This is a genomic window from Novosphingobium sp. IK01 (assembly GCF_033242265.1).
Lineage (GTDB): Bacteria > Pseudomonadota > Alphaproteobacteria > Sphingomonadales > Sphingomonadaceae > Novosphingobium > Novosphingobium pituita.
The window spans coordinates 57,041-114,711 of the sequence record NZ_BTFW01000001.1 but is presented as its reverse complement, the minus strand read 5'-3'; the positions used below and the strand labels follow the sequence as shown (position 1 = coordinate 114,711).

General features: G+C 66.6%; 43 protein-coding genes and 1 tRNA gene (1 of these 44 cut by a window edge). 22 read left to right on the top strand and 22 right to left on the bottom strand.

From position 1 onward, the window contains the following. The 3 genes from ilvC to leuA all read left to right on the top strand — a co-directional run. Positions 1–687, top strand: partial view of a ketol-acid reductoisomerase gene (gene ilvC, locus SBI20_RS00485; RefSeq protein ID WP_317973177.1) — the 3' portion only. The gene continues 333 nt to the left of window position 1, outside the view; only the last 687 of its 1,020 coding nucleotides appear in the window; its start codon lies beyond the left edge, outside the window; it ends in the stop codon at positions 685–687. A 202-nt stretch (positions 688–889) separates the two neighbouring features. After that, positions 890–1,330, top strand: a complete 441-nt coding sequence (locus tag SBI20_RS00480; protein WP_317973176.1) for an I78 family peptidase inhibitor — start codon at positions 890–892, stop codon at positions 1,328–1,330. Positions 1,331–1,566: 236 nt separating this feature from the next. After that, a complete protein-coding gene (gene leuA, locus SBI20_RS00475) occupies positions 1,567–3,237 on the top strand; it encodes a 2-isopropylmalate synthase (RefSeq protein ID WP_317973175.1) in 1,671 nt (556 codons plus the stop codon). A 72-nt stretch (positions 3,238–3,309) separates the two neighbouring features. On the opposite strand, the gene SBI20_RS00470 is transcribed toward leuA, so the two are convergent. The 4 genes from SBI20_RS00470 to SBI20_RS00455 are packed head-to-tail and all read right to left on the bottom strand — an operon-like array spanning position 3,310 to position 9,958. Then, positions 3,310–4,890: a tetratricopeptide repeat protein gene (locus SBI20_RS00470; RefSeq protein WP_317973174.1), complete on the bottom strand. Its 1,581-nt coding sequence runs from the start codon at positions 4,888–4,890 to the stop codon at positions 3,310–3,312. 49 nt (positions 4,891–4,939) lie between these two features. Beyond that, positions 4,940–6,355 carry a PEP-CTERM-box response regulator transcription factor gene (gene prsR, locus SBI20_RS00465; RefSeq protein WP_317973173.1) on the bottom strand — a complete coding sequence of 472 codons (1,416 nt, stop codon included), beginning with the start codon at positions 6,353–6,355 and terminating at the stop codon, positions 4,940–4,942. Continuing rightward, positions 6,355–8,559, bottom strand: a complete 2,205-nt coding sequence (gene prsK, locus SBI20_RS00460) for an XrtA/PEP-CTERM system histidine kinase PrsK (RefSeq protein ID WP_317973172.1) — start codon at positions 8,557–8,559, stop codon at positions 6,355–6,357. The genes prsR and prsK overlap by 1 nt, the downstream gene beginning before the upstream one ends. Before the next feature lie 13 nt (positions 8,560–8,572). Then, a complete protein-coding gene (locus SBI20_RS00455) occupies positions 8,573–9,958 on the bottom strand; it encodes a TIGR03013 family XrtA/PEP-CTERM system glycosyltransferase (RefSeq protein ID WP_317973171.1) in 1,386 nt (461 codons plus the stop codon). Between the two features lie 170 nt (positions 9,959–10,128). Between SBI20_RS00455 and SBI20_RS00450 the strand changes: the two genes are divergently transcribed. Further along, complete coding sequence (locus SBI20_RS00450; RefSeq protein ID WP_317973170.1) at positions 10,129–12,516, top strand: patatin-like protein; 2,388 nt, start codon at positions 10,129–10,131, stop codon at positions 12,514–12,516. Positions 12,517–12,590: 74 nt separating this feature from the next. Here SBI20_RS00450 and dnaJ read toward each other — a convergent pair whose 3' ends face one another. Then, on the bottom strand, positions 12,591–13,733 hold the full coding sequence (dnaJ, locus tag SBI20_RS00445; RefSeq protein ID WP_317973169.1) for a molecular chaperone DnaJ: 1,143 nt from the start codon (positions 13,731–13,733) through the stop codon (positions 12,591–12,593). A gap of 129 nt (positions 13,734–13,862) precedes the next feature. Then, entirely contained in the window at positions 13,863–15,770 is a 1,908-nt protein-coding gene (gene dnaK, locus SBI20_RS00440; protein WP_317973168.1) for a molecular chaperone DnaK, read from the bottom strand. A gap of 178 nt (positions 15,771–15,948) precedes the next feature. Between dnaK and SBI20_RS00435 the strand changes: the two genes are divergently transcribed. Both SBI20_RS00435 and SBI20_RS00430 read left to right on the top strand, forming a co-directional pair. Beyond that, positions 15,949–16,587, top strand: a complete 639-nt coding sequence (locus tag SBI20_RS00435) for a copper chaperone PCu(A)C (protein WP_317973167.1) — start codon at positions 15,949–15,951, stop codon at positions 16,585–16,587. Between the two features lie 7 nt (positions 16,588–16,594). Then, the gene (locus SBI20_RS00430; protein WP_317973166.1) at positions 16,595–17,101 is read left to right on the top strand and encodes a vgr related protein; all 507 of its coding nucleotides are present in this window, start codon (positions 16,595–16,597) and stop codon (positions 17,099–17,101) included. Here the strand turns inward: SBI20_RS00430 and SBI20_RS00425 are convergent. The 3 genes from SBI20_RS00425 to hrcA form a co-directional block, all read right to left on the bottom strand. Next, positions 17,089–17,349, bottom strand: coding sequence for a glycine zipper domain-containing protein (locus SBI20_RS00425; RefSeq protein ID WP_317973165.1), 261 nt, complete (start codon positions 17,347–17,349; stop codon positions 17,089–17,091). The genes SBI20_RS00430 and SBI20_RS00425 overlap by 13 nt on opposite strands. A 98-nt stretch (positions 17,350–17,447) precedes the next feature. Next, on the bottom strand, positions 17,448–18,011 hold the full coding sequence (grpE, locus tag SBI20_RS00420) for a nucleotide exchange factor GrpE (protein ID WP_317973164.1): 564 nt from the start codon (positions 18,009–18,011) through the stop codon (positions 17,448–17,450). Beyond that, positions 18,008–19,096 (bottom strand): heat-inducible transcriptional repressor HrcA, encoded by a 1,089-nt coding sequence (gene hrcA / locus SBI20_RS00415; protein ID WP_317973163.1) that lies wholly within the window; start codon positions 19,094–19,096, stop codon positions 18,008–18,010. The genes grpE and hrcA overlap by 4 nt, the downstream gene beginning before the upstream one ends. Positions 19,097–19,261: 165 nt before the next feature. On the opposite strand from hrcA, the gene rph reads away from it, so the two are divergent. From rph to SBI20_RS00395, 4 genes are read left to right on the top strand one after another with little or no spacing between them, the layout of a single operon-like run. After that, positions 19,262–19,978 (top strand): ribonuclease PH, encoded by a 717-nt coding sequence (rph, locus tag SBI20_RS00410; protein ID WP_317973162.1) that lies wholly within the window; start codon positions 19,262–19,264, stop codon positions 19,976–19,978. Continuing rightward, positions 19,975–20,619 (top strand): RdgB/HAM1 family non-canonical purine NTP pyrophosphatase, encoded by a 645-nt coding sequence (gene rdgB, locus SBI20_RS00405; RefSeq protein WP_317973161.1) that lies wholly within the window; start codon positions 19,975–19,977, stop codon positions 20,617–20,619. The genes rph and rdgB overlap by 4 nt, the downstream gene beginning before the upstream one ends. Positions 20,620–20,635: 16 nt before the next feature. Next, the gene (hemW, locus tag SBI20_RS00400) at positions 20,636–21,787 is read left to right on the top strand and encodes a radical SAM family heme chaperone HemW (RefSeq protein ID WP_317976008.1); all 1,152 of its coding nucleotides are present in this window, start codon (positions 20,636–20,638) and stop codon (positions 21,785–21,787) included. Beyond that, complete coding sequence (locus SBI20_RS00395; RefSeq protein WP_317973160.1) at positions 21,784–22,683, top strand: tyrosine recombinase XerC; 900 nt, start codon at positions 21,784–21,786, stop codon at positions 22,681–22,683. The genes hemW and SBI20_RS00395 overlap by 4 nt, the downstream gene beginning before the upstream one ends. A gap of 6 nt (positions 22,684–22,689) precedes the next feature. Here SBI20_RS00395 and SBI20_RS00390 read toward each other — a convergent pair whose 3' ends face one another. The 3 genes from SBI20_RS00390 to SBI20_RS00380 all read right to left on the bottom strand — a co-directional run bounded on the left by SBI20_RS00390 (position 22,690) and on the right by SBI20_RS00380 (position 25,391). Further along, positions 22,690–24,090 carry a HAMP domain-containing sensor histidine kinase gene (locus tag SBI20_RS00390; protein WP_317976007.1) on the bottom strand — a complete coding sequence of 467 codons (1,401 nt, stop codon included), beginning with the start codon at positions 24,088–24,090 and terminating at the stop codon, positions 22,690–22,692. Between the two features lie 34 nt (positions 24,091–24,124). Continuing rightward, positions 24,125–24,799, bottom strand: a complete 675-nt coding sequence (locus SBI20_RS00385; RefSeq protein ID WP_317973159.1) for a response regulator transcription factor — start codon at positions 24,797–24,799, stop codon at positions 24,125–24,127. Positions 24,800–25,055: 256 nt separating this feature from the next. After that, a complete protein-coding gene (locus tag SBI20_RS00380) occupies positions 25,056–25,391 on the bottom strand; it encodes a PepSY domain-containing protein (RefSeq protein WP_317973158.1) in 336 nt (111 codons plus the stop codon). Between the two features lie 101 nt (positions 25,392–25,492). Here SBI20_RS00380 and SBI20_RS00375 point away from each other — a divergent pair, with 101 nt between their 5' ends. After that, on the top strand, positions 25,493–27,283 hold the full coding sequence (locus SBI20_RS00375) for an ABC-F family ATP-binding cassette domain-containing protein (RefSeq protein WP_317973157.1): 1,791 nt from the start codon (positions 25,493–25,495) through the stop codon (positions 27,281–27,283). 81 nt (positions 27,284–27,364) lie between these two features. Here SBI20_RS00375 and SBI20_RS00370 read toward each other — a convergent pair whose 3' ends face one another. Continuing rightward, entirely contained in the window at positions 27,365–28,912 is a 1,548-nt protein-coding gene (locus tag SBI20_RS00370) for a DEAD/DEAH box helicase (RefSeq protein WP_317973156.1), read from the bottom strand. A 197-nt stretch (positions 28,913–29,109) separates the two neighbouring features. Continuing rightward, positions 29,110–29,673, bottom strand: coding sequence for a hypothetical protein (locus tag SBI20_RS00365; RefSeq protein WP_317973155.1), 564 nt, complete (start codon positions 29,671–29,673; stop codon positions 29,110–29,112). Between the two features lie 229 nt (positions 29,674–29,902). Between SBI20_RS00365 and SBI20_RS00360 the strand changes: the two genes are divergently transcribed. Next, on the top strand, positions 29,903–31,345 hold the full coding sequence (locus tag SBI20_RS00360) for an FAD-binding oxidoreductase (protein WP_317973154.1): 1,443 nt from the start codon (positions 29,903–29,905) through the stop codon (positions 31,343–31,345). 175 nt (positions 31,346–31,520) lie between these two features. After that, on the top strand, positions 31,521–32,300 hold the full coding sequence (locus tag SBI20_RS00355; RefSeq protein WP_317973153.1) for a SapC family protein: 780 nt from the start codon (positions 31,521–31,523) through the stop codon (positions 32,298–32,300). Between the two features lie 457 nt (positions 32,301–32,757). Here SBI20_RS00355 and SBI20_RS00350 read toward each other — a convergent pair whose 3' ends face one another. Further along, on the bottom strand, positions 32,758–33,762 hold the full coding sequence (locus tag SBI20_RS00350) for an N-formylglutamate amidohydrolase (protein WP_317973152.1): 1,005 nt from the start codon (positions 33,760–33,762) through the stop codon (positions 32,758–32,760). 250 nt (positions 33,763–34,012) lie between these two features. Here SBI20_RS00350 and cpdR point away from each other — a divergent pair, with 250 nt between their 5' ends. From cpdR to SBI20_RS00320, 6 genes are all read left to right on the top strand, one after another. Beyond that, a complete protein-coding gene (gene cpdR, locus SBI20_RS00345; RefSeq protein ID WP_317973151.1) occupies positions 34,013–34,375 on the top strand; it encodes a cell cycle two-component system response regulator CpdR in 363 nt (120 codons plus the stop codon). Positions 34,376–34,468: 93 nt separating this feature from the next. After that, a tRNA-Val gene (locus SBI20_RS00340) sits at positions 34,469–34,543 on the top strand. A 188-nt stretch (positions 34,544–34,731) separates the two neighbouring features. Next, positions 34,732–35,313: a hypothetical protein gene (locus SBI20_RS00335; protein WP_317973150.1), complete on the top strand. Its 582-nt coding sequence runs from the start codon at positions 34,732–34,734 to the stop codon at positions 35,311–35,313. Positions 35,314–35,416: 103 nt separating this feature from the next. Continuing rightward, complete coding sequence (locus tag SBI20_RS00330) at positions 35,417–36,640, top strand: NADP-dependent isocitrate dehydrogenase (RefSeq protein WP_317973149.1); 1,224 nt, start codon at positions 35,417–35,419, stop codon at positions 36,638–36,640. A gap of 132 nt (positions 36,641–36,772) precedes the next feature. Next, positions 36,773–38,416, top strand: a complete 1,644-nt coding sequence (locus SBI20_RS00325; RefSeq protein WP_317973148.1) for a DUF1963 domain-containing protein — start codon at positions 36,773–36,775, stop codon at positions 38,414–38,416. Positions 38,417–38,484: 68 nt separating this feature from the next. Further along, positions 38,485–40,251, top strand: a complete 1,767-nt coding sequence (locus tag SBI20_RS00320) for a cation:proton antiporter domain-containing protein (RefSeq protein WP_317973147.1) — start codon at positions 38,485–38,487, stop codon at positions 40,249–40,251. A 153-nt stretch (positions 40,252–40,404) separates the two neighbouring features. Here SBI20_RS00320 and alaS read toward each other — a convergent pair whose 3' ends face one another. The 6 genes from alaS to smpB form a co-directional block, all read right to left on the bottom strand. Next, positions 40,405–43,065, bottom strand: a complete 2,661-nt coding sequence (gene alaS, locus SBI20_RS00315; protein WP_317973146.1) for an alanine--tRNA ligase — start codon at positions 43,063–43,065, stop codon at positions 40,405–40,407. 43 nt (positions 43,066–43,108) lie between these two features. Further along, positions 43,109–43,960, bottom strand: coding sequence for a class I SAM-dependent methyltransferase (locus SBI20_RS00310; protein WP_317973145.1), 852 nt, complete (start codon positions 43,958–43,960; stop codon positions 43,109–43,111). A 235-nt stretch (positions 43,961–44,195) separates the two neighbouring features. Beyond that, on the bottom strand, positions 44,196–45,272 hold the full coding sequence (gene recA / locus SBI20_RS00305) for a recombinase RecA (RefSeq protein WP_317973144.1): 1,077 nt from the start codon (positions 45,270–45,272) through the stop codon (positions 44,196–44,198). Between the two features lie 258 nt (positions 45,273–45,530). After that, positions 45,531–47,942: a hybrid sensor histidine kinase/response regulator gene (locus tag SBI20_RS00300; RefSeq protein ID WP_317973143.1), complete on the bottom strand. Its 2,412-nt coding sequence runs from the start codon at positions 47,940–47,942 to the stop codon at positions 45,531–45,533. A gap of 94 nt (positions 47,943–48,036) precedes the next feature. After that, entirely contained in the window at positions 48,037–48,582 is a 546-nt protein-coding gene (locus tag SBI20_RS00295) for a DUF2062 domain-containing protein (RefSeq protein ID WP_317973142.1), read from the bottom strand. A 165-nt stretch (positions 48,583–48,747) separates the two neighbouring features. Beyond that, the gene (smpB, locus tag SBI20_RS00290; protein ID WP_317973141.1) at positions 48,748–49,230 is read right to left on the bottom strand and encodes an SsrA-binding protein SmpB; all 483 of its coding nucleotides are present in this window, start codon (positions 49,228–49,230) and stop codon (positions 48,748–48,750) included. 338 nt (positions 49,231–49,568) lie between these two features. On the opposite strand from smpB, the gene SBI20_RS00285 reads away from it, so the two are divergent. The 3 genes from SBI20_RS00285 (at position 49,569) to SBI20_RS00275 (ending at position 52,885) form a co-directional block, all read left to right on the top strand. Further along, the gene (locus tag SBI20_RS00285) at positions 49,569–50,711 is read left to right on the top strand and encodes a patatin-like phospholipase family protein (protein ID WP_317973140.1); all 1,143 of its coding nucleotides are present in this window, start codon (positions 49,569–49,571) and stop codon (positions 50,709–50,711) included. A gap of 18 nt (positions 50,712–50,729) precedes the next feature. Next, a complete protein-coding gene (locus tag SBI20_RS00280; RefSeq protein WP_317973139.1) occupies positions 50,730–51,512 on the top strand; it encodes a 3-hydroxybutyrate dehydrogenase in 783 nt (260 codons plus the stop codon). A 158-nt stretch (positions 51,513–51,670) separates the two neighbouring features. Beyond that, complete coding sequence (locus tag SBI20_RS00275; RefSeq protein ID WP_317973138.1) at positions 51,671–52,885, top strand: argininosuccinate synthase; 1,215 nt, start codon at positions 51,671–51,673, stop codon at positions 52,883–52,885. Positions 52,886–54,542: 1,657 nt separating this feature from the next. Here SBI20_RS00275 and uvrA read toward each other — a convergent pair. After that, complete coding sequence (uvrA, locus tag SBI20_RS00270) at positions 54,543–57,530, bottom strand: excinuclease ABC subunit UvrA (RefSeq protein WP_317973137.1); 2,988 nt, start codon at positions 57,528–57,530, stop codon at positions 54,543–54,545. Positions 57,531–57,671: the final 141 nt, after the last annotated feature.

The following is a 57,671-nucleotide window of genomic DNA, read 5'->3' as shown; positions in this document are numbered from 1 at the left end:
GTCCACTTCGGCCTGATCGAGCCGCGCGCCGACGTCGACGTGATCATGATCGCCCCCAAGGGTCCGGGCCACACCGTGCGCGGTGAATACACCAAGGGCGGCGGCGTGCCCTGCCTCGTGGCCGTCCATCAGGACGCCACCGGCAATGCCCACGACGTGGCGCTGGCCTATGCCTCGGGCGTGGGCGGTGGCCGTTCGGGCATCATCGAAACCAACTTCAAGGAAGAGTGCGAAACCGACCTCTTCGGCGAACAGGCCGTTCTGTGCGGCGGCATCACCCACCTGATCCAGGCGGGTTTCGAAACCCTGGTCGAAGCCGGCTACGCCCCGGAAATGGCCTATTTCGAATGCCTCCACGAAACCAAGCTGATCGTCGACCTGCTCTATGAAGGCGGCATCGCCAACATGCGCTACTCGATCTCGAACACCGCCGAATACGGCGACATCGTGACCGGCCCGCGCATCATCACCGCCGAAACCAAGGCCGAAATGAAGCGCGTTCTGGCCGACATCCAGTCGGGCCGCTTCGTCAAGAACTTCGTTCTCGACAACCGCGCCGGCCAGCCCGAGCTCAAGGCTTCGCGCAAGGCCGCTGCCGCGCACCCGATCGAAAAGACCGGTGCCCAGCTGCGTGCGATGATGCCCTGGATCGGCGCCAACAAGCTGGTCGACCAGACCAAGAACTGATCGCGCGTCTCGCGCCTTCGGCTCGAAAAAGGCCGGTCTGCACCCGCAGGCCGGCCTTTTGCATGGGCAGTCAGGCTTGGGCGAGCCCGCTTTCCTGCGGCCCACTTCTACGGACAACCCGCAAGCCTCGACGAACCGCATGGCAAAATCATGCGTTCAAAATGTACACCATTTTGGACCAAATCGCGTAAAGCCCGCCGCCATGCGCCCGCTGCTTCTGATTCTCACTCTTGCACCCGCCTTGTGCGCGCTGTCGGCCTGTGGCGCGCCGCCGGCCCAGTCCGACTCGGCCTCCGCCTCCGGGCCGGACATGCCGCCCGACCATCAGAGCCCCTCCCTGCCCCCGATTATTCCGGCCCCGATCACCCCAGCCCCGATCACCCCAGCCCCGATCACTCCAGCCCCGATCGCGCCACCTGCCAGCGACGATCCTGCTGCACACGATTGCAACAAGCCGCTCAGCACGGCCTTCATCGGCTTGCCCGAATCGCCCCGGAATCGCGCGGCCCTCGACGCTGCGGTCGGGCATCATCCGGTCCGCTGGGTCCATCCGGGCGATGCCATCACGATGGATTACCAGCCCGGACGCCTCAACGTGATCCTCGACGAGACCGGGCGGATCGTGGCCACCCGCTGCGGCTGAACCCTGACGGGCCCACACATGACCGGGATCATGACCGGGATCTGGTCCATCAGGGTTTTTTCTGGACAAGCGGCGCGCGACACCCCATAGGCGGGCGCATGATCGCCCTGCTGAACCTTACCCTGCGACTTACGCGCCCTTGGGCGTGAGCTGACGCGTCGGTTTCGCGGCGCGCACGGCGCCCAAGGGTTCCTGTCGCAGTCTTCGAAATCACCGTAAAATCAAGGTTCAGCCTCATGGCCATGCTGAAGAATCCCGGCATCAAGTATCGTCCGTTCCCGCAAGTCGACCTGCCCGACCGCCAGTGGCCCTCGCGCACGATCACCAAGGCCCCGCGCTGGCTCTCGACCGACATGCGCGATGGCAACCAGTCGCTGATCGACCCGATGGATGCCGACAAGAAGGCCCGTTTCTTCGACCTGCTGCTCAAGGTCGGCATCAAGGAAATCGAAGTCGGCTTCCCCAGCGCGGGCGCGACCGAATATGATTTCATCCGGGGGCTGGTCGATCAGGGCCGCATTCCCGACGACGTGATGGTTCAGGTGCTGACCCAGTCGCGCGAGGATCTGATCAAGACCTCGTTCGAAAGCCTGGCGGGTGCCAAGCAGGCCATCGTCCACGTCTACAACGCCGTCTCGCCGCTGTGGCGCTCGGTGGTGTTCGGCATGGAAAAGAGCGAGGTCAAGGAAATCGCCCGTCGCGGCGCGACCCTGCTGCGCGATCAGGCCGCCCGCTTCCCGCAGACCGACTGGCACTTCGAATATAGCCCCGAGACCTTCTCGACTGCCGAACTCGATTTCAGCATCGAATGCTGCGAGGCGGTGATGGAGGTGCTCCAGCCGACGGTCGAAAAGCCGATCATCCTCAACCTGCCCGCCACGGTCGAGGCCTCCACGGCCAATATCTACGCCGACCAGATCGAGTATTTCTGCCGCAACCTGCCCGGTCGCGACCGTGCGGTGATCAGCCTGCACACCCACAACGACCGGGGCACCGGCGTGGCCGCTGCCGAACTGGGCCTGATGGCGGGCGCCGACCGCGTCGAAGGCTGCCTGTTCGGCAATGGCGAGCGCACCGGCAATTGCTGTCTGGTGACCGTGGGCCTGAACCTCTACACGCAGGGCGTCGATCCCGAACTGGACTTCTCGGACATCGACGAAGTGATCCAGACGGTCGAATACTGCAACCAGCTGCCCGTCCACCCGCGCCACCCCTATGGCGGCGAACTGGTCTTCACCGCTTTCTCGGGCAGCCATCAGGACGCCATCAAGAAGGGCTTCGCCGCGCAGGAAAAGCGCAACGACGAACTCTGGTCGGTGCCCTACCTGCCGATCGACCCGGCCGATCTGGGCCGCAGCTATGAAGCGGTGATCCGCGTCAACTCGCAGAGCGGCAAGGGCGGGTTCGCCTGGGTTCTGGAACAGGATCAGGGCCTCAAGCTGCCCAAGAAGATGCAGGCGCACTTCTCGCGCCACGTTCAGGAACTGGCCGACGAACTGGGCCGCGAGCTTCAGGCTGGCGACATCTGGGGCGTGTTCCGCAAGACCTACCGCCTCGATGCGCCCCAGCACTTCGCGCTGGTCGACTATGACGAACAGCGCAGCGCCGACGGCACCCGCGTCTTTGCCGGCAAGATCGAGGTCGAAGGCAAAGTCCAGTCGGTCAGCGGTCGTGGCAATGGCCTGATCTCGTCGGTCGTCGCCACGCTCAAGGACGACTTCGGCGTCAACCTCGAAGTGCGCGACTACTCCGAACACGCGATGGGCAGCGGCACCAATGCCCGTGCGGCGGCCTATGTCGAATGCGTGCTCGCCGATGGCCGCGTGGTCTGGGGCGTGGGCATCGACGAAGATGTCGCCACGGCCAGCGTGCGCGCGATCCTTTCGGCAGCCAACGCCGGACGCTGAGGCCGAACGCTGGAGAAAACCGGCGCGAAGGGGCTTTCGGGGCCCCTTCGCACCCCTCCCTGCCCGCTTTTTTCAGACACCGCGCGCTCGCAAGGCGCGCTCCATCGCGGCGGCTTCGGCCATGCGCCCTTCCTCGCGCCACGCGGCCAGCAGAAGACGCATGGCGGCAAGGCTTTGCGGGTTCGCATCAAGATAGCGTGCGGTCACCGTATCAGCCGCCCGAGGCTGCCCACTGGCCCGCAAGGCCGCGTCGAGGCGCCGCAGGACGGGTTCGCCAAACCGGATCGTGGCGGCCTGTTCGTATTGCGCAACGGCGCCGCGCGGATCGCCGCCCAGCATCCTCACATCGCCCGCCACCAGCCAGGCCTGCGAGGCCCCCGGATTGGCGTCGCGCAAGCGGTCGGCCACCACGCGGGCCTGATCGCCCCGTCGCGCGGCCAGCAGCCCGCGCACATAGGGCACGGCCACCCCGGCGAAATTGGGCGCATCCTGATAGCGCAAGGAGAGCGCACCCAGCGGCTGATCGGGGGGAATGGATACGAAGGGCCCTCTCCCGCCCCCAGCCTCACCCGCCGCCCCGCCCCCTGCCCGGCTCAGGCCCGCGCTGGCGAGCATGGCCTGCCCGCGCGCCTTCTGCCCCAGGGCCAGCCAGCTGCGCGCCACCAGCACCTTGAGATAGGGAGAGGCAAACGGCTGGCGCGCAACCGCATCCCAGCGCAGGACGACCTGCCGGTTGTCGCCGCTCCGCGCCGTGACCCGTGCCAGCAACTGCTGGGCCTCCAGATTGCCGGGCTGAAGACGGGCCAGCCGTTCGAGCAGCCCGGCAGCAACCGCATAATTGCCCGCCCGATATTCGAGCACGCCGCCCAGCAGCATCGCGCCGGGCAGGTCGCGCAAGGCTGTCCCCGTGCGTTGCAACAGGCTGCGCGCCAGTTCCGAACGTCCCGCACGCGCGGCGAGCACGGCCTGAAGATAGAAGATGCGCGGCTCGCCCGGATCGGCCTGGGCCAGACGCCGGACCGCCGCCAGCATGTCGCGGTTGCGCCCCATGTCGCCCAGCGTGGCCGCATATTCGACCAGCAGGCCCGCGTCGTCGGGATGGAAGCGCAGCCCCTGCTCGAACCAGGGCAGCCCGGCGCGCAAGCCGAAGCGCGCGCGCACCATCATCCCGCGCATGGCCAGCGCACGGGCGCTGCGCGGGGCCAGTGTCACGGCCCGTTCGGCGGCTTCCTGCGCCTGGGCTTCCTCGCCCCCGGTAAAGCGCAGCCGGGCGATGGAGACCCACAAGTCGGCATCGCCCGGCGCCACCTTGAGCGCCTGGTCGAAATCCTGCCCGGCCTGTGGCAGATGGCCTTCGCTCATCGCCAGTTCGCCGCGCATGCGCCAGCCCAGCGCCGCCGTGTCGGGCGTGAAATCACCCTTGTCCAGAATACGGTGCGCCTCGACCCGGTCGTCCCGCGCCAGCAGGGCCGCACCCAGATCGGCGCGCAGGGCATCTTCGGAGGCGCCCTTGCGCAAGGCCTCGCGCAGCGGCACTTCGGCGGCAATCGGATCGTGCCGGGCCAGCGCGGCGCGCGAACGGGCGCGCAAGGCGTCGATCCCCCCATCCGCCTGCGAGGACAGCGGCCAAAGCCCGGTCAAAAGCCCGGCCACACAGAGCCCCAGCCCCGCCCGGAACCGGGCCCCCGGCTCAATTTTGCGCTCAGTTCTGCATGTCATACTGTTTGAGCAGATCATAAAGCGTGGGCCGGCTGATCCCCAGCAGGCGCGCGGTGTTGGAGATATTGCCCTCGCTGCGGGCCAGCGCATGGCGGATGGCCTTGCGGTCGGCAGCCTCGCGCGCGGCCTTGAGGTTGAGCGGGCTGTCATCGGCCGCATCGGCCAGCGGCAGGTCGAGATCGGCGGCGCAGACCAGCTTGCCATCGGCCATGATCACCGCGCGCTTCAGGCGGTTTTCCAGTTCGCGAACATTGCCCGGCCAGCCCCAGGCATCGATGGCCGCCAGCGCATCGGGGGCAAAGCCCTTGACCGCCGGGTTCATCGCTGCGGCAAACCGGGTCAGGAAAGCCTTGGCCAGCAAAATCGCGTCGCCGGGCCGCTGCGCCAGCGAGGGGATCCTGATCACGATCTCGGCAAGGCGATACCACAAGTCCTCGCGGAAGCGCCCGTCGGCGATCATCGCCTCAAGGTTCTGGTGGGTGGCGCACACGATCCGCGTATCGACCGGGATCGCCCGGCGCCCGCCGATCCGTTCGATCGTGCGCTCTTGCAGGAAGCGCAGCAGCTTGACCTGCAATTGCAGCGGGATGTCGCCCACTTCGTCGAGGAACAGGGTGCCGCCATTGGCCTGCTCGATCTTGCCCTCGGTGGTCTTGACCGCGCCGGTAAACGCGCCCTTTTCGTGGCCGAACAGCTCGCTTTCGAGGAGGTTTTCGGGGATCGCGGCGCAATTGATCGCCACGAAGGCGGCCCCACTGCGCACGCTGGCCTCGTGCAGCCCGCGTGCGAGCAGTTCCTTGCCCGTCCCGCTCGCGCCCAGCAGCATGACCGAGACATCGGTATTGGCCACGCGCTCGATCGTGCGCGCCACTTTGACCATCTCGGGCGCAGCGGTGATCATCCCCCCCAGCACGCGGGCATCGGCAGGCGCGCGAGCGGCCAGCGCGCGGTTTTCGGCCTCGATCCGGTGCAGGTGGAACGCGCGCCGCACGATCAGCCCCAGCGCATCGATATCGACCGGCTTGGCGTAGAAATCATAGGCCCCCTGCGCCACGGCCCGCAGCGCGGATTCACGCGCGCCATGGCCCGAAGCAACGATCACCTTGGTATCGGGCTTGAGGCTCATGATCGCATCGAGCAGGGCAAAACCCTCGCTCGTGCCGTCCGGGTCGGGCGGCAGGCCCAGATCGAGGGTCACCACCGGCGGTTCCTCGGCGCGCAGCAGGGTGAGCGCGCTGGCCCGGTCGCCCGCAATGAGCACCTCGAAATCCTCGTAAGCCCACTTGAGCTGGGCCTGAAGGCCCGGATCGTCTTCCACGATCAGTAGCTTGGGCAGCAGCCTGGACCCCGGCTTTGGCGGGACGGGGGAGGAGGCCGTCTTGGCGTGCGGCTCGGTCATCAGGCAACTTTCTGTTCTGTCACAAGATCAAACGGTGGAAGGTCTGGCGGAGATTGGGCGGCAAGTGGAAGGCGCACGACAAAGCGGCTGCCCAGCCCTTCCCGGCTTTCCACATCGAGCGAGCCCCGCATCGCGCGCACGAGTTCGCGGGCCTCGAACGCGCCGATGCCAAAGCCGCCCGGCTTGGTCGACACGAAGGGCTTGAACAGCCCGTTGCGCACGAATTCGGCGCTCATCCCGCAGCCGCTGTCGACCACCGCGACAGAGCCGGTTTCCCCCTCGCCCGACACCTCGATGCGGACAGGCATGCCCGGCCCGCTGGCATCGAGCGCATTCTGCACGAGGTGGACGAGCACTTGTTCGAGCGTCTCGGGACTGACCATGACCAGACAGGGATCGGCCCTGCCGATGACGACCTCGACTGGCATCCCCTGCCACCGCGCGACAAGGCGCTGGGCCAGGGCACCAGCATCGACCGGGACCAGCCGCTCGCCGCCATGGCCCGTCCCATAGCGCGAGAGCCGCGCGAGCAGGGCATTGAGCTTGTCGGCCGCATTGCCGAGCGTGAGCAGCATGTCCTTGCGGAATTCGGGGTTGTCGGCGTGACGCTCGGCATTGCGGGCCAGCAAGGAGAGCTGGCTGGCCAGATTCTTGATGTCGTGCATCACGAAGGCGATGCGGCGGTTGAACTCGTCGAAACGGCTGGCCTCCAGCAGGGCCAGCTGGCCGTTGTTCTCGGCAATCGTGCTGGCAATCTGGTGTCCTGCCACGCGCAGGAGGTCGAAGTCCTCCCAGTCGAGCTTGCGCGCGAGCGGCGGGCGCCCCAGCGCGACCAGCCCGACCAGCCGGTCGAAATGCACCAGCGGCACGAGCGCCCAGATCGCCTCGTCCTGCGCCATCCAGCCCGGCGTGGCGCACGCCTCGCCGCGATGATCGACCCCGCGCCGCACTTCGTCGAGATCGACGATGAAGCCGCTCTGCTCGAAAAAGGCCACGCTGTGCGCGGGCATGGCCTGTGCCGGCACGTCGAGCGTGGGCCATTGCCAGCGCGCGGCCAGAACCAGATCGCCATTGTCCGCAGGCACCAGCAGGGCGCCGCGCGGGCTGTCGGTTATGTCGGCCAGAGCCTGCACCACGCGGGCGTGGAGCGAGGTGGCGTCGCCGGTTTCCTGCCCGCCCAGCCCCTGCACACTATGCCCCTGCCCGATCGTGCGGGTGAACCGCAGCCATTCGGCGCGATAGTCGTAGCGGTGCTGGAAGAAGTGCTTGGACACCATGACATTGAGCCAGCCGCGCAGGCGCTGCGAGGGGACCAGCACCAGCACCAGCACGGTCGTGGCAAAGACAAAGCCGAGCTGGGTGAGCATCGTCGCCCCGCCGCCCAGCCAGGCCACCGACTGCGCCACGGCGACCATGAGCAGCATGTACCCGCCGATGACCAGCAGCGAGAGCGACTGGAACGCCACGGCCCGCGAGGGCGAAAACCGCGCCTGCGACCGCTCGCGCATCGCCCCCATCCCCAGCACGCCCATGCCCAGCAAGGCCACCAGCGCGCGCAGGCCGACCAACTGGGCGGGCATCGCATTGACGAGATAGACCATCGTGTAGAAATTGAGGTCATAACCCCAGATCAGCGCGAGGGCCCCGCATGTCCAGCGCAGAGCCTGACGCTGGGGCCCCATGGCCCCGACATAGAGATTGTGGACCAGCACCAGCGCCCCGGTGATCACCAGCAGGCGCAGGATCACCGAAATCTCGAAGATCATCACCAGTTCATGGGAATCTGGCAGACCATCCATGCCAAGGCGCAGGCGCAAGACCAGCAGGGCCGGTTGCAGAAGCTCGACGACCGCCAGCACGACCAGCACCGGACGCACCGGCGCGACCGTCTCGTGCCGCCCGTCGTCGACGAACAGCGCATAGACCAGCCCCAGGCAGGCCAGATTGCGCGCCACATCGGCGATCAGCGCCGCCGGGTCGCCCGGACCATATGTCGCCTCGATCAGCGCCCAGAGCGCGCAGACCAGCACCGCCACGATCGGAGCCAGCCTGACCGCGCGCGCGCGCGCTGCGTCATGCCCCCGCCGATACCGCTCGATCTGCCAGCCCCCCAGCACGAGCGCGGCAAAGGCCGCCAGCACGAAGCCCCATTGGCCCAGCCCCCCCCAGCCTGACAGCCCCGTCCATTCTGAAGGCGCGTGCATGGCCCCTCCCCGCTCAGCGCGCGCCTTCGTGCCAGAGCACGACACGCAGCGTCTGAAGCAGGATCAGGAGATCAAGGAACGGGGTATAGTTCTTGGCATAGTAGAGGTCGTATTCGAGCTTGTTGCGCGCGTCCTCGATCGAGGCGCCATAGGGATAGTTGATCTGCGCCCAGCCGGTGATCCCCGGCTTCACCATGTGGCGCTCGGCATAATAGGGCAGTTCTTCCTCAAGCCCGGTGACGAATTCGGGGCGTTCGGGACGCGGGCCGACAAAGCTCATCTCGCCTTTCAGCACGGTCCAGGTCTGCGGCAGTTCGTCGATGCGCAACTTGCGGATCAGGCCACCGATGCGGGTCACGCGCGGGTCGTTCTTGGCCGCCCACTGCGCGCCCCCCGCTTCCGCGTCGGTGCGCATGGACCGCAGCTTGATGAGGTCGAAGCTCTGCCCATAAAGACCCACGCGGGTCTGGCGGAAGAACGCCGGGCCCTTGCTGTCGAGCTTTACCAGCACGGCAAAGACCGCGATGACCGGCGCGGTCAGCACCAGCAGCAGCAGGCTCGCGGCAATGTCGAAGGCCCGCTTGACCGCGCCCGAGAGCATCCGCCCTGAAGCAAACCCGTCGGAGAAGATCAGCCAGCTCGGATTGACGGTGTCGAGGTCGACCCGCCCCGTCTCGCGCTCGACGAAGGTGGAGAAGTCGTTGACATGGACCCCGGTGGTCTTGATCCGCAGCAGATCCTTGAGCGGCAGGGCATTGCGCCGCTCCTCGAGCGCGAGAACGACCTCGCTGACCCCGAGATTCTCGACGAACCGGGTAAGATTGGGCAGGGCATCGCGGCTGATCGCCTCCTCGATGACCGGTTCTTGCGCGCTCATCGCGACAAAGCCGACGATCATGAAGCCCGCTTCGCGCCGCTCGCCCAGCTTGCGCAGCCGGTCGGCCCGCTGCCCCGCGCCGAGCACGAGAACCCGCCGCCGGAACGCCGCCGTCCCCAGAAAGCCGCCGAGGGCAACCCGCACGCCGATCAGCAAACCGAGCGAGAGCATCATCGCGTAAAACAGGTTCGAGCGCCACAGCGTGTGCCCCGGCAGCAGGAAATAGACCACCGACAGCGCGATGATCCCCAGGCTGATCGCCACCATCAACCGCGCGGTCGCATAGCGCATCGAACGCAGCGCATCCGAGCCATAGACCCCGACCGAGACCATCGCCGTCTGCACCAGCACCGCGAACAACAGCAAGGGCACCAGCCGGTCGCCAATGGACCCGCTGTCGATGGACAACTGGTAGGCACGCACCCTCCAGCCCAGCTCGCCCGCCAGGATCAGCAGCCAGAAATCGATGACCCCCAGCAGAAAGACCGCTTTGGGAATATAGTGTTTGAACAGGCGGATCATCGTTCCCCAAAGTTACCGTTTCGCCCGGATAGGGCCGCCACGGACAGGGTCTTAGCCCGATGTGCGTAAATTGTCGGTGAATCTGACATCTTCACCCCGTGGCTGTCGGCAGGATTTACATCAGTGTAGCCCTACTGGCGGGCATGGGCAAAGCCTGCCATGGTGATTGCATGCGGCAGAAAGAACTGCGACTGGCTCTCGTTTCCACCGGCGGCATCAGCCTGGCCGTCTACATGCATGGGGTTACCAAGGAACTCTGGCATCTCCTGCGTGCGAGCAGGGCCCACCATGCCCACTCCCGCAATGCCGCGCCCGACACGGCAGAACCATCGGGCACCGAAGCGGTCTGGCGCGCCCTGTTCGAAACCATCGCGCAGGACCGGGGGCTGTCGCTGCGGGTGATGATCGACATTCTCTCGGGCGCGAGCGCGGGGGGCATCAACGCGGTCTTCCTCGCCCAGGCGCTGGCCACCGGACAGAGCCTCGAACCGCTCACCCATCTCTGGCTCGAACGCGCCGACAGCGACATCCTGCTCGATCCCGATGCCCGCCCCTGGGGCCGCCTTGCCAAGTTCTGGGCCCAGCCGCTGGTCTGGGCAGCCCTGCGCTGGCCCGGACTCCAGCCCGGCGGGCATGATCTGGCCCGCCAACTGGGCCCGGCGTTGCGCGGCGAAGTGCGGCGCAAGGTCTCGCGGCTGATCCGCGCGCGCTGGTTCGCCCCGCCGTTCAGCGGGATCGGCTTCTCACGCCTGCTGGCCGAAGCGCTCGACGCCATGGCCCGCAGCCCGGCCGACGCCCCGCTCCTGCCCCCGCGCCACCCGCTCGACCTGCTGGTGACCGCCACGGACTTTACCGGCCACCCCACCCCGCTTCACCTCAACAGCCCCCCGCTGGTCGAGGAAAACGAGCACCGTCTGGCCATCGGGTTCCAGGCCCAGATCGCAACCCTGCACGGCAGGCCGATGGCCGCACTGCCCGAACTCGTGCTGGCCGCGCGCGCCACGGCCAGCTTTCCGGGCGCCTTTCCCCCGCTCACCCTGGCCGAGATCGACCAACTCATGGCCGAACGGGGGCAGGGCTGGCCGGGGCGCGAGGCGTTCGTGGCCCGGATCATGCCGCACCGCTGGCGACAAGGCACGCTCGACCAGGCCGCCCTCGTCGATGGCGCCGTTCTGGCCAACCGCCCGTTCGGACCGGCCATGTCCGCCCTCACCAGCCGCCCCTCGCGGCGCGAGGTCGACCGCCGCTTCGTCTATCTCGATCCCGCCCCCCACAATCCGGGCGCCAGCCCCGCTTCGCAGGCCCCCGCCCCGATCGGCTTCCTCTCGGCCATCTTCGGCGCGCTTTCGACCATCCCGCGCGAACAGCCGATCCGCGACAACCTCGAAGCCCTCGAACGCCAGTCGCGCGAGCGCCAGCGGGTGCGGGCCATTGTCGAGAACCTCAAGCCCGAGATCGAGGACACCGTCGTGCGCCTGTTCGGCCACACCCTGTTCTTCGACCGCCCGAGCCATGCCCGCCTGATCAGCTGGCGCGCCCGCGCCCAGCAGGCCGCCGCCGAGCAGGCCGGTTTTGCCTTTCACAGCTATGCGCAAGTCAAGCTGGCCGGGATCGTCGCCGATCTGGCCGCCCTGATCGCCCAGGCCCTGCCCGCCCCGCTCGCCGCCGAACTGGGCGCCGATCCGCACAGCGGGCGCGGGGCCGCGCCGGTCGAGGAACGGCTTTGGGCCCATCTCGAAAGCCTCGGCCTCAACCACCTGAGTGAACGCAGCGGCGGGGCCAGCCAGGCGGCTATCGCCTTTTTCCGCGCCCACGATCTCAATTTCCGCATTCGCCGCCTGAAGCTGCTCGCCCGGCGGCTCACCTCCAACTGGGACGAGGCCGATGGTATCGCGCCGGCCATGCGCGAGGCCGCGCGCGATGTCGTCTATCAGGCGCAGGCGCTCTATCAGGCACAGGCCAGCCTTGCCGGGCTTGGCCCCGGTTTTTCCGATCATGCGGCGCAGTTTGCCACCCATCCGGGCGCAGTCCTCGCCCAGATTGCCGCGCGGCGCGATCTGGCCCGGCTCGACGACGAGGTCGATGCGCTATTCGTCCGCGCGATCGAGGCCATGGACAAGCCGCTGCGGCGGCGGTTCCTCCATGCCTATCTGGGCTTTCCGTTCTACGACGTGGCCACTTTGCCGCTCTATCAGGGCGATGGCCTGGGCGAATTTGATTCGGTGAAAGTGGACCGCATCTCGCCCGAGGACGCCACCGCGATCCGGCCCGGCGGCACGCGCGCCTGCCTCAAGGGCATTGCGTTCACCCACTTCGGCGCGTTTTTCAGCCGGGCCTGGCGCGAGAACGACTATCTGTGGGGGCGGCTGAACGGGGCCGAACGGCTGATCGACATGGTCTGCTCGACCCTCGACATGGCCCTGGACGAAACCGTGGTGCGCAGCTTCAAGCGCCGCGCTTTCCTCGCCATCCTCGACGAGGAAGAAGCCCGCCTTCAGGCCGATCCGGGGCTGGTCCCCGCCTTGCGCGCCGAAGTTCTGGAGCGAATGGGGCGCTAGGTCGTCAATATACGAAGGCCCTGCCGTGCGTCAGAAGAACGCGCGACAGGGCCTTCGGGGCATCGATCATCCGGTCATTCGGTCAGATCGGTCCAGGCATCCTTGATCCGCTCGAAAAAGCCCTTCGATTGCGGGCATTCCTCGCCGGTTTCGGTCGACTGGAATTCGCGCAGCAGTTCGCGCTGGCGGGCCGAGAGACGGGTCGGCGTCTCGACCTGGATTTCCACGACCAGATCGCCCGAGCCGCGCCCCTGCAACACGGGCATGCCCGCACCGCGCTTGCGCAACTGCTTGCCACTCTGGATTCCGGCAGGAATCTCGATCGTGTGGCGGCTGCCGTCGAGACCGGGGATCTCGATCTCGCCACCGAGTGCGGCGGTCGTGAAGCTGATCGGGGCGCGGGTCAGCAGGGTGGTGCCGTCGCGCTCGAACACCTTGTGCCGGGCAATGTGGAGGAAGATGTAGAGGTCGCCCGCCGGGGCCCCGCCCGGTCCTGCCTCGCCCTTGCCGGCAAGGCGGATGCGCGTGCCGGTATCGACACCTGCGGGAACATCGACCGAGAGCGTCTGGGGGGTATCGACCCGGCCCTCGCCCCGGCAATTGCGGCAGGGCTTTTCGATGACCTCGCCGCGCCCGTGGCAATTGGGGCACGCCCGCTCGACCATGAAGAAGCCCTGCTGGGCACGGACCTTGCCATGTCCGCCACACAGGTTGCAGCGGCGCACCGAAGTGCCGGGCGTCGCGCCCGACCCGCCGCACGGCTCGCAGGCCTGCGAAACCTCGACATTGATTTCGGCGGTCTTGCCATGGAACGCCTCTTCGAGGGTGATCTCCATGTCATAGCGCAAGTCGGCGCCGCGCCGGCTCTGCTGGCGGCCCCCGCCGCCGCCAAAGGCGCCGCCGAAGATCGTCTCGAAAATATCGCCGATGTCGCCAAAGTCGCCACCACCGAAACCGGCGCCGCCGCCCGGACCACCCGGACCGCCCTGCTGGAAAGCGGCATGGCCATAGCGATCATAAGCCGCCCGCTTCTGCGGGTCGGACAGGCAGGCATAGGCCTCGTTGATCTGCTTGAACTTGGCCTCGGATTCCTGGTCACCCGGATTCTTGTCGGGGTGATAGCGCATGGCCAGCTTGCGGAACGCGGACTTGATGATCTTGTCATCGGCCGTGCGCTCCACTTCGAGCAATTCGTAATAGTCGGCTTCAACTGCCATAGATAAGCCCTCTCCCCGCGAGGGGAGAGGGCCTGAGATGCCGGTCGGCGAAGGCCGGTCTGGCGGTCCCCTGGAACCTCTCCCCTTCCCCCGCCCCCGATGGGGCAAGGGAGGGGGTCATGTTGCAGATCAAGCCTTGGTGTCGTCCACTTCCGAGAACTCGGCGTCGACCACACCGTCGTCCTTGGGGCCTTCGGCACCCGGAGACGCCGCACCGGCCTGTTCCTTCTCGTAGATCGCCTGGCCCAGCTTCATCGCCTTTTCGGTGAGGGCCTGGGTCTTGGCGGTCATCGCGTCGGCGTCGCCGCTTTCGATGGCGGTCTTGGCTTCGGCAAGGGCTGCCTCGATTTCGGCCTTGAGCGCAGCGTCGACCTTGTCGCCATGCTCTTCGAGCTGGCGCTCGGTGGCGTGGACGAGGCTGTCGGCGTTGTTCTTGGCTTCAGCCGCTTCACGACGCTTCTTGTCGTCGGCCGCGAACTTCTCCGCGTCCTTGACCATCTGGTCGATGTCGTTGTCCGACAGGCCACCCGAGGCCTGGATGCGGATCTGCTGCTCCTTGCCGGTGCCCTTGTCCTTGGCCGAGACGTTGACGATGCCGTTCGCGTCGATGTCGAAGGTCACTTCGATCTGCGGCACGCCGCGACGGGCCGCGGGGATGCCGACGAGGTCGAACTGGCCCAGCAGCTTGTTGTCCTGCGCCATTTCGCGTTCGCCCTGGAACACTCGGATGGTCACGGCCTGCTGGTTGTCTTCGGCGGTCGAGTAGACCTGGCTCTTCTTGGTCGGGATCGTCGTGTTGCGGTCGATCATCTTGGTCATGATGCCGCCGAGCGTTTCGATACCCAGCGAAAGCGGGGTCACGTCGAGCAGCAGCACGTCCTTGACGTCGCCCTGAAGCACGCCAGCCTGAATGGCCGCACCCATGGCCACGACTTCGTCGGGGTTCACGCCGGTGTGCGGGTCCTTGCCGAAGAAGTCCTTCACCACTTCGCGGACCTTGGGCATGCGGGTCATGCCGCCGACCAGCACCACGTCGTCGATGTCCTTGGCGGTCAGACCAGCGTCAGCCAGCGCCTTGCGGCAGGGTTCGAGCGTGCGTTCGATCAGCTTGGCGACCAGACGCTCCAGATCGGCGCGGGTGATCGTTTCGACCAGATGCAGCGGGGTGGTGCTGCCACCTTCCATGCGCGCGGTGATGAAGGGCAGGTTGATTTCGGTGGTCTGGGCCGAGGACAGCTCGATCTTGGCCTTTTCCGCCGCTTCCTTCAGGCGCTGGAGAGCCAGCTTGTCGCCACGCAGGTCGAGGCCTTCCTTGGCCTTGAACTTGTCGGCCAGGTATTCGACCAGCGCGGTGTCGAAGTCTTCACCGCCCAGGAAGGTGTCGCCGTTGGTCGACTTCACTTCGAACACGCCATCGCCGATTTCGAGGATCGAGATGTCGAAGGTGCCGCCACCAAGGTCGTAGACCGCAATCGTCTTGCCGTCCTGCTTGTCGAGGCCATAGGCCAGCGCCGCGGCAGTCGGCTCGTTGATGATGCGCAGCACTTCAAGGCCCGCGATCTGCCCGGCGTCCTTGGTCGCCTGGCGCTGCGCGTCGTTGAAGTAGGCCGGAACGGTGATCACCGCCTGCGTCACGGTCTCGCCGAGATAGCTTTCGGCGGTTTCCTTCATCTTCTGGAGCGTGAAGGCCGAGATCTGCGACGGGCTGTAGTCCTGGCCACCAGCCGCGACCCAGGCATCGCCGTTCTTGCCCTTGGTGATGGTGTAGGGCACCAGTTCGGTGTCCTTCTGGGTCAGCGGATCGTCGTAGCGACGGCCGATCAGACGCTTGACCGCGAAAATCGTGTTGTCGGGGTTGGTCACCGCCTGGCGCTTGGCCGGCTGCCCGATCAGGCGCTCACCATCCTTGGTGAAGGCGACGATCGAGGGCGTGGTGCGAGCCCCTTCCGAGTTCTCGATAACCTTGGGCGTGCCGCCATCCATCACCGCGACGCAGCTGTTGGTGGTGCCGAGGTCGATACCAATAACTTTAGCCATGTTTCCCCATTTCCTTGCGTGCTGACACCGCAAACATCCGGCGTCCCCCTTGTGGGCAGGCGCCGCTCCGGCGGCTCGTTACGGGCGGGATATAGGTGCGCTTGCGCTTGGCACAAGGCCTGCCCATGCTATGAAAGCCGCCAATTTTCATCATGGCAGACAGTAAAGGATGATAGTCATGCGCATCGGGGTTCTCACGGGCAGGAATCTGGCTGCTTTCGCCCTGTCGGCCAGCCTGTCTGTCGGCCTCGCGGCCGGTCTTTCAGGCTGTGGCAAGAAAGCCCCCGAGGCGGCGGCATCGAGCGCGGCCCCGGCGGTTCTCGCCAGCCTCGACGCCACCCCGGAAAACGCGCCGGGCACCACGCTCACCAACGCGGTGGTCCAGCTTCCCACCGTTCCCGGCCATCCCGGCGTTGCCTATTTCACGCTCTCGCAAGGCAGTGGCCCGGCGCGCAGCCTCGTGGCCGTCCATGTCGACGGGGCAGGCAAGGCCGAGATGCACGAGAACACGATGAAGGACGGCATGATGAGCATGGCCCCGCTGGCCAGCCTGCCGCTGGCCGCCGGGCAGAGCGTCGAATTCAAGCCGGGCGGCAACCATGTCATGCTGTTCGATCTGGCCCCCACGCTCAAGGCAGGCAGCGTGACCGAAGTGACCATCACCCTCGACAATGGCGACAAGGCCAGCGCCAAGGCCAAAGTGCTGGGCGCCGGGGAACCTGTCGCAGGCGGCGGGGAAGGCATGGGCGACATGGACATGAAGGGCATGGATAAAGACATGGACATGGACCACATGGATCACATGAAGCATCCGTGAGGCCGGCATGAGCGCCCGCCCCCTCACATCCGGCGAGCGGGCCATGGCCCGCTCCGTCTTCGGCGAGGCGCTCGCCCTCGATGCGGTGGAAGTGCGGCGGCGGCGCTGGTGGCCGTTCCAGCCGCGCCGGGTGGTCATGGCGCCGATGGGGCACATCCATTTCCACCCCCGCGCCGATTTCTGGCACGAGGATTTTTCACGCGCGCCGCTGGCCCTGCAAGGCTTGCTGATCCACGAACTGTGCCATGTCTGGCAATGGCAGCAGGGCCTGTTCCTGCCGCTGCGGCGCCATCCGTTCTGCCGCTATGACTATGTGTTCGAACCGGGCAAGCCCTTTGCCGCCTACGGGATCGAACAACAGGCCGAAATCGTCCGCCATGCGTTTCTGCTGGAACGGGGGGCCTTACCCGAATTTTCCGAGTCCGAATTTTCCGAAAAAACGGGCAGGCCCGACAGGCCATCACTGGCAGACTATCGGGCCGTGCTGCCGTTTGGACCGGCTCAGCAGACGTAATATCCGCGACCGTCAGCATCGCGGCGCCAGCAATCCCTCTTGTGCTTCTTGACCTGCGAACCGACCGCCGCACCCAGGGCGCCGCCAATGGCCGCACCCGTGCCGACATCGCCTCCGGTCACCCCGGAAATCACCGCACCAGCGCCAGCCCCTGCCAGACCGCCCTCGCCGGCATAGTTGCGGGCGCAACCGGCCAGACTGAACGCGGCGAGGGCCAGAGAAGCGGGAACAAGGAACCTGCGGGTCATTTCATCATCTCCATCTGCCTCCCGTATCACCGGGTGGTACGATGGAGCCCCCGCACGGGTTCCCTGTTCCTGCAAACAAAATACGTCCCGTAAACCGGTCAGTCCGGCTTCTTGGCGACGACCACCATGGCCGGACGCAGCAGGCGATCCTTGATCGTGTAGCCCGCCTGAAGCTCCTGCACGACAGTGCCGGCCTCATGTTCGTCGGAAGGCACTTCCATCATCGCCTGATGCTGGTGCGGATCGAGCGGAAGGCCCTTGGCCGCGATGCGGGTGATCCCGTGGGTGCCGAAGACCTTCTCGATCTCGCGCCCGGTCGCCTCAAGCCCGGTCACCAGATTCTTGAACTTCTCGTCCGCGCGCAGTTCGGCGGGGATCGATTCAAGCGCACGGGCCAGATTGTCGGCCACCGAAAGAATGTCGCGGGCAAAGCCGGTCGCGGCATAGGCGCGCGCGTCGGCGATGTCCTTTTCAAGGCGGCGGCGCACGTTCTGCGTCTCGGCCTTGGCATAGAGCACGTCCTGCTTGGCCGCCTCCAGCAATTCGCGAAGGGTCGACACTTCGGCGCCCTTGTCAGCACCATTGTCCTTCATGTCCTCGGGCACACCAGCCAGTTCGGCCTCGACCTGGGGATCCTGCGCGTGCGTCTCGTTGTCCGTCATTTCCGTGAAAATCCGTCTTGTCCGATAAGTTTGCCCAAGGATTGGGCCGTGAAATCCACCATGGGGACGACGCGCGCATAATTCAACCGCGTTGGCCCGATCACCCCCACCACGCCGACCACCCGGCCCTCGCCATCACGCCAGGGCGAGGCGATCACCGAAGAGCCGGACAGCGAGAACAGCCGGTTCTCGCTGCCGATGAAAATGCGCGTGGCTTCTGCCTCGCGCGCGGCGTCCAGAACGCCCGCGATCGCCTCGGCATTTTCCAGTTCGTCGAGGAGCTGGCGCACGCGTTCGAGGTCGCCCAGCGCCGCCTCGTCGAGCAGGTTGGCCTGCCCGCGCACGACCAGCACCGGGCGCTGTGCCCCGTCCATGCTCCAGATCGCAAGCCCCCGCTGGACCAGATCGGCGCTCGCCGCGTCGAGCGCGCTGCGCCCGCCGTCGATCTCGGCGCGGATCACGGCCAAAGCCTCGCCCAGCGTGCGCCCGGCCAGCCGCGCGGTCAGATAGTTCGACGCCTGTTCGAGCATGAAAGGCGCGAGCGGCGCGGGCAAGTCGATCACCCGGTTCTCGACCCCGCCATCCTCGGCCACCAGCACCGCCAGCGCGCGCACCGGCGAGAGCGGCACGAACGAAAGCTGGACGAGCCGCGGCTCGCGCCGGGGCACCATGATCACCCCGGCCCCGGCGGAAAGCTCGGAAAGGGCCGAAGTCGCCGCCGCCAGCGCGGCCTCGATCGTGCCCCCTGCCGCAAGGCTGCGTTCACGGCCCCGTTCAAGGCCCCGCTCGATCTGCGCGCGCTCGGCAGCCGAAGGTTCGGCCACCTGCATGATCCCGTCGACGAACAGGCGCAGGCCGATCTCGGTCGGCATGCGCCCGGCGCTGGTATGGGGCGCAGCCAGCAAGCCCGCGTCCTGCAACTCCTGAAGCACCGAGCGGATCGAGGCAGGCGAAAGGTTCACACCCCCGGCCCCGGCCAGCGTCTTCGAGCCGACCGGCTGGCCCGAGGCGATATAGCCCTCGACCACCAGACGAAAAATGTCGCGGGCGCGGTTCGACAGTTCGGTGAGCGTGGGGCCTTTCATGATCCTTCCCATGTAGGGCGCCCCCCAAAGAAGGCCAAGGAAAAGACACGCCTCATCGACAGGGGCATGATCGGGGGGAAACGACCGGGAATTGCTTGCGGCGTCCCGCGCAATGGGCCATGGCCCCGCCCAATCATTTCCGCCACTCTTCAGGGAACCGAACCCATGCGTCCTTCCGGCCGCGCCGCTGACCAAATGCGCGCAATCACCATCGAGACCAACTTCACCAAGCACGCCGAAGGCTCGGTGCTGATCAGCTTTGGCGATACCAAGGTGCTGGTGACCGCCTCGGTCGAGGAACGCGTGCCCCCGTTCCTGCGCGGCAAGGGCGAAGGCTGGGTGACGGCGGAATATTCGATGCTCCCGCGCGCCACCCACACCCGTGGCAGCCGCGAGGCCGCCAAGGGCAAGCAGTCGGGCCGCACGCAGGAAATTCAGCGCCTTATCGGGCGTTCCTTGCGCGCCGTCACCGATCTCAAGAAGCTGGGTGAACGCCAGATCACGCTCGATTGCGACGTGATCCAGGCCGATGGCGGCACCCGCACCGCCTCGATCTCGGGCGCCTGGGTGGCGCTGCGCCTCGCCGTGCAGAAGCTGATGGATGCCGGCGCGATCACCGAAGACCCGCTGACCCGCAAGGTCGCCGCGATCTCGTGCGGCATCGTCAAGGGCACGCCGGTGCTCGATCTCGACTATGTCGAGGACAGCTCGGCCGATGCCGACGCCAACTTCGTGCTGATCGAAGGCGGCCACATCGCCGAAGTCCAGGCCACCGCCGAAGGCGCGACTTACGACGAGGAAGCCCTGCTGCGCCTGCTGCGCCTCGCCCGCATGGGCTGCGCGGAAATCTTCGCCGCGCAGGAAATGGCCGTCGCACGATGAGCCGCAAGCTCGCACGCCGACAGCTCACTCCGGGCAAGCTCGTCATTGCCACCCACAACAAGGGCAAGCTCAAGGAAATGCAGGATCTCCTCGCCCCCTTCGGCATGGAGTGCCTGTCGGCGGGCGAGCTGGGTCTGGCCGAACCGGAAGAAACCGGCACGACCTTTGTCGAAAACGCGCTGATCAAGGCCCATGCCGCCGCACAGGCGACCGGCCTTCCCGCGCTGTCCGACGATTCGGGCCTCTCGGTCGCCGCGCTGGGCGGCGCGCCGGGGGTCTATACCGCCGACTGGGCCGAACAGGGCCCGCGCGAAGGCGGTCCGGGGCGCGACTGGTACATGGCGATGGGCAAAGTCGAGGGCAAGCTCGCCCGGCTCGGCCCCGATGCGCCGCGCGATGCCGCGTTCCACAGCGTCCTCGCGCTGGCCTGGCCCGATGGCGAGGCCGTCACGTTCGAGGGCAAGATCGATGGCAGCCTGACCTGGCCGCCGCGCGGCACGACCGGCTTTGGCTATGACCCGGTGTTCATCCCCGAGGGCGACACGCGCACGTTTTCGCAGCTCGACCCGGCGGAAAAGAACGCGATCAGCCACCGTGCGCGCGCCTTTGCCAAGTTGATGGCGGAGCAGTTTGCCGGATAAAGCGGCTGTCATGACAATGCCGCCCCTCGCGCTCTACATCCACTGGCCGTTCTGCCTCGCAAAGTGCCCCTATTGCGACTTCAACAGCCACGTCCGCGCGAAAACCGATGTCGCCGCCTGGCAGGCCGCCCTGTTCGCCGACATGGCGCACGAGGCGGCCCTGCTGCCGGGGCGCGAGCTGACCTCGATCTTCTTTGGCGGGGGCACGCCCTCGCTGATGCCCCCCGCGCTGGTCGCCGGGCTGATCGAGCAGGCATCCCGCCACTGGCGGCTTGCGCCCGATATCGAGATCACCCTCGAAGCCAATCCCTCGTCGGTCGAGGCGGCCAATTTCGCCGCCTTGGCTTCTGCGGGGATCAACCGCGTCTCGCTCGGCCTTCAGGCGCTCGACGACGAGACGCTTCATTTTCTGGGCCGTCTCCACAATGCCGCCGAGGGCCTCGCCGCGCTCGATGTCGCCCAGCGCCATTTCGCGCGGGTCAGCTTCGACCTCATTTATGCCCGCCCCGGCCACACGCCCGAAAGCTGGGACGCCGAACTGGCGCGCGCGCTGGCGCTGGGGACCGGCCACCTCTCGCTCTACCAGCTCACCATTGAGCCCGGCACGCGCTTTGCCACCCTCGTGCGCGAGGGCCGGTTCACCCCGCTCGACGACGATGCGGCGGGCGATCTCTTCGCGCTCACCCGCGAGCGCACCCGCGCGGCGGGCCTTCCCGCCTACGAGATCAGCAACCACGCCCGCCCCGGCGAGGAAAGCCGCCACAACCTCACCTACTGGCGCTATGGCGACTATGCGGGGATCGGGCCGGGCGCCCATGGCCGCAGGCTCGAAACGGCCACCGTCCGCCACAAGAAGCCAGAAAACTACCTGCGCGCCCTGGCCGAACAGGGCCATGGCCTTGCCGATGAGCGCGCCCTGCCCCGCGCCGAACAGGCCAGCGAAGCCCTGCTGATGGGCCTCCGGCTCGGCGAAGGGATCGACCTTGCCGCCCTTGGCGCGCGCTTCGGCTTCCCCGAAACCGCGCTGATCGACCCGGCCAAGCGGGCGTTCCACATCGGCAATGGCCTGCTGCGCGAGGAAGGCCCGCGCCTGATCGTGACCGAGGCAGGCATGCCCCTGCTCGACGCGCTTCTGGCCGAACTTGTTCCTGCCGATCTCGTGACATGAGCGCCGATCTTCTCACCCAGTGGCATGATCATCTGGCCCATGGCCTGCGCCGCTCGGCCCATACCGTGCGCGCCTATCACACTGCCGCGCGCCGCCTGATCGAGGCGCTCCCGCCCGGACAGGACTGGGCCAGCATCGCCCGGCTCGACGCCGCGCGCCTGCGCCAGCATCTGGCCGTCCGGCGCGAGCAGGGCCTCGTCAACACCTCTGCCGCGCGCGAGCTTTCCGCCTTGCGCGCGTTCCTCGCCTTTGCCCGCTCGCGGGCGGGCCTTCCCGAAAGCCTTGCCCCCCGCCTGCGCGGGCCGCGCGTGAAGAAAGGCCTGCCCCGCCCGGTCTCGACCGACGACGCATTGGCGCTGGCCGACACGATCTCGGACATGGCCGAACCGTGGATCGCCGCGCGCGACCGGGCCGTGCTGCTGCTGCTCTATGGCGCGGGCCTGCGCATTGCCGAGGCACTGGCCCTGCCCGCCAGCGTGCTGCCTGCGGGCGAACAGATCACCGTGACCGGCAAGGGCGGGCGCCAGCGCGTGGTCGTCCTGCTGCCCATCGTGCGCGCCGCGCTCGACGACTATGCCGCGCAAGTGCCCTGGACCCTCGAACGCCACGAACCGCTGTTTCGCGGTGCCAAGGGCGGGCCGCTGGCCCCCGGCATGGTCCAGCGCGCCATGGCCGCCGCACGCATCGCGCTCGGCCTTCCGGCCACAGCCACGCCCCATGCCCTGCGCCACTCGTTCGCCTCGCACCTGCTGGGCGCGGGCGCCGATTTGCGGGCGTTGCAGGAACTGCTGGGCCACGCCAGCCTCTCCTCGACGCAAATCTACACCCGCGTCGATGCGGCCACCCTGCTCGATGCCTATCGCAACGCCCATCCGCGCGAACGGGGCGGCGCCTAAGCGTCCTTATTTCGCGCGGGGCAGACGCAAGGTGGTGAGCAGCCCGCCCAGATCCTCGCTCTCGCCCAGCACCACCGCCCCGCCATAAAGCTCGGCCACGTCGCGCACGATAGCCAGCCCCAGCCCGGTCCCCGGCTTGCCGGTATCGAGCCGCGCGCCCCGGTCGAAGATGCGTTCGCGCTCGTTTTCGGGGATGCCCATGCCATCGTCCTCGACCCAGATGTCGCAGAATTTCGCGTCACCGGGCACCGCGTCGATGGTGATGAACACCGAACCGCCGCCATATTTGGCCGCGTTCTCAACCAGATTGCCGAGGATTTCGTCGAGATCCTGCCGCTCGATCGCCACGCTCGCCTCGCCGTTGCCATCGAGGTCGAAGCGCACTTGCGGATAGAGCCGGGTGACCGCCCTCACGACCGCATCGGCGCTCTCCCAGACCGTCGCACGCGCCAGCCCAGTCGCCCGGCGCCCCACGGCGCGCGCGCGCGCGAGATGGTGGTCGACCTGACGGCGCATGACGGCGGCCTCGCGGATCACCGTATCGGCCAGATCGGGCGCCTGCGCGGTCGCGGCGTTCATCACGACCGTCAGCGGGGTTTTCAGCGCATGGGCAAGGTTCCCGGCGTGGGTGCGCGCTTCTTCAGCCTGCTTGTCAGAATGATCAAGCAATGCATTGATTTCCTGCACCAAAGGCTGAACCTCAAGCGGCAACGGTTCGTCCACGCGGGGGGCCCCGCCCTCGCGCATGGCGGCAATCGCGCGGCGCACGCGGCGCAAGGGGCCAAGGCCGTAATAGGTCTGAAGCCCGGCCATGATGAACAGGCCCATCGCCAGAACGAGGAACGACCAGATCAGGATCGAGCGAATCCGTGCGATCTGGGCATCGAGTTCCCCACGGCTGGCCGCCACCGAAAACTGCCAGAGCGTGTTGCTGCCCGGCAGGATCACCGAGCGTTCGATCATGCGCAGCTTTTCGTTGGTGCCGAACTGGTCGGAATCGTAGATGTGCGGCGTGCTGTCGAAATGGTCGCCCCTGAGGCGCAGCGTGCGGTCCCACAGCGAGCGCGAGGGGAAGTCATCGTGCCCCTGTCCCGAAATCTGCCAGTAGAGGCCCGAATTGGGTTCGAGGAAGCGCTGGTCGCCCAGCGGGCGGTTGAAGAACACCTCGCCATCGGGCCCGATTTCCGCCGAGGCGATCATGGCCGTCAGCATGTAGCCGAGCTGATCGTCGAAATTGCGGGTAACAAGGCCGGTCAGCGTATGGTCGAGCGCCAGCCCGCCGCCCACCAGCAGGAACGACACCCAGGCAAACGCGATCAACAGCATGCGCCGCGACAGCGAGCCGGTATGCTGGCGGCCACCGGCACTGGCGGCGGCCACTTCGGCGCGGTGGTGTCCGTAGCCCATCCGCAACAGGAGACGGGCGGCCCGGCTCATGCCCTCAGCCGCGGGTCGCCGCCGGGTCGTCGAGGCTGTAGCCAAGCCCGCGGATGGTGGTGATCACATCGGCCCCCAGCTTCTTGCGGATACGCGTGACGAAGACTTCGATAGTGTTGGAATCGCGGTCGAAATCCTGATCGTAGATATGTTCGATCAGTTCGGTGCGGCTCACCACCTTGCCCTTGTGGTGGAGCAGGTAGGACAGGAGCTTGTATTCCTGCGCGGTCAGCTTGACCGGCTCGCCATTGAGCGTGACCCGGCCCGAGCGGGTATCGAGGCGCACGTCGCCCGCGATCAGTTCCGACGAGGAATTGCCCGAAGCACGGCGGATCAGCGCGCGCAGGCGGGCGATCAGTTCCTCGGTCTGGAACGGCTTGGCCAGATAGTCGTCGGCGCCGGCGTCGAGCCCGGCGACCTTGTCCGACCAGCTGTCGCGCGCGGTCAGCACGAGGACCGGGAACGTGCGGCCTTCCTTGCGCCACATGCCCAGCACGGTCAGCCCGTCGATCTCGGGCAGGCCGAGGTCGAGGATCACGGCGTCATAGTCCTCGGTCGAGCCTAGGAAATGGCCGTCCTCGCCATCGGTCGAAAGATCGACCGCATAGCCGTTCTGTTCGAGCGTGGACTTGAGCTGACGCCCGAGGGTCGGTTCGTCCTCGACGATCAGGATACGCATCGTGATAGGCCCCTTTGCGACACTGCCCCGTACCTTGGCTCCCCGCCTTGACCGGCCCGCAGTGCGAACATGAACAATGCCGGCTAGATGGCCCTCTCAACCTGAACGGTCAAGAAACGGTTCCCGCAATCGCCGGACAAGATCGCCGGACAGGGTGGCCCCGGCCCCGAAAATCCGGGCAAAACCGCCCGGAATGCGCCCCGGAGCCCCCTTCAAACGCCTAGAGCCCGACCCGAAAGACTTTGGGGTCGGGCTCTTAACGGGAGTCGCTCAGGATCTGCCCGGTGCGGGCATCCACATCGACAAAGACCACGCGCCCTTCGCGAATGAACTTGAGACGATAGGCCCGCGCCTGGGCATCGTATTCCGGCCCCAGATACTGCATCCCCCGCATCGAGGGCAGGACGCGCGCCTCGATCTCGCGCAGCGAGCGGACATGCCCGGCGGCCAGATCCTCGCGCACGCGGTCCTGCTCGTTGCGGACCTGTGCCTGCGCGGTTCCCGCAAGAAAGGTTCCGGCCAGAAAGGTTCCGGCAAGGCAGGCCAGCGCCGTCGCACCCGTGGCGGTCAGAAGAGAGCGTCGAAACATCATGATGGGTTGTGCCTATAACAAGGCCATTGAACAAGCTGTGAATAGGCCGTTCCAACAGGTTCATGTGGACCTTGCCCGGCCGGACGGCTAAGCGGCGGCCCATGGCAGCACCAATCCTGAGCTGGGAAGGGCTGGGCCTGCATCAGGGCACCGGCTGGCTTTTCCAGGACCTCGACATTCAAATCGCCCCGCGTGACCGTCTGGCCCTGATCGGGCGCAACGGCGCGGGCAAGAGCACCCTGCTCAAGCTCATCGCGGGCACGATCGACGCCGACAAGGGCAAGCGTTCGGTCCAGCCGGGCACGCGCGTGATCACCCTCGAACAGGACCCGTTCTTCAAGGGCTTTGCCACCTTGCGCGATTTCGCGCTGCATGGCCCCGATGCGCCCGAGGCCCACGAAGTGGAAGCCATCGCCGACCAGTTGGGCATCGACCTCTCGCGTCAGGCCGAGAGCGCCTCGGGCGGCGAACGCCGCCGCGCAGCACTGGCCCGCGCCCTCGCGCAAGAACCCGACGTGCTGCTGCTCGACGAACCGACCAACCACCTCGACCTTGCCGCGATCGACTGGCTCGAAGAGTGGCTGCAACGCTATACCGGGGCCTTCGTGGTGATCAGCCACGACCGTACCTTCCTCACCCGCCTCACCCGCGCGACGCTCTGGCTCGACCGTGGCAGCCTGCGCCGCCGCGAAATCGGCTTTGGCGGCTATGAAGCGTGGATGGAACAGGTCCACGCCGAGGAAGCGCGCGCCGCCGACAAGCTCGACGCCAAGCTCAAGATCGAGGAACACTGGCTCCACCGCGGGGTGACCGCGCGGCGCAAGCGCAACATGGGGCGCCTCGAAAAGCTGCACGAAATGCGCGCCGAACGCGCCGCGATGTCGGGCCCGCAAGGCGCAGCCAAGCTGGCGCTGGCGAGCGACGACACCAAGACCAAGTCGGTGATCGTGGCCGAACACGTCACCAAGCGGTTCGGGGATCGCACGATCATCAAGGACTTCTCGCTGCGCATCTCGCGCCGCGACCGCATCGGTCTGGTCGGCGCCAATGGCGCGGGCAAGACCACGCTGCTGAAAATCCTGACCGGTGAACTCAAGCCCGACGAAGGCACCGTCACCCTCGCCCAGACGCTCAACGGCGTCACCATCGACCAGCAGCGCAGCCTGATGGCCCCCGACAAGCGCGTGCGCGATGTTCTGGCCGAAGGCGGCGACTGGATCGACGTGCGCGGCGTGCGCAAGCACATCCACGGCTATCTCAAGGACTTCCTGTTCGATCCCGGCCTCGTGGAAGCGCGCGTGGGCACGCTTTCGGGCGGCGAGCGCTCGCGCCTGCTGCTCGCGCGCGAATTTGCCCGCCCCTCGAACCTGCTGGTCCTCGACGAACCGACCAACGACCTCGACCTCGAAACGCTCGACCTGTTGCAGGAAGTGATCGCCGACTACGATGGCACCGTGCTGATCGTCAGCCACGACCGCGACTTCCTCGACCGCACGGTCAACCTGACGCTGGGCATGGACGGCTCGGGCAAGGTCGACATCGTGGTGGGCGGCTATGCCGACTGGGAAAAGCAGCGCAAGGCGCGGCTGGCCGGTGTTCCCAAGGCAGGCGCGCCCAAGGCCACCGCCCCGGTGGCAGCCCCCCCGCCCCCGCCGCGCAAGGCCAAGCTCTCCTACAAGGACCAGCGCGACTACGAGCTTCTGCCCAAGAAGATCGAGGACCTCGACGCGGCCATCGCCCGCGACGAGGCGGCGCTGGCCGATCCCGCGCTCTACACCCGCGACCCGAAAAAGTTCGCCGCGCTCAGCGAAGCCGTGGCCAAGGCCCGCGCCGACAAGGAAAGCGCCGAGGAGCGCTGGCTCGAACTGGCCGAGCAGGTCGAAGGCGCCTGATACGGAACCAAAAAAGGGCGTCCGGGGCAAAAGCCCGGACGCCCTTTTTTGCGTCAGCCAGATCGCCCCTTTCAGGGCGGATCAGAGTGCGGAAACGTGGAGGAAGCCGGGGATCGGCCCGTTCCATTCGCCCGGCGCGCTGGGCGGCTCGGCCCGATAGTCGCGGCGGCGCGGTTCCTCGCGACGCGTCATATCGCGGCGCTGGTCATCGCGGCGATAATCATCGCGACGCTGTTCTTCGCGGCGAGGTTCCTCACGACGGGCCTCCTCACGGCGGGATTCCTCACGACGGGCAGGCGCACGTTCGGCGCGGGCGTCCTGATCCTGCGGGGCCTCCTGACGGCGCGCGTCGCTGCGGTCGGCCCTATCCGACCTGCTCCCGTCCGACTTGCCGCCACGGCTCCGCCGTCCGTCCTCGCGCCGGCTTTCTTCCTTCCGGCCCTCTTCGCGGCCACGGCGACCGGTCTTGTCCGATCCGGCCTTCTCGGGAGCAGACTTGTCCTCGCCTTCGCCCATGTCGAGCGTCATCACGGGGATAGGGCTGCCGGTGAGCTTCTCGACGTTCTCGATCGCTTCGGCATCTTCGGGGCTGATGAGCGTGAACGCACGGCCCGTTGCGCCGCCACGACCGGTACGGCCGATCCGGTGGACATAGTCGTCAGGGTGCCAGGGCGTGTCGAAGTTGAACACATGGCTCACCCCCTTCACGTCGAGGCCGCGTGCGGCCACGTCGGAGGCGACGAGAATGTTGATCACGCCGTCCTTGAACTTCTGGAGTTCGGCAAGGCGCGCGGGCTGGTCCATGTCGCCATGGATCTCGCCAGCGGCAAAACCGTGGCGCTTGAGGCTCTTGGCCAGATCGCGCACGGTCGTCTTGCGATTGCAGAAGACGATCGCGGTCGACACGTTGTCGGTGCGCAGCAGGTGGCGCAGCGCCTCGCGCTTGGCGCGGCTCGACACTTTGACCTTGTACTGGGCGATGTTGATGTTGGTGCTGGCAGGTCGCGCCACCTCGATCGACTTGGGGTTCGACAGGAACCGGTCGGACAGCTTCTTGATCGGCGGCGGCATCGTGGCCGAGAACAGCAGCGTCTGGCGCTGGGCGGGCAGCTTGGCGCAAATCGATTCGATGTCGGGGATGAACCCCATGTCGAGCATGCGGTCCGCTTCGTCGATGACCAGCAGTTCGCAGCCCGTGAGCAGGATCTTGCCACGTTCGAACAGGTCCATCAGGCGGCCCGGCGTCGCGATCAGCACGTCGACCCCTTCGGACAGCGCCTTGACCTGATCACCCATCTGCACCCCGCCGATCAGCAGGGCCATCTTGAGGTCGTGATTCTTGCCGTACTTCTCGAAGTTTTCGGCCACCTGGGCGGCCAGTTCGCGGGTCGGTTCGAGGATCAGCGAACGCGGCATGAGCGCGCGACGGCGGCCATGGGCGAGAATGTCGATCATCGGCAAAACGAAACTGGCGGTCTTGCCGGTACCGGTCTGGGCGATGCCGATGATGTCGCGCATCATCAGGACAGAGGGAATTGCTTGTGCCTGGATCGGAGTCGGCTCGTCATAGCCGGCATCCGTGACCGACTTTAGCAATTCATCAGAGAGGCCGAGATCGGCAAACTTCATGCGGGTAATGTTCCGAAAACGAGGAAAGAGACGTACCTGAACCTGTGCGATGCGGCGCTAACCGCCAACAGCTGTTCGTCACGCCCTCCCGGTCGGATCGACGGACCCGACATACATAGGGCGCCGCTATGCCGAATACTGCCGGAAAGTCAAGAAAAGCCGCGCGTCAGCGCCCACGAATCGGCTGTTGCCACCATTCAGTGGCCGACTTCCTGCAAACGGGTGATCATGCAGGTCGCCCCGGCGCGCGAATGGATCGGATCGCGCCGTGTGCACAGCATGCCGTCCTCGGTCCGCTCGACGTAGAAACCGACATAGAAGTCGCGCGCGCTACAGGTCTTTTCCAGATCGGCCAGCACCTGCCGCCGGTCGCGCAGGATCAGCATGATCTGCCGGTCGCTGCGCGAGGGCTGGATCGAGGCAATCGTGCCAAGCGGCAGGCAGGTGGCTGCGTGCTGCTTGTGTGGCGGGCGCCCCTGCATCGGGGGCGGCGGCATCATCTGCGGAGGGGGCGGAGGGGGCATGTCCCGGCCAAAGCCGGGCGTGATGCGGATGATCAGCCGCTGCTCGATCCTGACCTGTCGCCAGGGCGCCGCGTCAAGCGGCACCCCTGCCTGCTGCGCAGAAGGCGCGCGCACCTCGACCGCCGCCGCGCCAACAGGCACGGCAGCACGCAGCGCTGGTGCAAGCGCAACAGACCCTGCGACAGCACAAACCAGCGCCGTCGTGGCCACGAAAGGGTGGACAAGACCAGACATCATCACATCGGCAACGAAACTAACGATCCCTCATGTCCGCCGTCACCACCCCCCAATTCCGGAGATGACGCGGACTTTTATGCACCGTCTCCTCACAGCCGGCGGTTGAACATGGGCTTAACCTGCACGCCCTGCCAGACAAATTGCCCGCAAATTGCCGATGAAGTTGCCAATGAAATTATCTTTCCAAAAAGCGATTGCCGCGTTGCCCGCGCGGGCGTAGCCGGGCACCATGGTCGAAACGCTTGCACAGGGCGCCGATGGCGCCGCCTTTCTCGAAGCCGCCGCCGCCCTGCTGGGCCCCAAGGGCTTCATCACCGATCCCGAAACGGTCGCCCCCTGGCTGACCGACTGGCGCGGCCGGTTCACGGGCCGGGCCCTTGCCCTGGCCGCGCCGGCCAATACCGGGGAAGTTGCCGCCCTCGTGCGCCTGTGCGCGGCCCACCACATTCCCATCGTGCCCCAGGGCGGCAACAGCGGCATGTCGGGCGGGGCCACGCCCGACGAGAGCGGCCACGCGATCATCCTGTCGCTGCGCCGGATGAACGCCATCCGCGCGGTCGACACCGCCACCCGCAGCGCGACCTGCGAAGCCGGGGTGATCCTCCAGGTCCTGCACGAAGCCGCCGCCGCCAGGGGCCTGCGCTTTCCGCTCTCGCTGGGCGGCAAGGGTTCGGCCACGGTGGGCGGGCTGATCTCCACCAATGCCGGGGGCACGCAAGTCCTGCGCCATGGCTCGATGCGCGCGCTCGTGCTCGGTCTTGAGGCGGTCCTGCCCGACGGGCAGGTGTTCGACCAGCTCGTCCCCCTCAAGAAGGACAATCGCGGCTTCGACCTCAAGCAGGTGCTGATCGGCTCGGAAGGCACGATGGGGATCGTGACAGCCGCCACGCTCAAGCTCGAACCGGCCATCGCCGCGCGCGAAGTGCTCTGGGCGGGCACCGAAGACCTGTTCAAGGCCCGCGAACTGCTTTTGCTGGCGCAGCGCCTGACCGGCCCTGCCCTCGAAGGCTTCGAGGTCATGCCCCAGCACAGCCTCGATGCCGTGCGCGCCTATCTGCCCGGCGCCCGCGCACCGCTCGAACAGGATCATGCCTGGCATGTGCTGATCGAGCTGGTCGCCGATGCCGACGGCGCCGAGCGCCTGCCCGACCTCGCCCAGCGCCTGCTCGAAGAGGCCTTCGAGACCGGGCTGATCGCCGATGCGACGATGGCCCCCAACGAAACCCAGGCCGAAGCCTTCTGGACCCTGCGCGAAACCATCTCGCCCGCCGAACGCGCGATCGGCCCGGCCATGCAGCACGACATCAGCGTGCCGGTGGAAAAGATGCCCGCCTTCGTCGAGGAGGCCGTGCCCCTGTTCGAGACGCAATGGCCCGGCACGCAGGCGATCTGCTTTGGCCATCTGGGCGATGGCAACATCCATTTCCACGTCATCGCCCCGCCCGGCGCCGACCGCGCGAGCTGGGAAGCGGGCGACGGCAAGGCGATCAGCCGTCAGGTCCACGACATGGTAACAGCCTGGGGCGGCTCGATTTCCGCCGAGCACGGGATCGGCCAGCTCAAGCGCGACGAACTCGACCGATTGGGCGATCCGGCCGCCCTCGCGATCCTGCGCGCGGTCAAGCATGCGCTCGATCCGCTTGGCCTGATGAATCCGGGCAAGCTGGTCTGAAACACCGGCCGGGCCCGCCCGGCCCGGCCCCATCCGGGCCCGATAAAGACGTGAACTCGCACAGCGCTGCGCTTGTCACCCTCCCGCGCACCGCTTATGCCGGGTTTTACGCCCGTGTTGCGTTCGATGTCGAACGCGGCGCGCCGGGCGTCGCAAACGTTTTCGGAGAGAATACATGGCCAGCGCGCCGCAAGCCAACCTGCCCCTGTTCTACAAGGATCTCATGCCGCTCAACACCCGCGACCACGCCACGTGGCGCGTGCGCGGGGCCCAGACGGCGCCCTGGCTGATCGGCCAGCATGCGATTCCCCTCACGGTCGAAGAATTTCCGCAGGCCGCCCGCCATTTCCCGATCATCTTCGCCTCGGGCGACAACCCCGTTCCGCTCGCGCTGATGGGCCTCAACGAAGGCGTGAACGTCTTCGTGAACGAGGAAGGCCGGATCGACCAGCCGATCTACCTGCCCGCCTATGCGCGCCGCTATCCGTTCATGCTCGCCAAGCTCACCCCGCAGAGCGATGACCTGTCGCTGTGCTTCGATCCCGCCAGCGGCCTGGTCGGCGAATTCGAGGAAGGCGAAGCCCTGTTCACCGATGGCGAGCCCAGCGAAGCCACCAAGCAGGCGCTCCAGTTCTGCGAACAGTTCGAGCAGGCCGGCCAGCGCACGCAGGCTTTCGTCGACGAACTCAAGAAGCACAACCTGCTCATGGAAGGCGAAGTCGCCATCCAGCAGCCGGGCGTCGAACAGCCGTTCGTCTATCGCGGCTTCCAGATGGTCAATCAGGAAAAGCTGCGCGAAATCCGCGGCGACGTGCTGCGCGGCTGGGCCCAGAGCGGCCTTCTCCCGCTGGTCTATGCCCACATCTTCTCGCTCGACCTGATGAGCGCGATTTTCGGCATGCAGGCCCAGCAGGGCAAGGCGCCGGCTGCCGTCCCGGCGGTGCCCGCGCTCTGAGCGCAGGCCGCAACCGACTGAAAAAGGAGCCTCCTTCCGGCAACGGAAGGGGGCTTTTTTGATGGGCCATCCCGCGCCCGCCACATTTTTTTCCGTTTTTCACCCGCCGCGCGGGATCCGTCACGGCCCTGAAACGTTCAGAGCCCACCGCCGCCATGCCGGTCAGCCAATGGCCCGATACACTCCTGCGGCGCGACCTCCTCCCCCTGCCTGAACGCATGGTTTACGCCCCATTCAGGAAAGGGGCGCTGAGGAAACAAATATTCACAGAAAATGCAATAATTTTCTTCAGGCCACCTCTTGCAATGTGCGCGAGTGTTGCCTATCTTCATCACATCGGATCGGCGCTCCCCTCATGGCTCGATCCGATTGGTGCACTTCGGTGCACCTCCTCCCTGAACCTTGGCCACCTGGAGCTAGCCTCCAGGTGGTTTTTTTCTGCCCTCATTTTTCGCCCTCATTCTGCCGCGCGCGACCATCCCTGATTCGTCTGCGCGCCACGCCCGCTGGCCACCTGCCCCAGCGCCGCCACTTCCCCGGCCAGACGCCGCACCAGACCGCTCACGATTTCGATCACACCAGCCATCCCCTCGCCCGGCTCGGCCAGCGCCGCATCGAGATAGAGGCTGCGGTCGATTTCAAGCTGCATCGCATGAAGCCCCGAATCGCGGCGCCCATGCCGTTCGAGCCCATAACCCCCCGCATAAGGCCGGTTGTGCGCCACCCGCACCCCGCACGAAGCCAGATGCGCAAAGGCCGCCCCCGAAAGCCGCGTCGCGCACGAAGCCCCGAAGCGATCTCCCAGCACGAACGTACCGCCCGGCTCGCCGTCAGCCCGGACCGGCAAAGGCGGCATCGAATGAAGGTCCAGCAGCAGCGCCGCCCCCCAGTCGCGCGCCACGGCGACATGCTCGTCCGCCAGCGCCGCATGATAGGGCACGTGGACATCCTCGATTCGCGCCTGAAGCTCGACGGCCGGCAGGCGCCCACGCCAAACCTCGCCCAGCCCCGCCAGACGGCGCGGCACCAGCCCCAGCCCGCCCTGCGCCCTGCCCCCGATGCCGCCCCCCGCCCCACCACGGCGCGGCATCAGGCGCCCCACCGGCACCGTCGGGTCAGGCACGATCATCTCGCGGTCGATATCGTCGGGCGCGCGGTTGAGATCGATCATCGCGCGCGGCGCCTGCGCCACCAGCAAGGTGGCCCCCGTGGCCCGCGCCACTTCCAGTCCGATCAGATCGACCAGACGATCCTCCAGCCGCCGCGCCGCCAGTTCGGGCTGGCGCATCGCGGCCAGCAGCCCGGCAGGATAGTGCCGCCCGGCATGGGGCACCGCAATGATCAGCGGGATCGGCGCCGAGTGCTGCTCCAGACGCTGCCCCAGACACTTCCGACGCCAGACAAAGGCCGGGACCCCGTCACTGCCGGGAATGCGCCCCCCTTCCGAAACAGACCAGGCCATGTCGGACGAATCAGTCGGGGCCGCGCGTCCATCCGGGGAATCATGAATTGCCATCTTCCATGGCTGCAACGCTTCGCGCCCCCTGTCAAAACCGCGCACTTCGATATACCGTCACGCAAAGGCCCAAAGACCTAAGATTGTTAACCCGCCCGGCGTTATCACGGTGTCCTGACAGCGAAAGCTGCCAGGCAGGCATGCGCCGGACCAGCGGCAATGCCGGACAACACGATATATCAATCAGAAGGGCATCATGATCCGTATCCTGCTCGCCGAAGACGAAGAGGCCATGCGCACCTATCTTTCCCGCGCACTGGAGAACGCCGGATACGGCGTCGTGGCGGTGGATCGCGGCACGGCGGCCGTGCCGCTGCTCGAACGCGAACATTTCGATCTGCTGCTCTCGGACATCGTCATGCCCGAAATGGACGGAATCGAGCTGGCCCAGCGTTGCAGCGAAATCAGCCCGGCCACCAAGGTCATGTTCATCACCGGCTTTGCTGCGGTCACGCTCAAGGCCAATCGCGAGGCACCCCAGGCCCGCGTGCTGTCCAAGCCGTTCCACTTGCGCGACCTCGTGATGGAGGTGGATCGCATTTTTGCGAACGCGGCCTAAAAAAAATGCATTTTCCCTCTTGCCAAGGCGAATCCCCGCGAGTAGTTGGCAGCTCCCGACGCTGAGAGGCTGACGGAAAAAACACGATGGTGCGGGCGTATAGCTCAGTGGTAGAGCACTATGTTGACATCGTAGGGGTCGCAAGTTCAATCCTTGCTACGCCCACCATCGCGAAAACCCCGCTTCGGCGGGGTTTTTTCTTTTGCGCATTACTTGGCCATGCTTCGGGTCTTTTGCGGCTCGTCTTTGCCCCGCCCCCCCCTTCCATGCTGCGCAGCAAAAAATAGCCCCGAGATTGCGCCAGTTGCGAACCAACTGAACTTGATCCGATCCGGCAAAGCGGGCCACCTCAGCCCATGAAGGAACCCGCCATCGACGCAACGCTGGCCTGCCAGCGCCAACTCTGGGCTGCGCTACAGGATCGGTGGGATTGCCGCACGCGCCAGGCCGCGCAATGGCTCTCGAACGAACCGGCCGTGGCCGACATCGGCTGCGGGCTGATGGCCCTGCGTGATTATCTCCCCGAATCGACCCGCTACATTCCGGTCGACATCGTCGATCGCGGTCCCGGCACGATCCTGACCGACCTCAACCGGGACTGCCTGCCCCCGCTTCCCACCCGCACCGCCGCCGTGCTCGGGGTGGTCGAATATGTGATCGACCTGCCGCGCCTGTTCACCCAGTTGCGGCAATTCGACCGCGTCGTACTCTCCTACAACCACGCCTCGATTCAGGATATGCTCTGGGCGCTGGGCATGCGCCGCAAGCGGGTGATCTGGCTGCATCGCCACGGCCCGCTGGCCTTTGCCCGCCTGATCGAGCGCGCCGGCTGGCACATCACGCGCCGTCATCGCGTCCGCATGGGGGAGGCGATCTACGATTTGCGCCGCTGCGATCCCCCTCGCGATTTACGGCCTGTTTCGCCCCAAATCGTCTGATGAGACGCAATAGCAAAGATTCGCAGGAAGTGCGCTTGCGCGCGGTTTCTCACCTGCTAAGGGGCGTTCAGTTCAACTCCCCAGGCTAAGGCAAGAGAACGCTATGGCGAAGATCAAGGTGAAGAACCCCATCGTCGAGATTGACGGCGATGAGATGACCCGCATCATCTGGGAATGGATCCGTGAACGTCTGATCCTCCCTTACCTCGACCTGGAGTTGAAGTACTTCGACCTCTCGGTCCAGAAGCGCGACGAAACGGCCGACCAGATCACCATCGATTCGGCCAACGCCATCAAGGAATATGGCGTGGGCGTGAAGTGCGCCACGATCACCCCGGACGAAGCCCGCGTCGAGGAATTCGGCCTCCACAAGATGTGGAAGTCGCCCAACGGCACGATCCGCAACATCCTGGGCGGCGTGGTGTTCCGCGAACCCATCGTGATCCAGAACGTGCCCCGTCTGGTTCCGGGCTGGACCGACCCGATCGTGGTTGGCCGTCATGCCTTCGGCGACCAGTACAAGGCCACCGACACCCGCATTCCGGGCCCCGGCAAGCTGCGCCTGGTGTTCGACGGCGTGAACGGCGAATCGCTCGACCTCGACGTGTTCGACTTCCCCTCGGCGGGTGTCGCCATGGCGATGTACAACCTCGACGATTCGATCCGCGACTTCGCCCGCGCCAGCTTCAACTATGGTCTCTCGCTGGGCTGGCCGGTCTACCTGTCGACCAAGAACACCATCCTCAAGGCCTATGACGGTCGCTTCAAGGACCTGTTCCAGGAAGTGTTCGACACCGAAGGCTTCAAGGAAAAGTTCGCCGCTGCCGGTATCGAGTACCAGCACCGCCTGATCGACGACATGGTCGCCTCGGCGCTCAAGTGGTCGGGCAAGTTCGTCTGGGCCTGCAAGAACTACGACGGTGACGTCCAGTCCGACACCGTCGCGCAGGGCTTCGGTTCGCTCGGCCTGATGACCTCGGTCCTCATGAGCCCCGATGGCAAGACCATCGAGGCTGAAGCCGCCCACGGCACCGTGACCCGCCACTACCGCCAGCACCAGCAGGGCAAGGCGACCAGCACGAACCCGATCGCCTCGATCTTCGCCTGGACGCGCGGCCTGATGTATCGCGGCAAGTTCGACGAAACCCCCGATGTGGTGCGTTTTGCCGAAACCCTCGAAGCCGTCTGCATCAAGACCGTCGAAAGCGGCAAGATGACCAAGGACCTCGCCATCCTGATCGGCCCCGACCAGCCGTGGATGACCACCGAGCAGTTCTTCGAAGCCATCGTCGAGAACCTCGAAGCCGAAATGGCCAACTGGGCCTGATAAGCCCCGCCATTTCGCACGAAAAAGAAAGGCCCCGGTTCACGCCGGGGCCTTTTCTTTTGCCCCCCTGCCGGGCTAGCACCGGAAAAGGGGCCTGCCGTGGGCAGGGACGGGCGTGATCGAAGGAGCAACATGAAGGATCTCGCGGGTATCGAGTTTCCGCTGGCAGCGGAAATCGGGCTGGCCCTGATCGTGGCGGCCCTGATCGTGACGATTGTCGCGCTCGTGCTGTTGCTCATGCGCCGCCGTGCCCGCTCCGCCTCGCAGGACGGCGAGGATGGCGCCTCCCTGCCATCGCCCCGGTCCACGCCTTCCCGCCGTCGCAAATTCGGCCCCACAGCGCAGACCGACAGCGAAACACCCGCCCCCCTTGCGGTCACCGCCACTACCGACGACGACACCGACCTTCCCGCCTTCGTCACCGCCGCCCGTTCCACGGCACCCGCGCAAGATCCCGGCCCGGCGGCAACGCCCCCCTTTGCCCGCCCCTTGCCGCCAATCGCCCCCACACCCGCGATTCCCCCAGCCATTGCCAGGGTGCTCGCGCAGGCCATCGTCTTTCGCCAGTCGTTCCCCCCCGAGGCAGACCCGGTTCCCTGCTTCTACGGCGGGGTGCCGCGCGTGCCCGCAGCGTTCGAATGGCCCAGCGCCCCGCACACCGACCATCCGGGCAGCGGCCTTCCCCTCCACTTCCTGATGCAGGTCGATTGCGCCGCCCTCCCCGCAGAGGCACGGCACGGCCTGCTTCCGGCCTCAGGCGCCCTGTTGTTCTTTGCCGATCTTGCGTCCAGGCCGGCCCCCGGCGCCCTGGCTGGCCGGGTGATCTGGCTTCCCGATACCGACAACCGCCCCTGGGCCGAGGTCGCGCCCCCCGAAACCCTCCCCCCGGCGCACCGGGACGAAGCCAGCGCCGCATGGCCATGGGTGATGGGCGAAGACGACGCGGGCGACGCCCCGCAGATCCTGCCCCGCTGGCCTTTCACCCCCACCCTGATCACCCTCGCCCATCCTCAGGGCGAACAGCCCCTGACCTGGCCCGAAGGCCCGCTCACCGCCGATGCCCTGCTCGCAGCCCAGGGCTCCCCGGTTGCCGTCTATGCCCTTTCGCCCAACGATTTCGCGCCGGGCGCCGATGGCCAGATGAACCGCCCCTGGGCCGGCTTCCCGCACGACTGGCTGGCGATCCAGACCCTCTCGGCGATGCTCGCGCGCGAAGCGGGCCGCGCTACCCGCACCAGTGACCGCAGCGTCTGGCCCGATCTGCCTGTCGAGGATCGCCGCGAACTGCTCGCCCGGATCGCGTCCGAATGCGGCGAATGGCATGGCCTTGCCCGCACCAAGCGGGCTTTCGCCCCGCTGGCAGACCCTGTCCGTGCCGCCTTCTGGGAATGGTTCTCGCAATATGCCCCGCTTGCCCGGCTGATCGCCCCGCGCGGCTGCGCGCTGGCGGTCGAGACCACGCTCCACGCCCTGCCCGCCCGCGCCGACCAGTTCCCGCAAGACCTCATCGCCCGCCTTGCCTATCGCCACGCCTTGGCCGTGCGCACGGCCGCTCGCATTCATGCCCGCATCCCGGACCGCCTGCTCGCCGCCCCCAGCCAGACCGAAACCGACCAGTCAGAGCGCGCCCGCCAGCAGATCCTCCTGCTCGAACTGTCCGCCGACGAGGCCCTGGGGCGCCATCTGGGCGACCATGTGCTGCAATTCTGGATCAGCCCCGAAGCCCTCGCCGCGCAGGCCTTCGAAACCGCCGAGCTGATCGTCGCCACGATCTGAACGCCCCGGATCATACGTGGTCACCTTGCGGGTGGTCAAACCGGCCTTGCGCCCCTAGCCTGCCTGTCATGGCTGCCCAACTCGCTCCCACTTCCGCCCTGTCCGATGCCCTGGTGATCCTGGGCGCGGCGGGGATCGTCATTCCGGCCTTTGCCCGCTTCCGCATCACGCCGATCATCGGCTTTATCGTCGTGGGCCTTCTGGTGGGCCCCTATGGTCTCGGCTCGCTGGTCAAGAACGTGCCGTGGCTGCAATATGTGACGATCTCCACCCCCCATGCGATCGAGCCATTCGCCGAATTCGGCATCATCCTGCTGCTCTTTGAAATCGGGCTCGAACTCTCGTTCAACCGCCTGTGGGCGATGCGGCGGCTGGTCTTCGGGTTGGGGGCGATGGAACTGTTTGGCTCGGCCCTTTTCGTCGCGCTGGTCCTGATGGGCATGGGGCAGCACGTGAACGGCGCGATGGGCATGGGGCTGGCGCTGGCGCTGTCCTCGACCGCGCTGGTCCTGCCGATTTCGGGCACCCATGGCCCGGTCGGCCGCGCCGCGCTGGCGATGCTGCTGTTCGAGGACATCGCCCTCGTGCCGATCATCTTCCTGCTCGGCGCGCTGGCCCCGGTGGCAGCGGAAGGCGCACCCAGCCTCGTCGACATCCTGTGGAAGGGCGCGCTGGTGATCGCCGCCCTGCTGGTCTTCGGACGCGTGGGCCTGCCCCGCCTGTTCGCCCAGGCCGCCAAGACCAAGAGCCCCGAACTGTTCCTCGCGGCCAGCCTGCTGGTGGTGATCGCCGCCTCGCTGGCCACGGGCGCGGCGGGGCTCTCGCCGATCATGGGTGCGCTGCTGGCGGGCCTGCTGATCGCCGAAACCGAATACCACACCGAAGTCGAGGCCATCACCAAGCCGTTCAAGGGCCTCGCGCTCGGGGTCTTCCTGATCACGGTGGGCATGGGGATCGACTTGCGGGTGGTCGCGGCCAATTTCGGCCCACTGGCCCTCGGCGTCCTCGGGGTCGTCGTGGCCAAAGCCCTGATCACCGGGCTGCTCCTGCGCCTGTGGGGCCAAGGCCGCGCCATCGCGCTGGAAACGGGCATCCTGATGGCCAGCCCATCGGAAACCACGCTGATCGTGCTCGGCACCGCCGCGCAGGCCCAGTTGATCCAGCCCGCCACGGCCCAGTTCTGGCAGATCGTCACCGCCATCGGCCTGACCATCACCCCGCTGCTCGCCCATCTGGGCCGCGTGAGCGCCGGGCGCCTGCGCAATCGCGGCGAAGACATGGGCGAGAGCGTCGAGGAACCCGAAGGCCAGCGCACGATCATCCTGGGCTTCGGGCGCGTGGGTCGGCTGATCGGGGAAATGCTCGCCGAGCACGACCGCTCCTATCTCGCCATCGATTCGGAGCCCGCCGTGGTCCGCGGCGCGCGGGCCTCGGGCCTGCCGGTGCTGTTCGGCAATATCGACAGCGCGGCGGTGATCGACCGGCTCAACCTCGAACAGGCCAGCGCCGTCATCGTGACCATGGACGAGCCCGTGCTCTCGCTGCGCATCGTGCGCAAGCTGCGCGCGCTCGCGCCCGACCTGCCGATCATCGTGCGCGCCCGCGATCCGCACCATGCCGCGCAACTCTATCGCGTCGGGGCCAGCCACGCCGTGCCCGAAACACTCGAAAGCTCGCTTCAGCTTTCTGAAGCCGTGCTGGTCGATCTGGGTGTGGCCATGGGCCCGGTGATCGCCTCGATCCACGAGAAGCGCGACCAGTTCCGCCAGCAGATCATGGCCGAGGGCGAACTGACGGTGCCCCCCCGCCTCAAGGTCACCCGCTTGCGGGATTGAAGAAGCAGAAAGAGGAACGAAGGGGGCAAGGCCCCCTTCACCCCATTAGCTTTGGCGAGCGTCGCTCTGGTGGCGAGGCCACGTCAGCCAGCAAGCACCAGTTCCCGGGGTGAAGGGGGCCCTGCCCCCTTCGTCATCCCTTTTCTTTTTGCCTCAGCGGGCCAGAACGGCCTTGACCGCTTCAAGCGCCTGCGCGGCCTTGTCGCCATCGGGACCGCCGCCCTGCGCCATGTCGGGACGGCCACCGCCGCCCTTGCCGCCCAGCGCCTCGACACCCGCACGCACGAGGTCCACCGCGCTGACTTTGCCCGCGAGGTCTTCGGTCACCGCCGCCGCGATCGAGGCCCGGCCTTCGTTGACCGCCACGATCACCGCCACGCCCGAGCCAAGGCGCTGCTTGGCCTGATCGAGCAGCCCGCGCAGTTCCTTGGGATCCAGCCCGTCGAGGACCTGCCCGGCAAAGGTCACGCCGTTGATGGTTTCATCCGCCGCTTCGGCCTTGGCGCCGCCGCCACCGAGCGCGAGGGCCTTCTTCGCTTCGGCCAGTTCGCGTTCGAGCTTGCGGCGCTCGTCGATCAGCACGGCCACACGCGCCTCGACTTCGTCGGGCGTGGTGCGCAGCAGGCTGGCCGTGTGCTTGAGGGCTTCCTCGCGGCCGACCAGCCACTGGCGGGCGCCTTCGCCGGTCAGTGCCTCGATACGGCGCACGCCCGAAGAAACCGCGCTTTCACCCACGATGCGGAACACGCCGATGTCGCCCAGCGCGCGAACATGGGTGCCGCCGCACAGTTCGACCGAATAGGCCTTGTCCGCCACATCACTGGGCGCACGACGGCCCATCGACAGCACGCGAACCTCGTCGCCATACTTTTCACCGAACAGCGCCATGGCCCCGGCGGCAATGGCATCGTCGGGCGTCATCAGGCGCGTGGAGACCGGCTCGTTGGCGCGGATTTCGGCGTTCACTTCGGCCTCGACCGCCGCGATGTCCTCGGGCGAAAGCGCGCTGGGGTGCGAGAAGTCGAAACGCAGGCGATCCGCCGCGACGAGCGAGCCCTTCTGCGTGACATGCGCCCCCAGACGGTTGCGCAGCGCCTGATGCAGCAGGTGCGTGGCCGAGTGGTTGGCGCGGGTCGCATCGCGGCGCACCACGTCCACCGCCAGCAGCACCGCGTCGCCCAGCTTGATCGTGCCCGCCTCGATCACGCCCTGATGGGCATGAAGACGGCCAAGCGGCTTGGTCGTGTCGCTGATCGTGATCCTGAGGCCATCGGCGCCCGAGATCGTGCCGGTGTCGCCCATCTGGCCACCGCTTTCGCCGTAGAACGGCGTCTGGTTGGTCAGCACGGTGACGGTTTCGCCCGCCTTGGCCTCGGTCACTTCGGCGCCATCCTTGACGAGTGCGACAACCACGCCCTCGCCGCTGGTGGCGGTGTAGCCGGTGAACTCGGTCGCGCCTTCGCGCTCGGCGATGTCGTACCACACTTCGCTCGAAGCCGCGTCGCCCGAGCCCTTCCATGCCGCGCGCGCGGCGGCCTTCTGCTGGGCCATGGCGGCATCGAAGCCTTCGCGGTCGACGGTCACGCCGCGGGCGCGCAGGGCGTCTTCGGTCAGGTCGTAAGGGAAGCCATACGTGTCATAAAGACGAAACGCGGTCTCGCCCGAGAGCTTGTCGCCCTCGCCCAAGCCCACCGTGGCTTCGTCGAGCAGCTTGAGGCCGTTCGAGAGTGTCTGGCGGAAGCGCGTTTCCTCGCGTTCGAGCACTTCCTCGATCAGGGGCTGCGCACGGCCCAGTTCGGGGAAAGCCTGCCCCATTTCGGTGACCAGCGAGCCGACCAGACGGTGCATCAGGGGGTCCTTCGCCCCCAGCAGATGCGCATGACGCATCGCGCGGCGCATGATGCGGCGCAGGACATAGCCGCGCCCTTCGTTCGAGGGCAGCACGCCATCGGCCAGAAGGAAGCTCGACGAGCGCAAGTGGTCGGCGATCACGCGGTGGCTGGCGGTGTGTTCGCCCTGCGCACGCACGCCGGTCAGGCTTTCCGAAGCGGCGATCAGCGCGCGGAACGTGTCGGTGTCGTAGTTGTCGTGCTCGCCCTGAAGCACCGCCGCGATGCGTTCGAGGCCCATGCCGGTGTCGATCGAGGGCTTGGGCAGATTGCCGACGATCTCGCCTGCGGTCTGCTCGAACTGCATGAACACGAGGTTCCAGATCTCGATGAAGCGGTCACCGTCCTCGTCCGGGCTGCCCGGAGGGCCACCGGGAATGTGCGCGCCATGGTCGTAGAACACTTCCGAGCAGGGACCGCACGGGCCATCGTCGCCCATCGCCCAGAAGTTGTCCTTGGTGGCGATGCGGATGATCTTCTCGTCAGGCAGGCCTGCGATCTTGCGCCAGAGCTGGGCGGCTTCCTCGTCGGTGTGGTAGACAGTGACCAGCAGCTTTTCAGCCGGAAGGCCCCAAACCTTGGTCAGCAGGGTCCAGGCGTGGGTGATCGCCTGTTCCTTGAAATAGTCGCCGAAGGAGAAATTCCCCAGCATTTCGAAGAACGTGTGGTGCCGCGCGGTATAGCCCACGTTGTCGAGGTCGTTGTGCTTGCCGCCCGCGCGCACACACTTCTGCGACGATGTCGCACGTGGGATGCTGCGCGTTTCCAGACCCGTGAAGACGTTCTTGAACGGGACCATGCCCGCATTCGTGAACATCAGCGTCGGGTCGTTGTAGGGAACGAGCGGTGCAGACTGCACCACTTCGTGGCCATGCGAGCCGAAGTATTCCAGGAAGGACCGGCGGATTTCGTTCGTCGAAGTCATGAAAGGCCGATTAGGCGAGGCCGCTTCTCTGAACAAGCATGTTTCATCGTTTACCGTGATCGTCCGCAGCTTTCGTGGCGGTCACGATCCATGCGGCCGCGGCAAAACCCACTTCTCCCTGACTGTGATGGGCCGCAATCAGCGCGCGCAGGGCCGCCTCGATTGCCGGGCGCGCTTCCGGCGCGGCCTGGCGCATGGCGCTCGCCACCGGGCCGATGCGGCGAAACAGCGCCATCGCCTGCTCCGGCGCATCCGCCCCCCGCCCCGCGATATAGGTAAAATCATGCGGGGACAGATGGACATTGTCCCAGCCGGCCAGGCACTGGCGAACATGATCGGGATCGGCAAAGGCAAAAGGCCCCGGCGCACGGGGGTTGCCGGACGCGCCCGAAGGCGGCAGCAAACCAGCCAAAGCGCTGGCCCAGATGTTCTGCGCAGGCGACCGGAAACAGGAAAAGACCATCCGCGCGCCCGGCGCCGAGACATGGGCCAGATGGGAAAACGCGGCTTTCGGATCATCGAAGAACATGACCCCGTGGCGCGACACCAGCAGGTCGGGAACAAAATCCGGCTCGGCCCAGAGCGTGGCGTCAGCCTGGGCAAAGCGCAGGCCTGCCAGCTCCTGCCCTTCCCGCGCCTGCGCCCGCTGCCGGGCCACTGCGACGAGATCAGCGGACAGATCGATCCCCAGAATTTGTGCGCCCGCGCGCCGCTGGGCAAGCGCCAGGGTCAGTTCACCTGCGCCACAGCCCAGATCGAGCACCCGCGTGCCCGGTTCGCGCCCGATGGCCTCCAACAGGGCCGGTGTCAGCCCCGAAAACGAGAGGTCGGTGCGCTGCCATTCCTGCGACCAGGCACGGCCAACGCCGCCCTGCCAATCCGTTGCTTGGGTCATGGTCCTTCTTCCCGCCCTCCGCACCCCCGGTCAAGTCAAAGCCGCGGGACGGGCTGCGGTCGCTTCGCGAATTCGGGATTCAAGGAAAAACTTTGAAGAACAAGGGATATCGAAGGGGGCAAGGCCCCCTTCACCCCATTATCTTTGGCAGGCGTTGCACTGGTGGCCATGCCAGGTGTGGCCGCGGGCACCTGCACCCGATCCTCTCCACGGTGTGGGGAGGATCGGGGAGTGATTAGGCGTTGTCTTCGGTTTCGGGCTCGGGTTCGGCCATCAGGCCTTCGGCGACCTGTTCGGTGCGGGCGCGGATGGCCGATTCCAGACGGTCGCGCACTTCGGGGTTGTCCCGCAGGAACTTCTTGGCGTTCTCGCGGCCCTGACCGATGCGGATCGAATCATAGCTGAACCACGCGCCCGACTTCTCGACAAGCTTGGCCTTGACCCCCAGATCGATCATTTCGCCGATCTTGGAAATGCCTTCGCCGTACATGATGTCGAATTCGACCTGCTTGAAGGGCGGAGCGACCTTGTTCTTGACGACCTTCACGCGGGTGGTGTTGCCGGTGATCTCGTCACGGTCCTTGACCTGCCCGGTGCGGCGGATGTCGAGACGCACCGACGCATAGAACTTGAGCGCGTTGCCGCCCGTGGTGGTTTCCGGGTTGCCGTACATCACGCCGATCTTCATGCGCACCTGGTTGATGAAGATCACCATGCAGCGCGAACGGCTGATCGAGCCGGTCAACTTGCGCAGGGCCTGGCTCATCAGGCGGGCCTGAAGGCCGACGTGGCTGTCGCCCATCTCGCCCTCGATTTCAGCGCGGGGAACGAGCGCCGCAACCGAGTCGACCACCAGCACGTCGATCGCGTTCGAGCGCACCAGCGTATCGGTGATTTCAAGCGCCTGTTCGCCAGTATCGGGCTGAGAGACGAGCAGGTCGTCGATGTTGACGCCCAGCTTCTTGGCATAGATCGGGTCGAGCGCGTGTTCGGCGTCGACGAAAGCCGCCGTGCCGCCCGCCTTCTGCGCCTCGGCGATGACGTGGAGCGCCAGCGTGGTCTTGCCCGAGCTTTCCGGCCCGTAGATTTCGACGATGCGGCCACGCGGCAGGCCGCCAATGCCCAGCGCAATGTCCAGCCCGAGCGACCCGGTCGGAATCGACTCGATCTGCATCGTTTCTTTCGAGCCCAGCTTCATCACCGAGCCCTTGCCGAACGCGCGGTCGATCTGGGCCAGCGCGGCGTCGAGCGCCTTCTGACGATCCATGTCTTTTTCTGTGCCTTCCTGAATGAGCTTGAGCTGCGCCGCCATGGCTGCTTCTCCCTGCCTAGAGATGGGTGACACGAACCGTCAACACAAGCCCACACGTACCCACTTTGTTCTTCAAGAACAAGAGTGGAACGATCATTTCCCTCCACACTGGCCGAAAATCATCGGAAACACCCGCCGATACGGCGTTTTACAAGCCTTCGCCAATCAGCAGATGCCCCGGAACGCAGCCCGAAGAGGCTGGCGCAGGCGGTGGAAAAAATGCTTCCACCTTGGCGGAACCGGCCTGCCCACACCGACTCAACCGCGCAGTACGTGCTCCACCGCCGCCACGATCTGCGCGACCGAGAACGGTTTGGCGAGGAAATGCATGTTGGGAATGTCGATCTCGCGGCGCAACTGCTCCTCGGCATAGCCCGACATGAACAGCACCGGCAGGTCGGGCCTGATCCGGCGGATCTCGCGCGCCATGGCCGGGCCGTCCATCGAGGGCATCACCACGTCCGACACGACCAGATCGATGTCCTCGCCCAGCCCGATCAGGCGCGAGAGGGCTTCGAGGCCATCCTCGCCATCAGCAGCCGTCGTCACGTCATAGCCCTGACGAACCAGCGCGCGTTCGGCCACCGCGCGCACGGTGTCCTCGTCCTCGACCAGCAGCACGCGCCCGCCCCCGGTCCATTCCGTGCGCCGCGCCTCGCCCTTGGCCTTGGGCGCCTCGGCGGCCAGATCCGCCGGATCGGGAACGTGGACGGGCAGGTAGATCGTGAAGCGCGTGCCCTTGCCCACTTCGCTGTCGGCAAAGATGAAGCCGCCCGACTGCTTGACGATGCCATAGACCGTCGAAAGCCCGAGGCCCGTGCCCTTGCCCTTTTCCTTGGTGGTGAAGAACGGTTCGAAGATCTTGCCGATCTGCGAGGGCTTGATCCCGTGGCCGGTGTCCTCGACGACGAGCGCGGTATAGTCGGCAATCGGCAGGATTTCGCTGCGCATGGCGCGCACGTCCGCCGCGCTGACCCGACGGGTCATGATCCGCAAGGTGCCGCCCGCCTTCGTGTCGGTGCCGTTGGCGGTCATCGCATCGCGCGCATTGACTGCCAGATTGAGCAGGACCTGTTCGAGCTGCATCGGATCGGCGCGCACGAGGCCCAGATTGCGGTCGTGGGTGACTTCCAGCTGGATCTTCTCGCCCAGCAGACGCTTCAGCAGGGTCGAAACTTCGGCCACGACATCAGGCAGTTGCAGCACTTCGGGGCGCAGCGTCTGCTGGCGCGAGAAGGCCAGCAACTGCCGGGTGAGTGAGGCGGCGCGGTTGGAATTGGCCTTGATCTGCTGGATGTCGTCGTAATCGCTGTCGCCGGGGGTGTGGCGCATCAGGATCAGGTCGCAATAACCGATGATCGCGGTCAGCACGTTATTGAAATCGTGGGCGACACCGCCCGCCAGCTGACCCACCGCCTGCATCTTGGTGGCCTGGGCGATCTCGCGCTTGAGGCGGGCTTCCTCGGTCGAATCCTTGATGCTGAGCAGGACCGTCCCCTCGCCCAGCCCGCGCACGCCCGCAAGACTGACCGAGACCGGCTCCTGCGGCGCGCTGTGCAGCCGCACCGCCACGTCGCCTGCCGTGGGCGCCCCTTGGGCATAGCGACGCACCGCATCGGCCAGCGCGCCCTTGTCCTCGCGGATCACCAGATCGGACGGGTAGGGCGGCGGCACCGGCGCGTCGTGGCCCGCCGCGCGCAGGAAAGCCCGGTTGGCGAACAGGAAGCGTCCGTCGCGGTCGGTCATCGCCAGCCCGAGCGGCAGGCGCGAGAGCAGTGCCTCGATCTGGGGCAGCCCCGCCCGCGTGTCGCCCAGCGCGGCCTCGTTGTCGAGGATCAGGAATAGCGAAGGCGTCTGCGCCGGGTCGGTCCCCCCGCCCAGATCGGGATCGGCAATCGGCAGGTGAACGAAGCGCAAGGGCACGCCCTTGGCCCCTTCGCGCGCGTAAAAAATGCGCTCGCCCTCGTCGGCGCGGAACCACGAGACGAAATCACTGCCCGAGACTTGCGCGCCCTCGCCCGCCGCACGGGCAGCGAAGGCCGAATTGGCGACCCGCACATGGCCATCGGGCAAGACAACGGCGGCCTGCACACCCTCGCGCGAGAGGGCGCGGCCCAGTTTTCCGCCGATATGGGCGGCCATGTCGGCCAGAAGATCGGCCTGTGCCAGCGGCACCAGCCGCCAGACCAGATGATCCTCGCCCCGCCCGGCCCGTGCGATGGTGAGCGACCAGCGCCCCTTGGGCGAGGAAACCTGCGGCAATCCAGCCTGCCCATCGCGCCATGCGGCCCGCGCCGCAGCCTCGACCGCCTCGCCATGAGGGGCATCGAGCGGCAGGCGCGGCGGCGCGCCATGGCCGAACCACTGGGTGAAGCGACTGTTGGCGCAGACCAGCCGTCCGGCACGGTCGACGATGGCCAAGGCCTCGTCAGGACGCTCGATCGCGGCAAATGTGACCGACCAATCGGGCGCAGCCAGTTCCGCCTCGGCCTGACGCGGAAGAAACCGCAAGCCCATCCGCAGCGCCAGCACGAGAACCCCCAGCCCCAGCGCATAGGCCAGCGCCAGAAGCCCGTCGCCCGAAACCAGCCACAGGAGCCCGGCGCTGCCCAGCACGGCGGCCAGCCCCAGCGCGCCATCGCGCCAAGCCGGGACGCGCGCCTGCTTCATTTCCGCCAACGCGCCGTCCAACCGGCTTTCACGCCCCGATGTGTCGCCCGCTAGCGCCGGCACGCCTGTCCCCTTCCTGCCTTCGAAACACGCTTCACCGGGCCCGGCGCAAGGCCAGCCGCTTGCGACGCTTTTGCACCGTCCACCACCGCCAGGCAAATGTGGCAATCACATAGCCGAGTACCGCCGCGCCCGCCGCGATCACGAAAAGCCCGAAAACCAGCGCCGGGGCCGCATCCGAAAGCAGCCAGTGGCTCCATTGCGCAAGGCTCGCCCCCTGCCGCAACAGGGCCATGAACGTGGCCACATCGGCATGAAAGCCAAAGTGGTTGCCTACCGACAGCGAGGCCGCGATGAACAGCGGCGTCGTCGCCGGATTGGACAGGAAGGTCATCCCCGCCGCAATCGGCACATTGGCCCGGAACGGCAGGCACATCACGGCAGCCCCGGCAATCTGGACGCCCGGTATCATCGCAAAGATACCCACCAGCAGGCCGATGGCCACCCCGCGCGGCACCGACCGCCGGTTGAAGCGCCACAGTTCGGCACGCGCGGCCAGCGGGCCGGTGAAGCGATTGCGCTCCATCTGCTCGCGCGTGGGCATCGTCGCGCGGACCATCGTGGCAATTCGCTGGCGCATGGAACCTTGAACTTTCGCTTCGAGCGGTGCGTGCGGAGAAATCTTCATCAAAAAGGTTGAGCGCGGATCACGAAACCACGCTGTAAGCCCGCCCAGCTTGCCAAGGCATGAAGCGAACAGGATGGAGCTTCAAATACAGGCGCGGCCCATGCAGGCCATGAAACGTCAGCCGTGCTCGCGCAGGATGCGCGCCTTGTCGCGCTTCCAGTCGCGATCCTTGATCGTGGCGCGCTTGTCGGCCGCGTTCTTGCCCTTGGCGAGCGCGAGTTCGACCTTGGCCCGTCCGCGACCGTTGAAATAGATCGAGAGCGGCACCAGCGTCATGCCCTTGCGCTCGACCGCGCCGTGGAACTTGTCGATCTCGCGCTCTTTCAGGAGCAGCTTGCGCGGGCGCTTGGGCTCGTGATTGAAACGGTTGCCGTGGCTGAACTCGGGCACGTTGGAATTGACCAGCCAGACTTCGCCGCCCTTCACTTCGGCGTAGGATTCGGCAATCGACCCTTCGCCGAAACGCAACGATTTCACTTCGGTCCCGGTGAGCGCGATGCCCGCCTCGAACACGTCCTCGATGAAATAGTCGAACCGCGCGCGGCGGTTCTCCGCGACGATCTTCTTCTTGTCGAATGCCTGTGGGGTCGGTCTTGCCATGGTCTCGTCCATGTAGGGATGGAACGCCCGCATGGAAAGCACCCGTTCATGCGGTTTTTGCAAATGTCTTCCCACAAATCGGAACCACGATGGTGGAACCTGACTTGCCAGTTTCACGTTGCCCCACCAGACTGCACCACACCTGCTCGGCGGACGTCCCGCCGATCCGGGTTTGCTTGTGCCCGCTCCGGCCTGTCGACGGCCACCAGGACCTGTTCAGACCGGAGCAAACATGCACGGGCATATCTCCATCTGCCGCTGGCTGGCCCATGGGGGACCGCCCCACGAAGCTGGCCACTGGAAATGCGTGATCCGCGCAGGAAGAAGGACACCGACGCATGGCTGACAAGAGACGCGAACGATGTGTCCTGGTGCTTCAGGGCGGCGGTGCGCTGGGCGCCTATCAGGCCGGCGTGTTCGAGGGGCTGGCCGCCAACGGATACAACCCGGACTGGGTCGCCGGGATCTCGATCGGGGCCATCAACGCCGCGCTGATCGCCGGCAATCCGCCCGAACGACGCGTTCGCGCGCTCCATGCCTTCTGGGAACAGGCGTCCTCGCGCATCCCCTTCCCTTCGCCCTTCGTCGATGGCTGGGGGCGGCGGCTGTTCAACGAATGGGCGGCAACCTCGGTGGCGCTGACGGGCATTCCCGGTTTCTTCACCCCGCGAATGACCCCTTCGTGGGCAGCCCTGCCCGGATCGCCCGATTCGATCTGCCTCTATGATACCAGCCCCTTGCGCGACACCCTGCTCCAACTGGTCGATTTCGACCTGATCAACAGCGGGCGGGTGCGGCTGAGCGTGGGGGCGGTCAACGTGCTGACCGGAAACTTCGCCTATTTCGACAACCGCGACCGGCTGATCGAACCCGAGCACATCATGGCAAGCGGCGCCCTGCCCCCCGGTTTTCCCCCGGTCATGGTCGATGGCGAACCTTATTGGGATGGCGGCATCGTTTCCAACACGCCGCTGCAATTCGTGCTCGACGAGCGCGCGCGCGAGGCTGACCTCCACGATTCCCCGCGCGCGCAGGCCGCACGCGATCCGGTGCTGGTGTTTCAGGTCGACCTGTTCAGCGCGCACGGGATGATGCCGCGCAGTCTGGCCGAATGCGCCCACCGCGAAAAGGACATCCGCTATTCCAGCCGCACCCGGCTCAACACCGACATGCAGAAGCGGATCGAGGCGCTGGAGGCCGCCGCCGCGCGGCTTGCCGAAAAGCTGCCCCCCGAATTCGCCGACGACGAAGACCTCGCCACGCTGACCGCCCATGCCCAGGACGGGCCGGTCACGATCCTGCACCTGATCAACCGCAGCGAGGACTATGAAACCCAGAGCAAGGACTACGAGTTCTCCCGCATGACGGTCACCGGCCACTGGAACACCGGCCGCCGCGATGTGGAACGCTCGTTCGCCAGTCCGCGCTGGAAGAACCGCAAGTGCCCCGAGCGCGGCATCGTCACGCTCGATCTGGCCTGAACTGGAGTTGCCTACCCCATGAATCTCAACGACAAGATCGCCATCGTCACCGGATCGGCCAGCGGCATCGGGCTGGCCATCGCCAAGACCTATGCCGCCGCTGGCGCCAAAGTCGCCATCGCCGATCTCAAGCTCGACGCCGCGCAGGCCGCTGCCGATGCCATCAACGCCAGCCATCCGGGACAGGCGCTGGCCGTGGAAATGGACGTGACCAGCGAGGAACAGGTCAACGCGGGCGTCGCCAAGGTCGTCGAAACCTGGGGCGGGGTCGACATCCTCGTGTCCAATGCCGGTATCCAGATCGTCAACCCGGTCGAGGCCTTCGCCTTCGCCGACTGGAAGAAGATGCTCGCCATCCACCTCGACGGCGCCTTCCTCACCAGCAAGGCGGTCCTGCCCCACATGTACGCCAAGGGCGCGGGCGCGATCCTGTTCATGGGCTCGGTCCACTCCAAGCTCGCCTCGCCGCTCAAGAGCGCCTACGTGACCGCCAAGCACGGGCTGGAGGGGCTGGCCCGCACGATCGCCAAGGAAGGCGGCCCCAAGGGCGTGCGCACCAACGTGATCTGCCCCGGCTTCGTGCGCACCCCGCTGGTCGACAAGCAGATCCCCGAACAGGCGAAGGAACTGGGCATCAGCGAGGACGAGGTGGTCAAGAAGGTCATGCTCGGCCAGACCGTCGATGGCGAGTTTACCACGGTCGAGGACATCGCCGAAGTGGCCCTGTTTTTCGCGGCCTTCCCCAGCAATGCGCTGACCGGCCAGTCGCTGGTGGCCAGCCACGGATGGTTCATGAACTGATGGCCTGAAATTCGCCTTTTCGGCGATTTTCCAGTCAAACACCAGGGAATCGGACACGGGGGCGCAAAACGCCCCCGTTTGCCTTGCAGACCGCCCCCCTCCCTGATAGGCGCCCCGCGTCTTTTGTGTTGCCGCGTCTTTTGAGGAGTTGCCCGCCCATGTCCGAGATCAAGCGTGTCGTCCTGGCCTATTCGGGCGGGCTCGATACTTCCGTCATCCTCAAGTGGCTTCAGGTGGAATACGGCTGCGAAGTCGTGACCTTCACCGCCGACCTTGGCCAGGGCGAGGAACTCGAACCCGCGCGTGCCAAGGCCGAGCTGATGGGCGTCAAGCCCGAGCACATCTACATCGACGACCTGCGCGAGGAATTCGTGCGCGATTTCGTCTTCCCGATGATGCGCGCCAATGCCCGCTATGAAGGCGACTACCTGCTCGGCACCTCGATCGCGCGCCCGCTGATCTCCAAGCGCCTGATCGAAATCGCCCGCGAAACCGGCGCCGACGCCGTGGCCCATGGCGCCACCGGCAAGGGCAACGACCAGGTCCGCTTCGAACTCTCGGCCTATGCCCTCGAACCGGGCATCAAGGTCATTGCCCCGTGGCGCGAATGGGACCTGACCAGCCGCACCGCGCTGATCGCCTGGGCCGAAGCCCACCAGATCCCGGTGCCCAAGGACAAGCGCGGCGAAAGCCCGTTCTCGACCGATGCCAACCTTCTGCACACCTCGTCGGAAGGCAAGGTTCTCGAAGACCCGTGGCAGGAAGTGCCCGACTACGTCTATTCGCGCACGGTCAACCCCGAGGACGCGCCCGACACCCCCGAATATATCACGATCGACTTCGCAAAGGGTGACGGCATCGCCCTCAACGGCGAAGCGATGAGCCCGGCCACCCTGCTCGCCGCGCTCAACGAACTGGGCCGCAAGCACGGGATCGGTCGCCTCGACCTCGTCGAGAACCGCTTTGTCGGCATGAAGAGCCGCGGCATGTACGAAACGCCGGGCGGCACGATCTATGCCGTCGCCCATCGCGGCATCGAATCGATCACGCTCGACCGTGGCGCAGCCCACCTCAAGGACGAGCTGATGCCCAAGTATGCCGAGCTGATCTACAACGGCTTCTGGTACTCGCCCGAGCGCGAGATGCTCCAGGCCGCGATCGACGCCAGCCAGGCCAAGGTCAACGGCACCGTGCGCCTCAAGCTCTACAAGGGGCTGGCCTCGGTCGTCGGCCGCAAGTCGCCCGACAGCCTCTATTCCGAACGCCACGTCACGTTCGAGGACGACGCGGGCGCCTACGACCAGAAGGACGCCGCCGGCTTCATCAAGCTCAACGCGCTGCGCCTGCGCCTGCTGGCCCAGCAGGGCCGCTGATCGCACCAGCCTGCACCGCAGCAAACAAAAAGGCCCCCTTCCCTCGCCGGAAGGGGGCCTTTTTTAGTACTCGGAGCCCCTTCATATCGCTTCTTCAGGCCTGGCGCGCCATCCGTGTTTTTTTCCTCTTGCCCGACTCACCCGATGGGCGCAGCATGCCTTTCTCGACAGCGATGAAGTGTCGTAAAGTCCGGGCCCAACACCTTGGCTTGCCCCACTTTCCTGCTTTTCGAGCGAACTTTCTGAACGGAATGTCGATTGCACTGGCCAGCCCGCACGGGTCTGGAAAGGTTGCCTTTCTGCGTCCGCAAAGGGTTCGTGGTGCAGTTCAACGGCGAAGCGCCGATGTTCGGTAGTGAGCGGCTGCGTGCCACACGTCCTGCGAATGCAGGGGCCGGATGCGGAACTTGCCCGTGAACAGCGCCAGCCCAGCTTCGGTGGGGTCCGTCCCGCACGTTCGTGATCGCCCGTGATACGGGGACTCGTGATCGTCGCGCGTGGGAGCGGTGCCCGAAGCAGGCAACGCCCGCCATGCCGCCCCCAGGCGCGTATGGGACCGGTTCCTGGCCCTGCTCTTCCCCGGGCAGGCGATGCGGAACGCGCACGAGAGCTCTTTCGCCGCCCTTTCCAGCAAGGGTGCCGAAAGCGGCCCAGGGGCTTCGTGCCCCGGAAGGCCCTCGCCCGCTCATCCGCCGGTCAGGCACCACCCGACGCCGCCCCCGGTGGCAGCGAGCGACAGTGGGGGCCCGCAGCAATGCGGGCCCCCGTTTTCTTTATATGCAAACAACCACGCCCCATCCCTCCCCGCAGGCAGGGAGGATCATGCACCACCCCATTCCTCCCCGCCCTGCGGGGAGGGGGACCGCGCGAAGCGGGGTGGAGGGGGAATGGCACTGCCATAGCGGCAGGCACCCCGACCTGCGCCCCCTGCCCCTCCGTCAGGCCTCCGGCCTGCCACCTCCCCGCAAGCGGGGAGGATCATGCACCACCCCGTTCCTCCCCGCCCCGCGGGGAGGGGGACCGCGCGAAGCGGGGTGGAGGGGGAATGACGCTGCCATAGCGGCAGGCCCCGACCTGCGCCCCCTGCCCCTCCGTCAGGCCTTCGGCCTGCCATCTCCCCGCCGGGCGGGGAGGATCATGAGCCGCCCCGTTCCTCCCCGCCTCGCGGGGAGGGGGACCGCGCGAAGCGGGGTGGAGGGGGAATGGCGCTACCATGGCAGCAGGCGCCACGACCTGCGCCCCCTGCCCCTCCGTCAGGCCTTCGGCCTGCCACCTCCCCGCCGGGCGGGGAGGATCATGAGCCGCACCGTTCCTCCCCGCCTCGCGGGGAGGGGGACCGCGCGAAGCGGGGTGGAGGGGGAATGGCGCTGCCGTGGCGGCAGGCGCCCCGACCTGCGCCCCTGCCCCTCCGTCAGGCCTTCGGCCTGCCACCTCCCCGCAGGCGGGGAGGATCATGCGCCGCCCCGTTCCTCCCCGCCTCGCGGGGAGGGGGACCGCGCGAAGCGGGGTGGAGGGGGAATGGCGCTACCATGGCAGCAGGCGCCACGACCTGCGCCCCCTGCCCCTCCGTCAGGCCTTCGGCCTGCCACCTCCCCGCCGGGCGGGGAGGATCATGAGCCGCACCGTTCCTTCCCGCGCGCAGAGGATCTGGTGGGCCTCAGCGTTTGAGCAGCGGCGCCAGATAGTGCCCGGTGAAGCTGCGCTTGTTCTTCACGACCTGCTCGGGCGTGCCCTCGGCCACGATCTCGCCGCCACGCACGCCGCCTTCGGGGCCCATGTCGATGATCCAGTCGGCGGTCTTGATCACGTCGAGGTTGTGCTCGATCACCACCACGCTGTTGCCCTGATCGACCAGTCGGTGGAGCACTTCGAGAAGCTTGCGCACGTCCTCGAAATGGAGCCCGGTGGTGGGCTCGTCGAGGATGTAGAGCGTCTTGCCGGTCGAGCGGCGCGCCAGTTCCTTGGCGAGCTTGACCCGCTGCGCCTCGCCGCCCGAGAGCGTCGTGGCCTGCTGGCCGACCTTGACATAGCCCAGGCCCACTTCGCCCAGCATGGCCATGCGATCGCGGATCGGCGGGACCGCCTTGAAGAACTCGACCGCGTCCTCGATCGTCATGTCGAGCACGTCGGCAATCGAGTGCCCCTTGAACTTCACCTCCAGCGTCTCGCGGTTGTAGCGCTTGCCGCCGCATTCCTCGCAGGTCACGTAGACATCGGGGAGGAAGTGCATCTCGATCTTGATCAGCCCGTCGCCCTGACAGGCTTCGCAGCGCCCGCCCTTGACGTTGAAGCTGAACCGCCCGGCCTTGTAGCCGCGCGCTTCGGCCTCGGGCAGCCCGGCGAACCAGTCGCGGATCAGGGTGAAGGCGCCGGTATAAGTCGCCGGGTTCGAGCGCGGGGTGCGCCCGATGGGCGACTGGTCGATCTCGATCACCTTGTCGCAGTGTTCGAGGCCCCGGATCGCGTCATGCGCGCCGGCCACGACCCGCGCGCCGTTGAGCACGCGCGAGGCCCCGGCCTGAAGCGTGTCGATGGTCATGCTCGACTTGCCCGAGCCCGAGACGCCGGTGATGCAGCAGAACGTGCCGAGCGGGATCTTCGCGGTCACATTCTTGAGATTGTTGGCCCGCGCGCCCTCGATCACGAGGGCATGGCCATTGCCCTTGCGACGCTCGGTGGGCACCTCGATCCGCCGCGCGCCGGTCAGGTACTGGCCGGTAAGGCTGTCCTTGCTCGCCAGAATGTCTTCCAGCGTGCCTTGCGCGACGATCTGCCCGCCATGGACGCCCGCGCCCGGCCCGAGGTCGACGATGTAGTCGGCGGTGCGGATCGCGTCCTCGTCATGCTCGACCACGATCACCGTGTTGCCCAGATCGCGCAGGCGCTTCAAGGTTTCGAGCAGGCGGTCGTTGTCGCGCTGGTGGAGCCCGATCGACGGTTCGTCGAGCACGTAGAGCACGCCCGAGAGCCCCGAGCCGATCTGGCTGGCGAGACGAATGCGCTGCGATTCCCCGCCCGAAAGCGTCCCCGAGGTCCGGTCGAGGTTGAGGTAATCGAGCCCCACATTGTCGAGGAAGCCCAGCCGCTCGTTGATTTCCTTCAGGATCGCCTTGGCAATCTGGCTCTGCTGGCTGGTCAGGTGCGCGTCGAGCCCGGCAAACCATGCACAGGCATCGCTGACCGAAAGGCGGGTAATCGCCGAAATGTCGCTGCCCGCCACCTTCACGCTCAGCGCCTCGGGCTTGAGGCGCGCACCATCGCAGGTCTCGCAGGGCTGCGCGGTCTGGAACTTGCCCAGTTCCTCGCGCATCCACGCGCTTTCGGTCTGGAGCATGCGGCGGTTGAGATTGCCGATCACCCCTTCGAAGGCCTTGGCGACGGTGTAGCTCTTCTTGCCGTCGATGAAGGTCAGCGGCACGGCCTTGCCCGCCGTCCCGTGGAGGATGACGATCTTCACCTCGACCGGGAGCTGCTCCCACGGGGTTTCGAGGCTGAAGCCGAAATGGGCGGCAAGGCTGGCGAGAACCTGCATGTAATAGGGACTGGGCGGGTTCGACTTGGCCCAGGGCACCACGGCCCCCTGCTTGAGGCTCAGATGCTCGTTGGGGACGACCAGTTGCGGGTCGAACAGCAGCTTTTCGCCAAGGCCGTCACAGGCCGGGCAGGCCCCTTGCGGGGCGTTGAACGAGAACAGGCGCGGTTCGAGCGCATCGAGCGTGAAGCCCGAGACCGGACAGGCGAACTTCTCGGAAAAGACGATGCGGTTGTCGGGCAGCCCGGCCCCCTTGAGCTGGCCGCCTTTCGCGTTCTTGCCCTTTCCGGCCTTTTTCGGCTCCTCGGGCGGTGTCTCGCCATTGAGCGCGGCCACGGTGGTATCGGCAAGGTCGATATAGGCGAGGCCCTCGGCCAGCTTGAGCGCCTGTTCGAAACTGTCGGCCAGACGCGTCTGGATGCCGTCCTTGACCGCGATGCGGTCGACCACGACCTCGATGTCGTGCTTGAGCTTCTTGTCGAGCGCGGGGGCGTCCTCGATGGAATAAAGCTCGCCGTCGATCCGCACGCGGGTATAACCCGCCTTCTGCCACTCGGCCAGTTCCTTGCGGTATTCGCCCTTGCGCGCGCGAACCACCGGGGCGAGCAGATAGGCGCGTGTCCCCTCGGGCAGGGCCATCACGCGGTCGACCATCTGGCTGACCGTCTGCGCGCTGATCGGCAGGCCCGTCGCGGGCGAATAGGGCACCCCGATGCGCGCCCAGAGCAGGCGCATGTAGTCGTAGATCTCGGTCACCGTCGCCACGGTCGAGCGCGGGTTGCGGCTGGTCGTCTTCTGCTCGATGGAAATCGCCGGCGAGAGGCCGTCGATATGCTCGACATCGGGCTTCTGCATCATTTCGAGGAACTGGCGCGCATAGGCCGAGAGCGATTCGACATAGCGGCGCTGGCCTTCGGCATAGATCGTGTCGAATGCCAGGCTCGACTTGCCCGAGCCGGAAAGCCCGGTGATCACCACCAGGCTGTCGCGCGGGAGATCGACATCCACGCCCTTGAGATTGTGTTCGCGCGCGCCGCGCACGGAAAGGGTGGTCAGGGCGCTGCGCGCGCCTGCCCGGCTGCGGGCCGGAAGAGCAGAAGCAGAAGTCGACATGGCGGCCGGTGTTCCATATTTGTTCAATTCATGCAAGCCCGCTGCGCGCCATGGCGGCGCCCGACCGGAAAAGCGCGACATCAGGCCCCATCATGTGGGAAGCACCCCGCCGCCAGACAATACTTGCAAGCCGCGCCCTGC

Excerpts from the sequence above, each read along its gene's own strand:
- SBI20_RS00275 (WP_317973138.1), top strand. The coding sequence starts at position 51,671 with ATGTCCGAGATCAAGCGTGTCGTCCTGGCCTATTCGGGCGGGCTCGAT.
- dnaK (WP_317973168.1), bottom strand. The coding sequence starts at position 15,770 with ATGGCTAAAGTTATTGGTATCGACCTCGGCACCACCAACAGCTGCGTC.
- rdgB (WP_317973161.1), top strand. The coding sequence starts at position 19,975 with ATGAGCCGCAAGCTCGCACGCCGACAGCTCACTCCGGGCAAGCTCGTC.
- SBI20_RS00355 (WP_317973153.1), top strand. The coding sequence starts at position 31,521 with ATGGCCAGCGCGCCGCAAGCCAACCTGCCCCTGTTCTACAAGGATCTC.
- leuA (WP_317973175.1), top strand. The coding sequence starts at position 1,567 with ATGGCCATGCTGAAGAATCCCGGCATCAAGTATCGTCCGTTCCCGCAA.
- dnaJ (WP_317973169.1), bottom strand. The coding sequence starts at position 13,733 with ATGGCAGTTGAAGCCGACTATTACGAATTGCTCGAAGTGGAGCGCACG.
- prsK (WP_317973172.1), bottom strand. The coding sequence starts at position 8,559 with ATGCACGCGCCTTCAGAATGGACGGGGCTGTCAGGCTGGGGGGGGCTG.
- SBI20_RS00430 (WP_317973166.1), top strand. The coding sequence starts at position 16,595 with ATGAGCGCCCGCCCCCTCACATCCGGCGAGCGGGCCATGGCCCGCTCC.
- SBI20_RS00280 (WP_317973139.1), top strand. The coding sequence starts at position 50,730 with ATGAATCTCAACGACAAGATCGCCATCGTCACCGGATCGGCCAGCGGC.
- SBI20_RS00295 (WP_317973142.1), bottom strand. The coding sequence starts at position 48,582 with ATGCGCCAGCGAATTGCCACGATGGTCCGCGCGACGATGCCCACGCGC.
- SBI20_RS00360 (WP_317973154.1), top strand. The coding sequence starts at position 29,903 with ATGGTCGAAACGCTTGCACAGGGCGCCGATGGCGCCGCCTTTCTCGAA.
- SBI20_RS00480 (WP_317973176.1), top strand. The coding sequence starts at position 890 with ATGCGCCCGCTGCTTCTGATTCTCACTCTTGCACCCGCCTTGTGCGCG.
- SBI20_RS00335 (WP_317973150.1), top strand. The coding sequence starts at position 34,732 with ATGAAGGAACCCGCCATCGACGCAACGCTGGCCTGCCAGCGCCAACTC.
- cpdR (WP_317973151.1), top strand. The coding sequence starts at position 34,013 with ATGATCCGTATCCTGCTCGCCGAAGACGAAGAGGCCATGCGCACCTAT.
- prsR (WP_317973173.1), bottom strand. The coding sequence starts at position 6,355 with ATGACCGAGCCGCACGCCAAGACGGCCTCCTCCCCCGTCCCGCCAAAG.
- SBI20_RS00330 (WP_317973149.1), top strand. The coding sequence starts at position 35,417 with ATGGCGAAGATCAAGGTGAAGAACCCCATCGTCGAGATTGACGGCGAT.
- SBI20_RS00370 (WP_317973156.1), bottom strand. The coding sequence starts at position 28,912 with ATGAAGTTTGCCGATCTCGGCCTCTCTGATGAATTGCTAAAGTCGGTC.
- hemW (WP_317976008.1), top strand. The coding sequence starts at position 20,636 with ATGCCGCCCCTCGCGCTCTACATCCACTGGCCGTTCTGCCTCGCAAAG.
- SBI20_RS00310 (WP_317973145.1), bottom strand. The coding sequence starts at position 43,960 with ATGACCCAAGCAACGGATTGGCAGGGCGGCGTTGGCCGTGCCTGGTCG.
- smpB (WP_317973141.1), bottom strand. The coding sequence starts at position 49,230 with ATGGCAAGACCGACCCCACAGGCATTCGACAAGAAGAAGATCGTCGCG.
- SBI20_RS00365 (WP_317973155.1), bottom strand. The coding sequence starts at position 29,673 with ATGATGTCTGGTCTTGTCCACCCTTTCGTGGCCACGACGGCGCTGGTT.
- SBI20_RS00390 (WP_317976007.1), bottom strand. The coding sequence starts at position 24,090 with ATGGGCTACGGACACCACCGCGCCGAAGTGGCCGCCGCCAGTGCCGGT.
- SBI20_RS00380 (WP_317973158.1), bottom strand. The coding sequence starts at position 25,391 with ATGATGTTTCGACGCTCTCTTCTGACCGCCACGGGTGCGACGGCGCTG.
- SBI20_RS00435 (WP_317973167.1), top strand. The coding sequence starts at position 15,949 with ATGCGCATCGGGGTTCTCACGGGCAGGAATCTGGCTGCTTTCGCCCTG.
- uvrA (WP_317973137.1), bottom strand. The coding sequence starts at position 57,530 with ATGTCGACTTCTGCTTCTGCTCTTCCGGCCCGCAGCCGGGCAGGCGCG.
- SBI20_RS00325 (WP_317973148.1), top strand. The coding sequence starts at position 36,773 with ATGAAGGATCTCGCGGGTATCGAGTTTCCGCTGGCAGCGGAAATCGGG.
- grpE (WP_317973164.1), bottom strand. The coding sequence starts at position 18,011 with ATGACGGACAACGAGACGCACGCGCAGGATCCCCAGGTCGAGGCCGAA.
- SBI20_RS00425 (WP_317973165.1), bottom strand. The coding sequence starts at position 17,349 with ATGACCCGCAGGTTCCTTGTTCCCGCTTCTCTGGCCCTCGCCGCGTTC.
- SBI20_RS00385 (WP_317973159.1), bottom strand. The coding sequence starts at position 24,799 with ATGCGTATCCTGATCGTCGAGGACGAACCGACCCTCGGGCGTCAGCTC.
- SBI20_RS00320 (WP_317973147.1), top strand. The coding sequence starts at position 38,485 with ATGGCTGCCCAACTCGCTCCCACTTCCGCCCTGTCCGATGCCCTGGTG.
- alaS (WP_317973146.1), bottom strand. The coding sequence starts at position 43,065 with ATGACTTCGACGAACGAAATCCGCCGGTCCTTCCTGGAATACTTCGGC.
- SBI20_RS00350 (WP_317973152.1), bottom strand. The coding sequence starts at position 33,762 with ATGGCCTGGTCTGTTTCGGAAGGGGGGCGCATTCCCGGCAGTGACGGG.
- SBI20_RS00300 (WP_317973143.1), bottom strand. The coding sequence starts at position 47,942 with ATGAAGCAGGCGCGCGTCCCGGCTTGGCGCGATGGCGCGCTGGGGCTG.
- SBI20_RS00375 (WP_317973157.1), top strand. The coding sequence starts at position 25,493 with ATGGCAGCACCAATCCTGAGCTGGGAAGGGCTGGGCCTGCATCAGGGC.
- SBI20_RS00450 (WP_317973170.1), top strand. The coding sequence starts at position 10,129 with ATGCGGCAGAAAGAACTGCGACTGGCTCTCGTTTCCACCGGCGGCATC.
- rph (WP_317973162.1), top strand. The coding sequence starts at position 19,262 with ATGCGTCCTTCCGGCCGCGCCGCTGACCAAATGCGCGCAATCACCATC.
- SBI20_RS00285 (WP_317973140.1), top strand. The coding sequence starts at position 49,569 with ATGGCTGACAAGAGACGCGAACGATGTGTCCTGGTGCTTCAGGGCGGC.
- hrcA (WP_317973163.1), bottom strand. The coding sequence starts at position 19,096 with ATGAAAGGCCCCACGCTCACCGAACTGTCGAACCGCGCCCGCGACATT.
- SBI20_RS00455 (WP_317973171.1), bottom strand. The coding sequence starts at position 9,958 with ATGATCCGCCTGTTCAAACACTATATTCCCAAAGCGGTCTTTCTGCTG.
- SBI20_RS00395 (WP_317973160.1), top strand. The coding sequence starts at position 21,784 with ATGAGCGCCGATCTTCTCACCCAGTGGCATGATCATCTGGCCCATGGC.
- recA (WP_317973144.1), bottom strand. The coding sequence starts at position 45,272 with ATGGCGGCGCAGCTCAAGCTCATTCAGGAAGGCACAGAAAAAGACATG.